This is a genomic window from Mycobacterium ostraviense, from assembly GCF_002705925.1.
Classification (GTDB): domain Bacteria; phylum Actinomycetota; class Actinomycetes; order Mycobacteriales; family Mycobacteriaceae; genus Mycobacterium; species Mycobacterium ostraviense.
The window spans coordinates 5001311-5055885 of record NZ_NKRE01000001.1; the positions used below are offsets into that span (position 1 = coordinate 5001311).

At 64.8% G+C, this 54575-nt stretch carries 46 protein-coding genes, 1 tRNA gene, 6 pseudogenes and 2 other annotated features; of the genes and pseudogenes, 30 read left to right on the forward strand and 23 right to left on the reverse strand.

Translation table 11 applies throughout. The features are described 5' to 3' along the window. Positions 1-249 precede the first annotated feature (249 nt). Together CDN38_RS23235 and CDN38_RS23240 are read left to right on the forward strand one after the other, a co-directional pair. Positions 250-1476, forward strand: coding sequence for a tyrosine-type recombinase/integrase (locus CDN38_RS23235; RefSeq protein ID WP_075509091.1), 1227 nt, complete (start codon positions 250-252; stop codon positions 1474-1476). A gap of 5 nt (positions 1477-1481) precedes the next feature. Then, positions 1482-1555: transfer RNA gene (locus CDN38_RS23240), tRNA-Ile, on the forward strand. A 42-nt stretch (positions 1556-1597) separates the two neighbouring features. Here the strand turns inward: CDN38_RS23240 and CDN38_RS23245 are convergent. The 8 genes and pseudogenes from CDN38_RS23245 to CDN38_RS23275 form a co-directional block, all read right to left on the reverse strand. Further along, positions 1598-2143 (reverse strand): annotated as a pseudogene (locus CDN38_RS23245) (site-specific integrase); the annotation flags it as partial. A 192-nt stretch (positions 2144-2335) separates the two neighbouring features. After that, entirely contained in the window at positions 2336-2866 is a 531-nt protein-coding gene (locus CDN38_RS33165) for a hypothetical protein (protein WP_408633076.1), read from the reverse strand. After that, positions 2799-3701, reverse strand: a complete 903-nt coding sequence (locus CDN38_RS33170) for a type I restriction enzyme subunit R domain-containing protein (RefSeq protein ID WP_438502282.1) — start codon at positions 3699-3701, stop codon at positions 2799-2801. Before CDN38_RS33170 ends, CDN38_RS33165 begins: the two co-directional genes overlap by 68 nt. Positions 3702-3707: 6 nt before the next feature. After that, a pseudogene (locus CDN38_RS23255) lies at positions 3708-4977 on the reverse strand (IS3 family transposase). Beyond that, positions 4577-4706, reverse strand: a sequence feature (AL1L pseudoknot). Its footprint overlaps the pseudogene before it by 130 nt. 51 nt (positions 4978-5028) lie before the next feature. Beyond that, positions 5029-6790: pseudogene (locus CDN38_RS33175) on the reverse strand (type I restriction endonuclease); the annotation flags it as partial. Between the two features lie 104 nt (positions 6791-6894). Next, positions 6895-7290 carry a HepT-like ribonuclease domain-containing protein gene (locus CDN38_RS23265; protein ID WP_075509094.1) on the reverse strand — a complete coding sequence of 132 codons (396 nt, stop codon included), beginning with the start codon at positions 7288-7290 and terminating at the stop codon, positions 6895-6897. Then, complete coding sequence (locus CDN38_RS23270; RefSeq protein ID WP_075509096.1) at positions 7280-7579, reverse strand: nucleotidyltransferase family protein; 300 nt, start codon at positions 7577-7579, stop codon at positions 7280-7282. Before CDN38_RS23270 ends, CDN38_RS23265 begins: the two co-directional genes overlap by 11 nt. Before the next feature lie 84 nt (positions 7580-7663). Continuing rightward, a complete protein-coding gene (locus CDN38_RS23275) occupies positions 7664-8551 on the reverse strand; it encodes a restriction endonuclease subunit S (RefSeq protein ID WP_082276922.1) in 888 nt (295 codons plus the stop codon). Positions 8552-9758: 1207 nt separating this feature from the next. On the opposite strand from CDN38_RS23275, the gene CDN38_RS23280 reads away from it, so the two are divergent. The 3 genes from CDN38_RS23280 (at position 9759) to CDN38_RS23290 (ending at position 11863) form a co-directional block, all read left to right on the forward strand. Then, positions 9759-10271 carry a hypothetical protein gene (locus tag CDN38_RS23280; RefSeq protein WP_233026999.1) on the forward strand — a complete coding sequence of 171 codons (513 nt, stop codon included), beginning with the start codon at positions 9759-9761 and terminating at the stop codon, positions 10269-10271. A 224-nt stretch (positions 10272-10495) separates the two neighbouring features. After that, a complete protein-coding gene (locus CDN38_RS23285; RefSeq protein ID WP_075513628.1) occupies positions 10496-10807 on the forward strand; it encodes a hypothetical protein in 312 nt (103 codons plus the stop codon). Between the two features lie 492 nt (positions 10808-11299). Then, positions 11300-11863, forward strand: coding sequence for an HD domain-containing protein (locus CDN38_RS23290; protein ID WP_075513629.1), 564 nt, complete (start codon positions 11300-11302; stop codon positions 11861-11863). A 5-nt stretch (positions 11864-11868) separates the two neighbouring features. Here the strand turns inward: CDN38_RS23290 and CDN38_RS23295 are convergent, their stop codons facing one another. Next, positions 11869-12339: an NUDIX hydrolase gene (locus CDN38_RS23295; RefSeq protein WP_075513624.1), complete on the reverse strand. Its 471-nt coding sequence runs from the start codon at positions 12337-12339 to the stop codon at positions 11869-11871. Positions 12340-12371: 32 nt separating this feature from the next. Next, on the reverse strand, positions 12372-13139 hold the full coding sequence (locus CDN38_RS23300) for a helix-turn-helix domain-containing protein (protein ID WP_267888325.1): 768 nt from the start codon (positions 13137-13139) through the stop codon (positions 12372-12374). Between the two features lie 179 nt (positions 13140-13318). On the opposite strand from CDN38_RS23300, the gene CDN38_RS23305 reads away from it, so the two are divergent. The 4 genes and pseudogenes from CDN38_RS23305 to CDN38_RS23325 all read left to right on the forward strand — a co-directional run. Next, complete coding sequence (locus tag CDN38_RS23305; RefSeq protein WP_075513626.1) at positions 13319-13711, forward strand: hypothetical protein; 393 nt, start codon at positions 13319-13321, stop codon at positions 13709-13711. Between the two features lie 140 nt (positions 13712-13851). Then, entirely contained in the window at positions 13852-15270 is a 1419-nt protein-coding gene (locus CDN38_RS23310; RefSeq protein ID WP_075513630.1) for a type IV secretory system conjugative DNA transfer family protein, read from the forward strand. A gap of 2 nt (positions 15271-15272) precedes the next feature. Beyond that, positions 15273-16733 carry a replication initiator gene (locus CDN38_RS23315; protein WP_075513627.1) on the forward strand — a complete coding sequence of 487 codons (1461 nt, stop codon included), beginning with the start codon at positions 15273-15275 and terminating at the stop codon, positions 16731-16733. Positions 16734-17097: 364 nt separating this feature from the next. Beyond that, positions 17098-17708, forward strand: a pseudogene (locus tag CDN38_RS23325) (IS3 family transposase); the annotation flags it as partial. Then, positions 17369-17498 (forward strand) — a sequence feature (AL1L pseudoknot). Its footprint overlaps the pseudogene before it by 130 nt. Here the strand turns inward: CDN38_RS23325 and CDN38_RS32495 are convergent. Next, on the reverse strand, positions 17698-17832 hold the full coding sequence (locus CDN38_RS32495; protein WP_099319464.1) for a transposase: 135 nt from the start codon (positions 17830-17832) through the stop codon (positions 17698-17700). The pseudogene CDN38_RS23325 and the gene CDN38_RS32495 overlap by 11 nt on opposite strands. Before the next feature lie 320 nt (positions 17833-18152). Here CDN38_RS32495 and CDN38_RS23335 point away from each other — a divergent pair, with 320 nt between their 5' ends. From CDN38_RS23335 to CDN38_RS31200, 3 genes are read left to right on the forward strand one after another with little or no spacing between them, the layout of a single operon-like run. After that, on the forward strand, positions 18153-18773 hold the full coding sequence (locus CDN38_RS23335) for a MerR family transcriptional regulator (protein ID WP_075512633.1): 621 nt from the start codon (positions 18153-18155) through the stop codon (positions 18771-18773). Next, positions 18770-20596 carry a VIT domain-containing protein gene (locus CDN38_RS31195; protein WP_075512634.1) on the forward strand — a complete coding sequence of 609 codons (1827 nt, stop codon included), beginning with the start codon at positions 18770-18772 and terminating at the stop codon, positions 20594-20596. The genes CDN38_RS23335 and CDN38_RS31195 overlap by 4 nt, the downstream gene beginning before the upstream one ends. Further along, positions 20581-21648 (forward strand): DUF4349 domain-containing protein, encoded by a 1068-nt coding sequence (locus CDN38_RS31200; RefSeq protein ID WP_233027002.1) that lies wholly within the window; start codon positions 20581-20583, stop codon positions 21646-21648. The genes CDN38_RS31195 and CDN38_RS31200 overlap by 16 nt, the downstream gene beginning before the upstream one ends. A 6-nt stretch (positions 21649-21654) precedes the next feature. Here the strand turns inward: CDN38_RS31200 and CDN38_RS23345 are convergent, their stop codons facing one another. Next, on the reverse strand, positions 21655-22359 hold the full coding sequence (locus CDN38_RS23345; protein ID WP_082277332.1) for a DUF4190 domain-containing protein: 705 nt from the start codon (positions 22357-22359) through the stop codon (positions 21655-21657). A gap of 185 nt (positions 22360-22544) precedes the next feature. Between CDN38_RS23345 and CDN38_RS23350 the strand changes: the two are divergent. Both CDN38_RS23350 and CDN38_RS23355 read left to right on the forward strand, forming a co-directional pair. Beyond that, positions 22545-23461 (forward strand): annotated as a pseudogene (locus tag CDN38_RS23350) (SAM-dependent methyltransferase). 4 nt (positions 23462-23465) lie between these two features. After that, positions 23466-24115: pseudogene (locus CDN38_RS23355) on the forward strand (class I SAM-dependent methyltransferase). A 171-nt stretch (positions 24116-24286) separates the two neighbouring features. Here the strand turns inward: CDN38_RS23355 and CDN38_RS23360 are convergent. After that, positions 24287-26677 carry an ATP-binding protein gene (locus CDN38_RS23360; RefSeq protein WP_075512635.1) on the reverse strand — a complete coding sequence of 797 codons (2391 nt, stop codon included), beginning with the start codon at positions 26675-26677 and terminating at the stop codon, positions 24287-24289. A 169-nt stretch (positions 26678-26846) separates the two neighbouring features. On the opposite strand from CDN38_RS23360, the gene CDN38_RS23365 reads away from it, so the two are divergent. The 4 genes from CDN38_RS23365 (at position 26847) to htpG (ending at position 31616) form a co-directional block, all read left to right on the forward strand. Beyond that, positions 26847-27860, forward strand: a complete 1014-nt coding sequence (locus CDN38_RS23365; protein ID WP_075512636.1) for a TIGR03617 family F420-dependent LLM class oxidoreductase — start codon at positions 26847-26849, stop codon at positions 27858-27860. Positions 27861-27911: 51 nt separating this feature from the next. Beyond that, positions 27912-28616, forward strand: a complete 705-nt coding sequence (locus CDN38_RS23370) for a TetR/AcrR family transcriptional regulator (RefSeq protein ID WP_075512637.1) — start codon at positions 27912-27914, stop codon at positions 28614-28616. 67 nt (positions 28617-28683) lie between these two features. Further along, complete coding sequence (locus tag CDN38_RS23375) at positions 28684-29424, forward strand: class I SAM-dependent methyltransferase (protein ID WP_161951680.1); 741 nt, start codon at positions 28684-28686, stop codon at positions 29422-29424. A 248-nt stretch (positions 29425-29672) separates the two neighbouring features. Then, a complete protein-coding gene (gene htpG, locus CDN38_RS23380) occupies positions 29673-31616 on the forward strand; it encodes a molecular chaperone HtpG (RefSeq protein ID WP_075512658.1) in 1944 nt (647 codons plus the stop codon). Here the strand turns inward: htpG and CDN38_RS23385 are convergent, their stop codons facing one another. The 3 genes from CDN38_RS23385 to CDN38_RS23395 all read right to left on the reverse strand — a co-directional run bounded on the left by CDN38_RS23385 (position 31617) and on the right by CDN38_RS23395 (position 34558). Further along, entirely contained in the window at positions 31617-32588 is a 972-nt protein-coding gene (locus tag CDN38_RS23385) for an aldo/keto reductase (protein ID WP_075512638.1), read from the reverse strand. It lies immediately after the preceding gene. A 47-nt stretch (positions 32589-32635) separates the two neighbouring features. Then, the gene (locus CDN38_RS23390; protein ID WP_233027004.1) at positions 32636-33250 is read right to left on the reverse strand and encodes a TetR/AcrR family transcriptional regulator; all 615 of its coding nucleotides are present in this window, start codon (positions 33248-33250) and stop codon (positions 32636-32638) included. 99 nt (positions 33251-33349) lie between these two features. Further along, the gene (locus CDN38_RS23395; RefSeq protein WP_408633022.1) at positions 33350-34558 is read right to left on the reverse strand and encodes an alkane 1-monooxygenase; all 1209 of its coding nucleotides are present in this window, start codon (positions 34556-34558) and stop codon (positions 33350-33352) included. A gap of 308 nt (positions 34559-34866) precedes the next feature. Between CDN38_RS23395 and glgX the strand changes: the two genes are divergently transcribed. Beyond that, positions 34867-37056: a glycogen debranching protein GlgX gene (glgX, locus tag CDN38_RS23400; RefSeq protein ID WP_075512641.1), complete on the forward strand. Its 2190-nt coding sequence runs from the start codon at positions 34867-34869 to the stop codon at positions 37054-37056. A gap of 123 nt (positions 37057-37179) precedes the next feature. After that, complete coding sequence (locus tag CDN38_RS23405; RefSeq protein ID WP_180276440.1) at positions 37180-37941, forward strand: SDR family oxidoreductase; 762 nt, start codon at positions 37180-37182, stop codon at positions 37939-37941. A 96-nt stretch (positions 37942-38037) separates the two neighbouring features. Here the strand turns inward: CDN38_RS23405 and CDN38_RS23410 are convergent, their stop codons facing one another. Genes CDN38_RS23410 through CDN38_RS23420 form a run of 3 tightly spaced genes read right to left on the reverse strand, consistent with a single transcriptional unit; the run spans position 38038 to position 40981 of the window. Beyond that, complete coding sequence (locus CDN38_RS23410) at positions 38038-39069, reverse strand: acyl-CoA dehydrogenase family protein (RefSeq protein ID WP_075512643.1); 1032 nt, start codon at positions 39067-39069, stop codon at positions 38038-38040. Then, on the reverse strand, positions 39066-40205 hold the full coding sequence (locus tag CDN38_RS23415) for an acyl-CoA dehydrogenase family protein (protein WP_075512659.1): 1140 nt from the start codon (positions 40203-40205) through the stop codon (positions 39066-39068). The genes CDN38_RS23410 and CDN38_RS23415 overlap by 4 nt, the downstream gene beginning before the upstream one ends. Continuing rightward, on the reverse strand, positions 40205-40981 hold the full coding sequence (locus CDN38_RS23420) for a crotonase/enoyl-CoA hydratase family protein (protein ID WP_099319210.1): 777 nt from the start codon (positions 40979-40981) through the stop codon (positions 40205-40207). Before CDN38_RS23420 ends, CDN38_RS23415 begins: the two co-directional genes overlap by 1 nt. 112 nt (positions 40982-41093) lie before the next feature. On the opposite strand from CDN38_RS23420, the gene CDN38_RS23425 reads away from it, so the two are divergent. Beyond that, positions 41094-41723: an SDR family NAD(P)-dependent oxidoreductase gene (locus CDN38_RS23425; protein ID WP_075512645.1), complete on the forward strand. Its 630-nt coding sequence runs from the start codon at positions 41094-41096 to the stop codon at positions 41721-41723. Positions 41724-41728: 5 nt separating this feature from the next. On the opposite strand, the gene CDN38_RS23430 is transcribed toward CDN38_RS23425, so the two are convergent. Continuing rightward, on the reverse strand, positions 41729-42238 hold the full coding sequence (locus tag CDN38_RS23430) for a hypothetical protein (protein ID WP_075512646.1): 510 nt from the start codon (positions 42236-42238) through the stop codon (positions 41729-41731). 252 nt (positions 42239-42490) lie between these two features. Between CDN38_RS23430 and CDN38_RS23435 the strand changes: the two genes are divergently transcribed. The 8 genes from CDN38_RS23435 (at position 42491) to CDN38_RS23470 (ending at position 51229) form a co-directional block, all read left to right on the forward strand. After that, complete coding sequence (locus tag CDN38_RS23435) at positions 42491-44872, forward strand: heavy metal translocating P-type ATPase (protein WP_075512647.1); 2382 nt, start codon at positions 42491-42493, stop codon at positions 44870-44872. Positions 44873-45024: 152 nt separating this feature from the next. Next, on the forward strand, positions 45025-46026 hold the full coding sequence (locus CDN38_RS23440; RefSeq protein WP_099319465.1) for an Acg family FMN-binding oxidoreductase: 1002 nt from the start codon (positions 45025-45027) through the stop codon (positions 46024-46026). Between the two features lie 43 nt (positions 46027-46069). After that, entirely contained in the window at positions 46070-46651 is a 582-nt protein-coding gene (locus CDN38_RS23445) for an Rv1733c family protein (protein WP_075512648.1), read from the forward strand. Between the two features lie 73 nt (positions 46652-46724). Continuing rightward, entirely contained in the window at positions 46725-47855 is a 1131-nt protein-coding gene (locus tag CDN38_RS23450) for a 4Fe-4S dicluster domain-containing protein (protein ID WP_075512661.1), read from the forward strand. Then, positions 47839-48702, forward strand: a complete 864-nt coding sequence (locus CDN38_RS23455) for an FAD/NAD(P)-binding protein (protein ID WP_075512649.1) — start codon at positions 47839-47841, stop codon at positions 48700-48702. Before CDN38_RS23450 ends, CDN38_RS23455 begins: the two co-directional genes overlap by 17 nt. Beyond that, positions 48703-49482 carry an NADH-quinone oxidoreductase subunit B family protein gene (locus CDN38_RS23460; protein WP_075512650.1) on the forward strand — a complete coding sequence of 260 codons (780 nt, stop codon included), beginning with the start codon at positions 48703-48705 and terminating at the stop codon, positions 49480-49482. Continuing rightward, positions 49479-50771 (forward strand): Ni/Fe hydrogenase subunit alpha, encoded by a 1293-nt coding sequence (locus CDN38_RS23465; RefSeq protein WP_075512651.1) that lies wholly within the window; start codon positions 49479-49481, stop codon positions 50769-50771. Before CDN38_RS23460 ends, CDN38_RS23465 begins: the two co-directional genes overlap by 4 nt. Further along, complete coding sequence (locus CDN38_RS23470; RefSeq protein WP_075512652.1) at positions 50768-51229, forward strand: hydrogenase maturation protease; 462 nt, start codon at positions 50768-50770, stop codon at positions 51227-51229. The genes CDN38_RS23465 and CDN38_RS23470 overlap by 4 nt, the downstream gene beginning before the upstream one ends. Before the next feature lie 503 nt (positions 51230-51732). On the opposite strand, the gene CDN38_RS23475 is transcribed toward CDN38_RS23470, so the two are convergent. The 3 genes from CDN38_RS23475 to CDN38_RS23485 all read right to left on the reverse strand — a co-directional run bounded on the left by CDN38_RS23475 (position 51733) and on the right by CDN38_RS23485 (position 54190). Beyond that, positions 51733-52785 (reverse strand): hypothetical protein, encoded by a 1053-nt coding sequence (locus tag CDN38_RS23475; RefSeq protein ID WP_142361320.1) that lies wholly within the window; start codon positions 52783-52785, stop codon positions 51733-51735. Positions 52786-52868: 83 nt separating this feature from the next. Further along, entirely contained in the window at positions 52869-53957 is a 1089-nt protein-coding gene (locus CDN38_RS23480) for a glycoside hydrolase family 19 protein (RefSeq protein WP_099319211.1), read from the reverse strand. Next, complete coding sequence (locus tag CDN38_RS23485; RefSeq protein ID WP_153043605.1) at positions 53957-54190, reverse strand: RNA 2'-phosphotransferase; 234 nt, start codon at positions 54188-54190, stop codon at positions 53957-53959. Before CDN38_RS23485 ends, CDN38_RS23480 begins: the two co-directional genes overlap by 1 nt. A gap of 258 nt (positions 54191-54448) precedes the next feature. Here CDN38_RS23485 and CDN38_RS32500 point away from each other — a divergent pair. Beyond that, on the forward strand, positions 54449-54575 hold a 127-nt coding region (locus CDN38_RS32500), incomplete at its 3' end, for a transposase (protein ID WP_142361366.1).

Sequence of the window (54575 nt, forward strand, 5' to 3'; positions counted from 1 at the left end):
TCCTCGGCGCCATCAAGCAAACTACGCTTGACAGCACCTGCGGGCCCGGAGCGCGCGAAAGGCAAAGCGGGAATCGGAGGCCAGGAAAACGGATCAGGGTCCAGGTACTACGCTCACCGTCAGCTCGGACACCCCGGGTCACACAAAACGAGGTGTGCATCAAACCCGGGATGCTCCAGCCAAGACCGAACGCGGGGGACTGGCGTAATAACGGATTCGTACCACGGACATATGCGGTATTGTCGCGTCATGATTACCAGACACCAGCGAGCCGGCATTGACGACCGATGGCACAAGAAGGTCAAGGGCTCGGATGGAAAGGTCCGCAAGGAACATTCCGCCGTCTACGGCAAGGTCACGCGCTGGCGAGTGCGGTGGGTTGATGACAGCGGCAGGGAGCACGCACGAGTCTTCGAGCGCCGTCCGGACGCTCAGGCGTATCTGGACGGCCTGACGGGGGACATTCAACGCGGCGCGTACGTCGACCCTCGGAAGAGCGCTGAGACGTTCGGATCGGTCGCCGAACAGTGGTTCGCTACCAAGGGGCATCGAAAACCTAAGACTGTCGCGGGCTACAGGTCCATCCTGGACACCCTCGCGCTCCCGAAGTGGGGGGAGGTGCCACTGAAACAGATTGACTACCAGGCCTACTCAACGTGGCTAGGCGGATTGGCTGTCGACGGCTCACTGCGCGGCACCGCACTCTCGGCAAGTCGCATCACGCAGGCCCACCAGCTCGTCGGCGCAGTGCTTAAGTACGCCCAACGGACCGGGAAGATTTCTAGAAACGTGGCGGCGGAGATCAAGCGGTCCGAAGATTTACCAGTGCCGGTGGAACGGGAGCGCCGATACTTGAACCACGCCGAGCTGCTCCAGCTGGCGAAGGCGACCGAGCGCTTCGAGACGCTGACCCTGGTTCTCGGCTACTGCGGACTGCGCTTCGGTGAGGCTGCCGCACTGCGGCGTAAGCACGTGGGTGACCGGGAGCTGCTGGTCCGCTCATCGGCGACGTACGTGACCGGCAGAGGCATTGTCGAATCGACAACCAAGACGAACCGTGCACGCCACGTCCCCATCCCAGGGCCGGTATGGGAACGGCTGCAGCCAGAGTTGCCCAGCGATCCAAACGCGCTCGTGTTTCCAAGCCATCGCGGCGGGCACCTGCCCATCGAGGAATACCGCAGAGCGTTCGATAAAGCTTGCAATGCTGTCGGGATCGCTGGCCTTGTACCGCATGGGCTACGGCACACCACGGCGTCGTTGGCGATCAGCGCGGGCGCTAATGTCAAAGTCGTGCAGAGGCTCCTAGGACACGCGACAGCGGCCATGACTCTTGACCGCTACGGGCACTTGCTCAGCGACGACTTGGCTGGTGTAGCCGACGCATTGGGCAAAGCGATCGAGAGAACTGCGGTATCACTGCGGTATTCAGGACGCGAGTACGACGAAGCGGAGACAATATCTGCAGCTAGTTAGATTCAGGGGCGGTAGCTCAGTTGGTTAGAGCCGCGGACTCATAATCCGTTGGTCGCGGGTTCGAGCCCCGCCCGCCCCACGTCAGAGGCTATTTTTGGCTTCGCCGTGGCTGAGTCATCGTTTATTCATCGTTTATGCGGACGGTGCGGTCCAGCAGGTCCGCGACCTGCGTGTGGATCCGTCCGCGGGTCATGTAGCGGTCCTGGGTCATGCTGACGTGGCTGTGCCCGAGATGGTCGGCGCCGATCCGTGCCGACAGCCCTTCGTCGTCGATGAGGGTCGAGACAGTCTTGCGGAAGCTGTGGGTGGTCACTTCGGCGACGCCGAGTTCCTTCCGTGCCGTGCGCCACTCCTTGCCGAAGTTGTTCGGGTCGCGAAGCGTGCCGGCTGTGGACGGGAAGATGACCCCTTGCTCGCCGAGGTAGGGCAGGTGCCGGCGCTTCAGGAGCATGTCGACGGCGAACTTGGGTAGCGGGATGGTTCGCCGCCCGGCGGCCGACTTGATCTCGTCGAGGCGCAGCAGGCCCTCGCCGGGCACGCGGATGACCTTGCCGGTGACGGCGAGCATGCTCGCCTTTTGGTCGAGGTCGACCCAGCGCAGGCCTAGGAGTTCTGAGCGCCGCAAGCCGGTGGCGATGAGCAACGTGATCGGATCGATGAGGTCGTGTTTTTTCAGAAATCGGACGTGTGGAGGTTTGGCGTGCGCCCACGCTGTGGTGAGCCCGTCAATCTGTGATCGAGGGATTGGCGACCTGTGGAACCGCGGGGTATCCAAGTTGAACCGGTTGGGGCCAGGGGCATGTCTTCATGTCGCAGATGGGGAGTTCCTGAGATGATGAGGTCAAACGCACCGCCCGCGTCACCGCTGAGTTCCTTGCAAGCTCTCCTCTGTGACGACCTGATAGAACCATTTGGCGATGTCGGAAATCAGGTGTGACCGGCCTGGTGCGTTGGTAAAGAAGTAGTCGCTCATCTTCTCGTGCGCGCCCTGATTGTCGGCGACAGCGCCGGTAACGGCGTCATCGAAGTCCGGGGACTTCACAAATTGTTTGGCGGAGTTGACCTTCGCCTGCTGCACCAGCGCAGTATCCGCGAGCAGCGTCTGCAGCAGAGCCTGGAGGAACGACACTTTCTGCGACTCGGTGAAGTCCTCGGACCCGAACAAGTCGTTGAGTCGGTCGAGCACCTGCTGGAAGGCAACCATCTTCGGGTCGCGCTTCTCATCGGACCCCGCGGCAGTGATTCCGGACAGTCCGACTCGCACACCCAGGCCGATATCGATCCTGCCCCTGTCGATCTGCTTGACGTGCTTGAGCACTACGTCAGACAGGTCGATCGGAGCGGTGTAGTTGTCTGGCCGGATCACCCGGTCGAGCTCGCGCAGATACACCGTAGTCGATGATCTGCGACATGAAGTCATAGAGACGCACGAACGACCCGACGTCCTTGCGGAACATGTCCAGCTCCGCCAGCGCCGCCTTGTCGCCCTCGCCGCCGTTGTGAATCAGGGCGACTTGGTAGCGCTCGGCGAACCGCTTCTTGCCTGGGTCGACAGCCGCCTTGAGCGCGTTGTGGCCTTTGCCTTTCACGAAAACCTCTGCGCACTGGTCGATCTCGGCTTCGATGTAGATGCCGGCGGTGTCGAGTTTCGCTGCCAGGTCGTGCACCAGGTTCGGGTCGGTCTCGGTTTCCAGGAAAGCGTCGGTGAAGTACGGCTCGAAAGCCTTGCGGATCTCTTCGGGTACGTTGACAAAATCCACAACCTGCGTCATCGACGCGGTCTTCTGAATGCCCGACGGGGTGCGGTAGGTGCGGTTGAGGCGCGAGAGGGTCTGCACCGCGGTGACACCGGACAGGATTCGGTCGACGTACATCGCGCACAGCAGCGGCTGATCGAACCCGGTCTGGAACTTGTTGGCGACGATCATCACCTTGTACTGGTCGCCGCGAAATGACGTACGCAGATCATGCACGCCAGGGTTCATGCTGCCTTCGGTGAAATCCTCCGGCCCGGACTCCGGGTCGTGCACAATGCCCGAAAACGCGACCAGGGTGCCGTATCCGTAGCCCTTCTTGGCGATGAACGAGTCGATCGCGAGCTTGTAGCGCACCGCCGCCTTGCGGGAGTCGGTGACGACCATCGCCTTGGCGTTCCCGTCGAGCAGCCCAGCCACGTTCGCGTGAAAGTGCTCGACGATGATTGAACCATCCCGGGTTTCGTGCACACCTCGTTATGTGTGACCGGTGTGCTGCCCGATCGGTTGTTGAGCGTAGTACTCGGCCTCGACTTCGGCCGGCGGGCGTCGGTCAAGGCGGTGCATCAGCCTGGCCGTGTTGTACCAATGCACCCATGCAGACGTGATGCTCTCGACGTCGGCGACGGTGGTCAGCGGCCCGTTGCGGAACGGGGAGCCCTCGCGTACGCACTCGATCTTGTACAGCCCAATGGTCGTCTCACAGAGCGCGTTGTCGAGGGCATCGCCAACCGTTCCGATCGACGGCACCAGCCCTTCGATCATCAGCGTCTCTCCGAATGTATTGCAGTATATTGACTTCCGGCGTCGCTATGGTGGATTGTGCCGCCCGGCAACGCGTGGCCCTGGCGGCGACGCAGGGCGGCGGCCTGTCGTAGTGCCGATTCGACGAAGCCGGCGTGCTTGGAGTTGGAGCACTCCCAGCCGACGATCACTCCGGCGTAAATGTCGATGACGAACGCGGTGTAGACGAAGCGTCCGCACACCAGCTGGACGTAGGTGAAGTCCGCGACCCACAGCACGTCTGGGCGGACAGCTTTGAAGCGGCGTTTCACCAGGTCCGGAGCCCGTTCGGCAGCGGGGTCGGCGATCGTGGTGCGAACCCTCGTGGCGCGGACGACTCCGCGCCAGTTGTGGTAGCGCATGATCCGTTCTACCGTGCAGCGCGCCACCGGGATCCCCTGTCGCCGCAGGTGTGCCCACATCTTAAGGCTGCCGTACAGCGATTCTGGCGGGCGTTTGCCCTTGGCGTCGGGTTCATAGATACCGGCCAGGATCTCGGTGATCGTGGTGTCCCACAGCGCCCGTTTCGACGGCGCCGCCGACCGGTGTGCCCAGTAGGTGCGCGGGGCGATCTGCACGCCGTGCACGGCCAGTGCCCGGCAGATCGGTACGACCCCGAACTCCTCGCGGCGCTCATCGATAAACGCACAGATCAACGACGTAGCGGGTCGCACTCCCGCGCAAAGAAATGCGTTGCGGCTTTTAGTATTTCGATGGTCTGCTCAAGCTCACGATTCTTCCGCCTGAGTTCGCGGATCTCTCGGGCTTCCTCGCTCGTCACCCCAACAACCTCGCCGGCATCGATCTCGGCCTGACGCACCCACTTGCGCAGCGTCTCTGCAGTCATCCCCAGCCGGGCCGAGATCGCGCGCATCGCCGCCCACTCCGAGTCGTAGTCGTCGGCATGCTCACGGACCAATCGGACCGCCTTGGCCTTGGTGTTCTCGTCGTACTTGCTCGGCATCGTGCCATCCTTCCCAAGAAAGGAAGTGTGCAGGAAACCCGGGACGGTTCAGATCGCGGCCTTCTGCGCGATCGTCTGCGGGTTGAGCTTGACCCAGTGCATGACCTCCTTGGTGGCTTGGGCCTGATCCACCTCGTTCGCGTGGGCGACGTTTTGCCCGACCTGGAATGCCAACTTGAACGAGTGGTACCCGGTCAGCACGTCGAGGATGTAGCTCTCTTCGATGGCCTGCTTCATCGTGTAGACGTGGAACGGTACCGGTTTGTCGTCGGGAGCTGGCCTGCGGCCGAACAGTTCCAGCGTCTTGGCTTTGGGGGTGGCGGTGAACGCGAAGTAGGAGATGTTGCCCGACTCGGCGCGCTCGGGGGCTTCGGCGGCCAGCACTGCCTCGATATCGATCTCACCGCCCTCCTCGATCTCTTTGAGTTCGTCGGCGGTCAACACGGACTTCAACTTGCTCGCGATCTGACCGGACTGCGAAGAGTGCGCTTCGTCAGCTATGACGGCGAACGTCTTGCCCTTGAGCCCCTTGTTCTTTCGAATCTCGTTCATCGCGAACGGGAAAGTCTGAATGGTGACGACGATGATCAGCTTGCCGCCAATCAGCGCAGTGGCGAGCAGACCGGATTTCGACTTCGCCTCACCGTCGGCCTTCGCGGCCTCGTCGCGGTCGATAGCGACGACGATGCCCTGGTCGTTGTCGATCTGCTTGATCGCGTCCTGCAACTGGGCGTCGAGCACGTTGCGGTCGGTCACGACGATGACCGAGTCGAACATCTTCTGGTTGTCAACCTGCAGGCGCGCCATCCGGTGCGCGGTCCAGGCAATCGAGTCGGTCTTGCCCGAGCCCGCCGAATGCTGGATCAGGTAACGCTTTCCAACACCTTCCGCGCTGACCGCGGCGGTGAGTTCGGTGACGGCCTCCCACTGATGAAAGCGCGGGAACCGCAGCGACGACGACTTGGTCATCTTGCCGCTGATCGGCTCGGTGCTCGACTCATGCTTGATGTACATTAGCCGACCCAGGATGTTGAGCCAGGTGTCGCGCTGCAGAACCTGCTCCCACAAGTAGGCGGATTTCGACCCCCTGGGGTTGAGCGGGTTTCCGGCGCCACCGTCTTCGGTACCGCGGTTGAACGGCAAGAAATGCGTTGTGTCGCCAGCGAGTTCGGTGGTCATCCAGACCTCGTCGTCGGACACCGCGAAGTGCACCAGCGCGCGCACCGGAGACAAATAGCGGCTGTAGCACCCCCGTTTTGGGATCCTTCGGTAGTCGGGAAGTTTTGTATTGGGTGATGGCGTCGGCGACGGTCTGGGTGAAGTCGGTCTTCAGCTCAGCCGTGGCAACCGGCAGCCCGTTGACGAAGAACACCAGATCCACCGAGCGCTGATCGGCGGTGGAGAAGTGCACCTGCCACATGACGCGCACCCGCACCGCCGCGTAGTGGGCGTTGCGTTTCTCGTTGAGCGTCGATTCGGGCTTGAAGACGCACATCTGGAACTTCGCCGCCAGGTGCGAGAACCCCTTGCGGAGCAGGTTGAGGGTGCCGCCGCCGTTGTCCAACGGTGTGTCAAGGACTTTCACGACCCGGTCCAGCAGTTGGGCCTGCTGCTTGGTGATGTCGCCGGAGCCGGGCTTGACGATCTTTTCCAGTTGCTCGGGCTGAGTGTCGGTAAGCCAGCCGAAGACGTCGTCGGGGAACAGGGCACGTTCGCGGTCGTAGCCGGTGTCGTTTGGCGAGTAGAGCCAGCCATGGGCGGCCAGGTGCTCGGCGAACTCCTTTTCGAACTCGATCTCGTTGTGCAAAGCCATGTTTCAGGACACTTCCTGCACGTCGATGTTGCGCGTGAAAGCGCGGACGGTCAGGGCCGCGTGGCGGTCCTCAGCGAGTTCGAGAAGGCGCTCAGATGCTCGGATCAACTCCCGGTCTCCTCGCGAGTTGCGTCCACATCGATGGATTCGGGATCGCCTGGCGACTCGGCCAGCAATGTCCGCACCGCAACTTCCAACTGCGGAAGTTTGTCTGTCAGGACCTGCCACACAAGGGCGTCGTCGGCGTTCGCGTACCCGTGAATCAGGATGTTCCGGAAGGCCACGATCCGCGGCAGTTCGGGAACTTGCGCCGCCATGTCGGCGTGACTTTTTGCCAGCTGACTCAACGCCTCTCCGACTATCTCGAATTGCCGTTCGACGGCCGAGCGCAGCAGCACGTCATCCTGGTATTCCGCAAATGTCTTTCCGGCGACAAATTGGTGAAGGAATCCGGCGGCGCGCAGCGCGTCCCACAGGTACTTTCGCGGATCAGGCTGCATAGATCAGTTCTCGCGTCTGCATGACGCGCTCTCTAAAGTACGGGTTGGCCAGGCCGGAAGGTGTCACAACGTCAACCGGTCGACCGACGATTTTTTCAAGCCCTTCTTTGAGCGCGAAGTAGTGGTCGAAGTCTGGCCCGGCCTCAAACTCCACGAGGACGTCGACATCACTTGTGTCGACGTTGAATGAGTCGCTGACAGCCGAACCAAACACGTCCAAGCGGCGCACCGACAGCTCACGGCACAACGCCTGAATCTGGTGCCGTTTCGACTCGACCACCTCATGCACCGCGCTCACCTCCGCGTTTACATTCTGCCTGACCGGCAGCGGGCGTGCTCAAGGTCGTGGCTCAAGTCTGCAGAAGTGCGAGCATTAGGCGGCAGATTCCGACACGTCGATTTGGCCCGTGACAGCGGCAGTGATGAGCGCGGACCGGCGCTCACGGGCGAGTTCGATGAATCGCTCGGTCTCGGCGATCAGGGTGTCAATATTGGCGGTCTGCTCGTCGAGGTAGGCGGCAATGCGCCGTTGCTCGGCCAGCGGTGGGAGTGGGATCGGGGTGCGTGCGAGCGTACCTAGGTTAAGGCGACGGAATGTTGCTCCCATTATCTCGAGGTCCCAAAATTGCGCTGTCTTTCGGGACAGAAGCACCCACACCAGATAGCGCGAACCAACGATGCTGGGTAATGCTGCCACACGCACCGTGTCCTGGGTCAAGTTGGCGCCTGTCAGATCGGCGTCTACTATCGCGATTTTCCCGTACGCCGGACCGATTGAGACCACTATGTCCCCGCCCATGAGGACCGACCGCCGGTACGCGGAAGCGATGTCAGCTGATGTACGCCGTAGCGAACCCAGCGGTGGTGATTGGCCTTCTCCGGGCATGTCGGATGGGCCAATGTAGGGCACACCGTCCTCAATGTGGTCCCCACATTGAAGAATTCCGTAGGTCATCGGACGCTCCGGATCCACCAAGCGCCGAAGGCGGACGGGTTCAGGCCCCTCGATTGCTTCCGCGATTGTGGCTTCTCGTCGTTCATTCAGCAACTCGATGAGACGCTGCTGCTCGTCGATAAGCGTATCGATCCGTGCCGTCTCGCGGTCGAGATAGTCGGCGATAGCCTCCTGCACGTCCGTTGCCCAGGTCGGAATTCGAAGCGCTTTTAGCTTCTCCGCAGTCAGGTGACGGGATCGTCGACTTGTTGCAAACGATGTCGATAGCACCTGCGTCTCGATACGCTCGTAGAACGTATGCGACATCGGCCCCTACCAGTGGTGCCCGGGGGATGACCTGGGGGGCTATGGCGGTGGTTTCAATACGCCGGCGGACGGACGCCCGAATTGGGATTGGAATGTTTGCCACGCCTACCACTACGTTAATTACGGGCAGGGCAATGTGTCTCCCACTGTCTGGGAAGGAAATGTGGGGTTCCCCCAAAATAGTGGACACGGTTAACTTGCTTCCGTGGTGACAGTCAGTGTGCGCTCGTAGTCGATAGGTGAGCGCATCCCGATCGCTGAATCCCCCACCCTCCAGTGGTGCCCCACCGCCTCGCCAGACCCCACCGTCCGGCGACACCCCGGCGGCGCAACAATCCCCGCCAGCACAGCCGTCAACCCCCACACCCGCACCCGTCACCCTCGCCACCACCGGTGTCACCGCACCCCCTGAGCCAGCACCCACACCCAGCACTGGTGGCGGCGGCGTGCAGATGCTGGGCTTCGGACCGCCCGGACTCGGACCGGCACCGCAGGCACCATCGTTGCCGCTACCGCGCGACCCGGCGCCACCGGTGCCACCGCCGGTGCCGCCGATCGAAGAAATGACCAAAGAGCAGGCACTTCAAGCGTGGGACCAACTGAACAACGACAAAGCAGACTACGCAGCCCGATGCGATCCACGGATCGTCGGTCCGCTACCGCCTGGACCCTACAGCGCCTGCATGAAGGAGTTTGGTGAGCTAAACACGCGAGAGGCCGCCCTTCGAGCACGGCTAGCACAATTGGGCATACCCATAACAGATCAACCCGCCCCACCCCCCACCCAGCCGGGTACGCCCGGTGCCCAACCACAGCCAGGTGCGTCTACAAGCCCGAGTATTGTCGATCAGGCCACGCAAATTGGCAGAGAAGCTTCGGTTCTCGCCCCCGGCACGAGGTCAGATGCAATCGCGGACAAGGTGTCCGGCTTACACCTTGATCAGGAACAGGCTGCGGAGGCAGCCGATATCGCAGCGAAAACTGCGTTCGGTGAAACTGCGGGAATTGCCAACCTGCCCAATGGAGCAAAGGTGGTGCTCCCGGTAAGGGTAGATCAAGGAATAGCACTGATGGTCCACCCGGACGGATCGGTTACAGTATTTAGGGGCGACCTTCATCAATTCTTGCCCTACCTTGGTGGATGAATGGATACACAATGAATAGAGCTTCGGTTACCGCCATAGTCGATTTTGAGGTGTACTTGCTGATGACGATGAAGCTGAGAATCAGGATGTCACACCAAGAAGCTCAACTAAAAGCTAAGCTAGCTGAACAGGGGTTTTCCGTCGACGACGGAGAACGGATACACGAGCGGGTGGCCGAAGCCCTTGGCGACGAAGCCTCCTATTTCGGAAATATGCGGAAGCTGCTGGGTATTGCGGATCAGAACGCCACATCACTGCAGCACAGCAGCGTATTGTGGCCGGGATTTGACTTCAATGCGATCGGTAGTGAAGACGGACTGCTTGAGTCGGCGCGGTATTGGCACACGGGGCGCGATTCGATTACCGCCGATTCCCCAATCGGGCTGCCTATCTGGAGCATGGACGTCACCGAATTCACGGAGCAGTTTGGCCCTATGAGAGGCGGCCGCCAGTGGTCCCCGTTCGACAAACTTCTTCCCGCATACGAGGAGTACGAATTCCCTTGGCGCGGAGAGAGTTACGGTGCGGGATTCAGTTGGGGACTGTTCATGTTTGCGGCGAAGTCGTGGGACTGAGCTTGCCAAGGTGCGAAATATCCGCGCGTCAAGCAAGAGTTCGCAGTCCTTGATGTCCCTTCTCCTGAAGCGTTGCGGGCCGTCGCCGTCCAGGTGGGCCGGCAGGATCGGAGGCCGCCGGAAGCCCTGCGATGCGGGGGATTGGTTATGATGCAAAGCCCCCCGCAGAGGTCATGGTCCGGCGGTGGTATCCGCGTGGGACTGAGATTCAGGGAGGGGCGCGCATTACGTACGCAGCCAGGGACGAAATGACGCTCCCCGAACTGCCTGCCCAGATGCGGTGGGTGGTGCTGGTGGACAAGCGCCAGCTGGCGGTGCTGCTGTTGGAGAATGAGGTACCGGTCGCTTCTGCGGGGGCGACGTTGGAGGCGCGCGGTGATGTCGACTATGAGAACCAGCCGGTCGATGCGGTGCAGCGGTTATGTCGGCGTTTGGCTGATCAGGCGTTGCATCAGTGGGGTTTCATGCATGGTCTCAAGCAGAAACTCGGGCCAGGTGTTGATGTGCGGATGAAGCTGGTGGATTGGAACCAGTGAACTATCTGGGGGGGCCTCGGACCCCCGCCCCCGTCGAGGTGGTTGGTCGGGTTGGTCGGTTCTCCCGCAGTCATGACTGCGGCTAATGGCACTCCGGTACCTCCGCGCGATGTGTCGCCAGCCGCTACGGACCCGCTTTCAAGGCTCTTGATACCAGTAAGGAAACTTCTCACGTGCTTGAGTCGGAGGCCTGGCCTTCGGCGAAGTTTCCAGGAGGCCACACCGATGACACGATCGACCGCGCTGTCCGACAGCAGTGTGATCGCGGTACGCGGGGCGTTGCTTCATCATCTCCCGGCGGCGAAGGTTCTCAACACGCTCGCCGCTGTATGACGGTTCCGGCTGGCTCCAGGTGCGGTGGGCTATTGGGTCCGTGGCGGCGGACGGGAGCGTCAAGCGGACGGGTGCCGCCACGGCGGCTGTGTTGGCCTGCTCGGGATGAGCTGGCTGATGCTGAATAGACGTTCGGCGAGTGCTGGGTAGGCTGGCTTGGTGGCTGGTGTTCTGGCGGAGCGTGCTCGCGCGGTCGCAGAAGCGCGGCTGGAGCCGTTGGCTACGCGGTTGGCCCACGTGCGTGGCGTGGCGGCTGCCGCGGATCGTTTGGTGTCGCGCATCGACCCGCTGGAGGCGGACGCGCTGATTGCCGCGGCGTGGCTGCACGATGTCGGATACGCGCCGTCGCTGCGTGCGACGGGTTTCCACCCGGTGGATGGAGCCGCCTTCGTCCGGGCGGAGCATTTCCCGCCGGTGGTGGTGTCGCTGGTGGCGTATCACACGGGCGCGGTGTTCGAAGCGCGGGAACGTGGGTTGTCGGACGTGTTGGCGGAGTTCCCGCAGCCGCCGGATTTCTTGCTGGACTTATTGACCTGTGCAGACATGACGACCGGCCCGGACGGTTCGCTGATGCGCCCCGAGGATCGGATCAGCGAGATCCTGTCGCGTTATCCCGCTGAGGATCCGGTGCACCGTGCGATCGAGCGCTCGGCGCCTACCTTGCTTGCTGCGGCTGCTCGCGTGGAGGTCCTCGCGCAACAGGCAACTTCCGGGGCGGAATGATTTCGCTAACCCAGGTATGGGGTTGGCCGCTGTTCGAGGTAGTGCTGGATGCGTAGCCGCATCGACGGGTGCATGCTCAGCGACTCAATATCTTGTGCGCGTGCCCAGGCGATGTCGGTGCTCTCGGAATCGATGTGTAGCTCGCCACCGATGAGTCGTGTCGTGAAGCATAGCGAAAATTGTTGGCGGACTTCGCCATCGGTGTAGGCCATGACGTGGTGGGGGTTGGTGTAGACGCCGATGAGGCCGGTGACTTCGACATCAAGGCCGGTTTCTTCCTTGACTTCGCGCACCGCGGTTTCCACGATCGATTCGCCTAAGTCCATTCCGCCCCCGGGCAGTGCCCATAGGTCGTTATCGCGGCGCTTGATGAGCAGGATGCGAGCTTGCTCGTCGGTTACGACGGCTGTGGTGGAGGGCACCACACTGTTGGCGGGAGGCGCATCGGGATCGTTGTAGTAGTCGATTCGGGTCATCTCGTTCCCCTCGTGTCGGCGGGTCCGGGTGGTTATGGGTGAGTTTGGATAGGACGCGCGGTGTTCCAGACCCGTTCGAAGGCGAGTCGATGGTCGTTCCATAGGTCCGGTGCGTCGTCGCGCTTGATCACGATGGCGGGATTGTCGCTGGCCGGGGCACCGTAAAGGTGCGGGTTGGCGATAAGCGTGTCATCGGCGCGGAACATCGATGTGTACAGCGGTGTGGTGTGGGTGCGGATCTCCAGTCCCGAAGTGCCCGAAAGTCGTTGCAGGCGTGTCAATGTCATACGGCAACGTGCAGCGAGGGCGGCTCCGATGCCTTCTTCCGCGCCACGCTGCATTACTGTGGCGCACTCAGGGTCACCGATGATGAAGCGGACCGCCACGCCGCGTTCGGTCGCGGCGGCGAGCATCTTGGTGAAGCGGGGAAGGCCGTCAAACAGGAATGTGCCACCGTAGACAAGGATGTCAAGATGTTCGGCGGCGTCTTCAAATAACTGCTTCCACACGGTGATCGGGACGTCGGCTCGGCTGCTGTACACGCTGACGGCGACGGTGCCGGCGCTCGGCGGGGTCATGATCGGGAATAGATCGGGCCACAGGTCGGCCGGGTCGCAATCGAGCACCTCGGCGGCGCGGCGAGCATTCTGAGGGTAGGGCGCGGTTTCGCCCGACAGCCACCGCTCGACAGTCTTGGCGTCGACGGCGATTAGATCCGCCAGTTCTTGCACCCCTAGCCCTTTGCGCGCCATCTGATCACGCAGTCGGCGATTCGGCTTTGGTGCGTCCTCGTTACCCACCGGGTTGGCTCCCTACCTGTGATGACATCGGTGTCCCGCAAGATGTCGCGCGCTGTCCGAAGTCTGCCATGCAGATGTCCACAGATGCCGCCAAGATGCGGTTTCGATGTCTCAGATGCCCGGCTGAAGTGGAGTGACTGCCGACGAGCGGCCGTACCGTTCAGAAAGGGATCCGACACATGCGTCTTCGAATCGACACGACTGCAGCGCAGTTCTTCTGCACGCGCGCAGCTGAGCAGCGGACCGTTCACGAAACCGGTGCACCGCGGATCGACAAAGAAACAGGTCTGGTGCTCTGGCAAGTCCAGCTCATGGCCCTCGACCAGGACGGCGGGGAAATACTCGCCGTCACGGTGGCCGGCGAACCCAAGGTCAAAGTGGGGGAGCCCGTCGCGGTCGATGGTTTGATGGCGATCCCGTGGTCACAGGGTGATCGCTCGGGAGTCGCGTTCCGGGCAACCTCAATCCGACCAGCCGATGCTCAGTCAGGCGTACTAGGGCAACGTCCCACCGCCGTCGGCGGTAGCTCGCAATCCGCCCCCGGAGCCAAGCAGACCGGCAACAACGCGTAGCGGAGCGGGCGCCAGGCCATAAGCCTCACCAGGCCTGGCGCCTGCTTCACAAAAGCTCTGTATGCAAACAAGATTCGGTGTTTACGGGCATGCCGGTGACGAGCGTGCTCGGGCGCCCGCAGCGAAGGGAACAAGGCATTATGCCTCCAAAGAGCAAGGGCAGTGATTCATCCGATGACGATTGGGTCGGCCAGCTGCTGGTCGGTGTAGTCAAGGCCACCAGCATCGGCGTGCTCCGGTTTGCGCTGCGCTGGCCCGACGTCGCGACCGTGTTGACCGTCCTTGCGGTCACCGGCGTCTTGGGCGGCTTGCGTTGGGCCTGCGTGCTGACCACGGTATGGGCGGTAGGCGTGTGGGGGTGGCGGTTGGGCGAGCCGGTCTCTTATGAGCGGTTGATCGGCAAGCCGGTCGCCGATTATCGGCGCACGTATCTGGTGTACCGGCGGCGCTGGCGCACCATCTGCGAACACCACGGCCTGACCATCTCCCCGCGCGGCAAACCCGACGCCGACCCGCTGGTGCCCGACTTGTCCTCGGTGCGCATCGGCGCGGCGGTCGACACCCTGGTAGTGCGGCTACTGGTCGGCCAATCCGTCAAAACCTGGCAGACGCAAGTGGATGGCCTAGCCGCAGCGTTCGGCGCGCACCATGTGACGATCCAACTCGGGCCGGTGGCAATGGGCCGGGGTCGCGACATCGTGCTCCGCGTCCGCCACCACGACGCCCTGGCCATTCCGATCCCGGTAGTGCGCCCCTGCCCGCAGAGTCCGGTGGTGCGGCTGGCCAACGTGCCAGTGGGGATTACCGAGCAGGGCAGCCCGTGGTCGCTGCCGGTGGCCGGCCGCCACATCCTGGTCGGTGGGGCCACCGGCGCCGGCAAAGGCTCAGTGCTGTGGTCCCTGGTTGCCGGGCTAGCACCGGGCATCAAATCCGGCCTGATCGCCGTGCGCTGTCTGGACCCCAAGGGCGGCATGGAATTCGCTGCCGGGCAAGCCTTGTTCGACCGCTTCGCCTATGACAGCGACTCGATTCTGGCGGTGTTGCGCGATACGACGGCCATCATGCTGGCCCGAGCCCAACGGTTGCGCGGAACCACCCGCTGTCATCGGCCCACCCGCGCCGAACCCCATATCGTTTTGCTGGTCGATGAGTTGGCCACCCTGACCGCGTACGCTGATCGCAAACAACGCGCCGAAGTCGACCAACTTCTCGGATTGTGGTTGGCACAAGGCCGGGCGGTCGGGGTCAGTGTCATCGCCGCAGTGCAAGACCCCTCGAAAGACGTGGTGGCTCTGCGGCAGTTGTTTCCGGTCCGGGTGGGGCTGCGCATGACCGAGGCCACCCAAACCGCGATGATCCTCTCCACGTCGGCACATCAACAGGGCGCACGCTGTGAAGAAATTCCCGACACCACGCCGGGCGTCGGTTATGTGTTCACCGAAGGCAACACCGCCATAGCGCGCGTGCGGGCGTTTCATGTCACTGACAGCGATATCGCTTGGCTGGCTGCCAATTTCGACCCAACGGCCCGTCGCGGCAACAACCAGGGGCACCGGTGAGCATGCTCGCAGCGACCTCGCTGACCGACTGGCTGGCACCGGGTTCCCCGGCTATAGATCAGGCGATCCGTCGCGCCTCCTCACCCGGCCACGAGTCATGGTGGCAGCGCTGCGCGGCGGTTGGGTTTTGCGCCAACCCCGTTCAGGCCAGCGCTTGTGATCCCGACCTCGGTCGGCGGGTGGCGGTGATGATCCGCTGCGGCAACCGCCGGGCGGCGATCTGCCCGTCGTGTTCGGACTTGTATGCCGCCGACACCTGGCAGCTGGTCCACGCTGGCACCCACGGCGGCCACCACGGTATGCCCGAAACCACCGCCAACCGGCCGCAAGTCTTCGCCACCCTAACCGCCCCTAGTTTCGGCGCGGTGCACACCAGCAACAGCCGACCAGGACTGGCTGATCCGGTGTGCCACTCGGCTAGCAGCGGCAAGAGGCGCTGCCCGCATGGGAACGCCTTATGGTGCAACGCGATCCACGCTAACGACGACTCCGAGGTCGGACAGCCGCTGTGCCTGGACTGCTATGACTACACCGGGCATGTGTTGTTCAACTGGCACGCGCCGGAACTGTGGCGGCGCTTCACTATCGCACTGCGCCGGGCCGTGGAGGCCCACCTGCGCCGTATCGGAATCGACCCCAACGCTGTGCGAGTGTCGTTCGTCAAAGTCGCCGAATACCAACGTCGCGCTGTCGTGCACTACCACACCATTATCCGGCTCGACCCACCCAACAATGACGACAGCAGCACCGGCGCATCCGACGCCAAAGTGTCAGCAATTGAACTGGCCACGCTGGTGCGCCAAGCCGCCAACCAGGTACGGCTCCCCGTGACAGTGGATGCAGCGGCCGGCACCACCGCAACAGCATCGGAGTTCGAGGCGCGCATGCTGCGGTTCGGTACCCAAATCGACACCCAGCCCCTCAACGACGCCGACGACACCGGCAAGCCGGGATTGGCCCGGCGGGTGGCGGCGTATTTGGCTAAGTACACCACCAAGTCGGTCGCCGAATTCGGCATCGCCGCCCGCCGTATCAGCCCTGCCGCCATCGCCGAGCTGGACATCCCGGCCCATACCCGCCGTATCCTGTCCGCCCTGGTCAACCTGGCGACACTACCCGCAAACACCGCAATGGCCGGCTGGCTGCATACGCTGGGCTATCGCGGGCACATCACCAGCAAATCGCGGCGCTACTCGACTACCATGACCGCGCTCCGTGCCGCCCGTCGTCACTGGCGGATCAACCGCGCTAATCAACCGAAACACGTTGATGTCCAAAATAATTCCCTTGACCAGCAAGACTGTTCAAACAGCGTGTGCGAACTGAGTGACTGGCGCATTGACAGTGTCGGGCACCGCAACGACGGTGAACGGCTGTTAGTCCATACCGCGGCATTGCGTGCCCGCGAGTACCGATACTTGGCACGTTTGGATGCCAGCCAGAACAGCGGAGGAAGTCCATGAAGCGGACTCGTGTTGGAAGGTGCTTATTGATTCGGAATCGATCCATTTACAAGGGAATCGGGGTGGGTGCGTCTCTGCCAAAGCGTGATTGGACCGTACGCACTTTCAGCGAGAACAGGAAGTAGACGGATGACGGCAACATCAGTGGTTCGACTGGGCACCAGGGCGGCAGCCGAATACTTGGGAGGATTACCTGAGTCGACGCTCAGGTATTGGCGTTACATGGGCACTGGCCCGCGCAGCTATCGCCTTGGCCGACATACGTTTTACGACATCGCCGACCTGAACGCGTGGGTGGAGGCAGAAGCTGCCATGAACCGTCCCGGGTTTTATGCGCACCTTCCTTTGAGGGAAGGATGGCGCGATGGCGATCAGGTACGACGAGAACACCAAGGCCAGGGCGGTGCGGCTGGTCCGCGAGCACCGCGATGACTACGACAGCGAGTGGGCGGCGATGCGCGCGATCTCGGGCCGGCTGGGGATGAGCCCGGAGACGCTGCGCAAGTGGGTGCGCCAGGCCGAGATCGACGCCGGTGAGGCAGCTGGGGTCTCAAGCGAGGAGAAGCGCGAGCTGCGCGAGCTGCGCCGCAAGAACCGCGAGCTTGAGCAAACGGTCGAAATACTCAAAGCCGCAACGCATTTCTTCGCGCGGGAGTGCGACCCGCGACACCGCTGATTTGCGAGTTCATCGACGAACACCGCGAGGACTTCGGGGTCGTACCGATCTGCCGGGCGCTGGCCATACACGGCGTACAGATCGCCCCGCGCACCTTTTGGGCACACCGCGCAGCTGCGCCGTCGAAACGGGCCCTGTGGGACACCACCATCACCGAAATCCTGGCCGGCTACTTCGAACCCGACGCCGAGGGCAAACGCCCGCCAGAATCGCTGTATGGCAGTTTGAAGATGTGGGCGCATCTGCAACGCCACAACATTCCGGCGGCCCGCTGCACGGTGGAACGAATCATGCGCCATGCAGCAGGTTCTCGTGCAAATCCAGTTCACGGGCAACTTCAGCAACGCGCCGATTGCCATCGATCACCAGATGTGCGGCCTCGACCCTGTACTCAGGGGTATACGAACGCCGAGGTCGTGACATAAGAACATCCTTCCAGGGGACCAGCGTCCCGCTATCTCAGATGTCCACCGTTTCTGGGGAACCTCACCCGTGGCAGCCGCCCAATGTGTGCTGGTCCCTGTTCATTCCGCACCCGTGTTGATGTGTGCCCAGGGAGAGCATCTTTGCGAGGCATCCGTCCCGCTGCGCATCACACATCAATTACTTGATCAATCATTGTTGGAAGACAACGGAATTAGCCGCAGACAGGTCTCTAGCCCAATCATTTGGCGCGGTGCGAGCGGAAGGCCGCCACGATCCAAACATTGACAGTGTAATAGTAACAGTGTCAGTATCGACGCATGGCCGAGCGGGCGTTGTGGACGCTGGACGAGCTGGTGCGACGGGTCGCCGTCAGCCTGGCCGATCCCGCGTACCCGGGAGCGCCCAACGGGCGGGTCCGGGAGCTGCCCGATCGGCGGGCGGTGCGGTGGTACACGACGGCCGGACTCGTCGATCCGCCGGCCAAGCAGGGACGCACCGCGGTCTACAGCCCACGGCACCTGCTGCAGATAGTCGCCGTCAAACGCCTTCAGGCGCGGGGCCTTTCGCTCGCCGAGATCCAAGCCGAACTGGCCGGAGCGACCGACGCAACACTGCGCAAGGTCGCCGCCGTCCCCGACGTAGTCATTGCGCAGTCGGGGCCGACGTCACAGGAGACACCGGTACCCGGCCGTCGAAACCGCTTCTGGGCCGCCCCGCCCGCGGCCGAACCAGCGGCCGAACCAGCGGCTAAGGGCGCTGACCCGGTCACCACGTTGGCCGCCGTCCACCTGCCCGGCGGGGCACTGCTGGTGCTGCCGGCCGCACCCGACGAAGACGACATCGACGCGATCCATACCGCCGCTCGGCCACTGCTCGAACTACTGGCCGACCGTGGCTTGCTGTCAGGCCCGCCCCTCGATGAACGGAGCCCATCATGACCGTCCGCATCATGTCGATGACCGACGCGGAGCACCACGCCGGGCTGGGAACCCTGCATGCCGAGCGGGGCAACCTGCCGCTGGACCGCGTCGACGTTCGGGTGGATATCACCGGGCTCACCAGCCAGGTCGAGCTGACCCAGGACTTCGTCAACGTCTTCGACGTACCGCTGGAAGCCACCTACGTGTTCCCACTGCCGGATCGAGCGGCGGTCACCCGGATGCGGATGAGCGTCGACGGGCGGGTGGTCGAGGCGAAGCTGCTGGAGCGGGAAGCTGCCCGCCGGGACTACGACGACACCATCGCGTCGGATCGTCGTGCGGCCATCGTCGAGGAGGAGCGGCCCGACGTCTTCACCATGCGGGTGGGCAACATCTTGCCGGCCGAACGGGTCAGCGTGGCGCTCACGCTGGTCAACCCGTTGGCTTACGCGGACGGCGAGGCCACGTTTCGGTTCCCGCTGCTGGTCGCGCCGCGCTACATTCCCGGCGCCGCGATGGCGGATGGCCCGGTCGGCGACGGCTACGCCGACGACGCCGACGTCGTCCCCGACGCCTCGCGCATCACCCCGCCGGTGCTGCTGCCCGGTTTCCCGTACCCCGTTCTCCCGGCCATCAACGTCGGTATTGACCCCGCCGGCTTCACGCTGTCGGAGGTGCGATCGAGCCTGCCGGCGGTATCGACCGACGACGGCCGGATAAAGGTGCAGCCCGGCGAGCGGGCCAACAAGGATTTCGTGCTACGGCTGCGCTACGGTGCCGAAGACCTCACCGATTCGCTCGTGCTGGTACCCGATGCCGACGGTGACGAGGGCACCTATCAACTCACCGTGCTGCCGCCGGCATCAGTGGCGCCCCCGCGTCCGCGGGACGTGGTGCTGCTGCTGGACCGCTCCCGCAGCATGGCCGGATGGAAAATCGTTGGCGCGCGCCGGGTTTCAGCGCGCATCGTCGACACGCTCAGCACAGGTGACCGGTTCGCGGTACTGACCTTTGGCGACCGCATCGAGTGCCCTGCAGGTCTACCCGACGGGCTGGTCGAGGCCAGCGATCGGCACCGGTACCGGGCCATCGAGCACCTCGCCCGGGTCGACGCGTGCGGCGACACCGAGCTGCTCGCGCCCCTGCGGCAGGCTCTTGCCTTGTTGCGTGGCCCGCAGGGACGTGACGCCGTGCTCGTCCTGGTCACCGACGGGCAGGTCGGCAACGAGGACCAGCTGCTTCGCGAGCTGTCGGACGAGCTGCAGCACGTGCGGGTGTACACGGTCGGCTTGGACCAGGCCGTCAACGCCGGTTTCCTGGACCGCCTGGCCAAGGTCGGCGGCGGACATTGCGAGCTGGTGGAAAGCGAAGACCGCCTCGACGAGGCAATGCACGCCATGCGGCGGCGCATCGGCGCGCCGCTCGCGCACTCGCTGGCACTGCACGCCGACGGGCTGAACACCATCGCGGCCACCACGAGCCCGGTTCGGCTACCCGATCTGCTTCCGGGAGTACCGCTGGTGGTGACTGGGCGGTATCGGGGAAGCGCGAGCGGCACACTCACCCTGCGCGGCACCACCGTAGAAGGTGGGGACTGGTCGGCGATGGTCACCGGACAGCGCCGCGAAGCCCCGGCCGTCACCGCTGAGTGGGCGCGGGCCCAGCTGCGCGACCTAGAGGACCGCTACGTCGCCGCTGCCGGCGGTCTCCGAGAGGACTTGGAACAGCAAATCGTCGACACCTCGTTGCGGTTCAACGTGCTGTGCAGGTTCACCGGATACGTCGCCCATGACAGCCAGGTCACCCGGGTGGTCGCGGAGGGGAAGTGCAACACCGCGTAATCCAACCCGTCGAGGCGCCGGCCGGATGGGACCGATGGCCAGACCGGGGCAATGCCGGCACCCGCGCGGCAGAGCCGGCGGCGAAGGCGCCGTCGGCCACCCCGTCGGCCCCGGCCGCGCGAACGATCAAGCTACGCAACGCAATCGCGTTGGCCATCGTCAGTATCGTGCTGGTCGGTCTCGGCTGGGCGTGGTCGCTCAACCGCGACGGCTTGCCCGTCGTCGCCCGCGACTCCGGAGTGGCCGGCAAGCCCTCCGAAACAGCCGACGCCACCCTTCCCGAGACCAAGGGCGGCATCACCGAGAACACCGTGGCAGCCCCACAGGCGCCAGCACCGCCGCCGGACGGCACCTTCAAGCGCGACATCGTCACCACCGGTTCGCTACAGATTGTGGTCGCGGAGCCCACTCAGCTGGCCGACCGCCTCGTCTCCGCGGTCACCGACGCCGGCGGGCGGGTGGACTCGCGCTCGGAGCGGTCCGGCAGCTCTTCGCGGTCCGGGTCGCCGGTGGTCAATCTGGTGGTCCGCATTCCGGCGGACAAGCTCGACGGGGTGCTGGCCGACGTCAAGAAACTCGGGGCCGTCACGTCGATGTCGATCAACCACGCCGACGTCACGTCGCAGCGCGTCGACCTCGATGCCCGCATCGAGGCGTTACAGACCTCGGTCAATCGGCTGCTGGAGCTGATGCGCCGCGCGGACAACACCGCTGACCTGCTGGCCGCGGAGTCGTCGCTGACCCAACGACAGGCCGAGCTGGACTCGCTGCGGGCCCAGCGCGCCACACTTGGCGACCAGATTTCCTACGCGACGATCAACGTCAACATCTCCGCCGAACCGACCGTGACCCGGGTTGGCTTCCTTGGTGCACTCGAACGCGGCTGGCACTCGGTGCTCTCGGCTGCCTACGGCATCATGCTGACGGCCGGGTTCCTGCTGCCGTGGTTGCCGGTGCTGGCCATTCTGGTGTTGGCGATCGTCTTGGTGCTGCGCCGCTGGTCATCCCCGCGAGCATCCACTGCGGCCAGCGGCCCGACAACCAGCTCGTGACCACCCTCAGCCCTTGATCGACCCGGTACGTCTCACCTTGGTGGTGGCGATGCAGACCACGTCACGGTCACCCTGGCTCCAGGTCGCCTGGGTGGGATACAGCACATAGCTCTCGAAGTCCTCGCTGTCTGCGGCGTTGGGCGCATAAGCGGCGAACGCCGACAAGCACCTCTCCCGATAGTCGCTCTCCAGGCTGGACTGACCCGGGAAACTACTTGCAGCCACCCGCAATTGCGCATACACCTCGCCCTCATGTGGTTTGGCGCACGACACCTTCGGGAGCGTGGCGACCCGCGCATTGTCACCCGGGATCGACTCGATGCAATCGCCGACGGCGAGGCTGGTTGCGCGCACCGAACCGTCGTTGGTTACGACCGCAGCGATGATCACCACCCCGATGAGCAACGTCCACAGCGCGGACAGCACCAGACCGGCGATTGCCATGCCGCGCCCGCCCTGACCGCGAGTCTTGATCTGTTTGAGCGCGATGATGCCGAAGATGACACTCAGCAGGACACCGCCGAGGACCCCGAAGATCAGCGAAGCGATCGCAAAGCCATTGGTGCCCCGCGGCGTCGGAGGCGGCGCATAGGGCTGGCCGTACTGACCGGGCTGCTGCGGGTAGCCGCCGTAGTAGCCGGGTTGTTGCGGGTAGGGGCCCGGCCCCGGTGGCTGGCCAGGTGGCGGATATGGCGGCGGCTGAAAGGTCATGAGGGCAACCGTAATACCAGCTGCGCCACCATAGGGCGGCGTCGACAATATCGGCACCCTTGGGCAGCCGATCGGGTTTCGCCGCTATCGCCAGGCGCGTCGCCGCCCGCCGCGCGTCGGGGGTGCGACCGCGCTTCGTTAAACTATCTAAGTATCCGCTGGTCCGAGAATGAGAGAGCAGGCATATGCCACGCACAGACAACGACACCTGGGACTTGGCAACCAGTGTGGGGGCGACGGCCACGATGGTGGCGGCGGCCCGGGCGATTGCCACCAAGGCCCCGCACCCCTTGATCGAGGACCGGTTTGCCGAACCGCTGGTCCGTGCCGTCGGCGTGGACTTCTTCACTCGGTGGGCCACCGGCGACTTGGTCGCTGCCGACGTCGACGACGACGACTCCGCTTGGAAGCTCGAGCACATGCCCGATGCGATGGCCTCACGGACTCGCTTCTTCGACTCGTTCTTCCACGACGCGACGCAGGCCGGGATTCGTCAGGCCGTGACGTGGCGTCGGGTCTGGACGCGCGCGCCTACCGGTTGGCATGGCCGGCCGATATGACGGTGTTCGAGATCGACCAGCCGCAGGTGATCGGGTTCAAGACCGCCACCCTGGCCGGGCTGGGAGCCGCCCCGACCGCGGATTTGCGCACGGTTGCCGTCGATCTGCGCCACGATTGGCCGAAAGCCTTGCTGCACACGGGTTTTGACAGAAGCCGGCCGACCGCGTGGATCGCCGAGGGGCTCTTTGGTTACCTGCCGCCGGCTGCTCAGGATCGCTTGCTGGACAACATCACTGCGCTCAGCGCCGACGGCAGCCGGCTGGGCTGCGAGGCGGTCCCGGACATGTGGCAGCTGGACGTCGACAAAGCCCGGGAGATGATGCGCCGGGCCACCGCTAAGTGGCGGGAACACGGTTTCGACCTCGAGTTCGCCGGTCTGGGCTACGAGGGCGAGCGCAACGACGTCGGCGGCTATCTGGAATGCCTGGGGTGGCGCTCCGCCGGTACCCGGATGAGCCAGCTGTTGGCCGACAACGGTCTTGCGGCGATCCCCCAAACCAACGACTCGGTGTCGATGGCCGACACCATCTCTCCTTACTGAGCGCATGACGCAACCGCGTCGTCGCGGGCTCAACGGCGTCGTCACCCGGGTGTGGAGCCTGCTGGCCCCGGCCTACGACCTGCCGGTCTTGCAGCAGTGGGTGTACCGTCCGCCGCACGACGAGGTGATTGCCCAACTGCGCGCCCACGGATCGTGCAAGATCGCTGACATCGCCTGCGGCACTGGCATTCTCAGCGACCGCATGCAGCGCGAATTGGATCCCGACGAGATCTACGGCGTCGACATGTCCGATGGCATGCTCAATCAGGCTCGCGCCAGGTCCAACCGAGTGCACTGGTTACGCGGCCCCGCCGAGCAACTGCCCTTCGACGATGGCGCACTCGACGCCGTCGTGACGGCCTCGGCGTTTCACTTCTTCGATCAGCCGGCGGCGTTGCGGGAATTCCATCGGGTGCTGGCGCCCGGCGGGCTGGTGGCCGTTGCGGCCCTGAGCGCACGCCAACCGCTGCTGCAGGCGCCCTCGGCCGGCAGGTGGAAGCCGCAGCACAATGCCTCGCCGGCCGAAATGCGGGACTGTTCGAAGGCGCCGGGTTCATCGTGAGCGATCAGCACCGGGTCCGGCGACCGATCTGGACGAAGATCGTGTCAGACCTGATCACCGTCGGCACCAAGAGCCCAACGCCGACCACATAAGAACGCCCTACGGTCGGTGCCCGAAAACCCCGAAGAGGTTGTCACGCACGCGCTACCTCCGCGCGCATTTTCTCGGCGAACAAGCCGACTGCCCGTAACGGCCGCAGACCAAGATAGCGGCGCGGACTGCGTGCATGCTCCAGTGGCTGCCGCAGTCGCAGCCGGCGCCGGTCAGTCGTCCGCTGGCCGGGTGGCAGCCATGGGCACCGTCCAGGTCCACGCCGTCTCGCCGGTGTCCGGCGTGGTCATGTCCAGTCGTGCACCGCGCGCGGCAAGCTGCTGGGGGAGTAGGGCCGTCGGGTCGGTGGCCGCCGTGGGACTTGGGACTGTTCTGGATTTTTCGATCACGGTGACCACCAGGTCGGTCTCATAGGTGGCCTGCAAGATGATCTCGTCGGCGATTGCATGCCGCAGAATCGCCGTGACCAGCTGCTGCACCGCGTCGTAGAGCGCGCTCGTGATGGCTTTGTCGATGGTGTCCAGCGGGCCGGTGAAGAGAACCTGAAATCTGGCGTCCAGAGCTTCGGCCACGTCGCCGAGCAGATCCGACATTCGCAGCCGAAAGTTGGTCTCGTCGCCGGATGGTATGTCGAGCTGGTTGATGGTGTTGCGGACGTCGTCGATGACCGCGTCGAGTTCGCTGACCGACTCGCCGATGCGTTCGGCGACGGCCGGCACTCGGGCCAGCGGCAAGACTGCGCTGAGTTGCAGGCTGATGAGGAACAACCGCTGAGTCACCGAGCGATGCAGTTCCAGCGCGATGCGTTCGCGCTCGGCCGCCACTCGTAAGGTCCGTGCGTGCGCTTCGGCGAGTCGCAGATTCACCAGGTTGTCGACCCGCGCTCGCAGCTCGTCCAGCTGGAATGGCTTGGACAGGTAGTCGTTCGCCCCGGCTTGTAGCAATGCCAGCCTGGATTGGTCGTCGGCGCGGGCGGTGAGGATCAGCACCGGTGTGTTGGCCAACGCCGGGTCGGCGCGAACCTGATGCAGCAGTTCGTCGCCGCTGAGCTGCGGCATCATGATGTCGCACACGATCAGGTCCGGACGGTACGTGCGCGCCAGCTCCAGTCCGGACCGCCCGTCGAACGCCGCCTTGACCCGGTAGTGCGGCAAAAGTGCTTGGCACACAAAGGCATTGAGGTCGACGTTGTCTTCGATGACCACGATCACAGGTTTGGAGTCGGCGATGTCCGGTTCACGCTGGGCTGACGTTGTCGAGATCGCGGTGATTTCGGCGATTGCACCGGCGGCATCCCGGCTGGAGCGCTCGGCTCCGCGGGGACTGGCCGGCTGCACCGGCAGGCCCGCGGGCGCGCGCCGCGGAAGGTCGACGATTACCAGCGCTCCACCTTCGCGGGCGTCGCTGATGGTGACACTGCCCCGGTGCAATCCCACCAGGTCGCGGACAATGCTCAGTCCTAACCCGGTGCCACCGACCGCCCGCGTGGGACCGCCCTCCACCTGGTGGAACCTGTCGAAGACCGCCGCCCGCTGCCCGAGTGGTATTCCCGGGCCGCTGTCGGCGACCTCGATGATGACTCGATGGTCGGGATCCGTCGAGACCGAACAACGCACGGTGCCACTCGGTTGGGTGAATTTAAAAGCATTGGACAACAAGTTCACCAGTATCTGGTGCAAGTGCTCGGGGTCGATTTCCGCCGTAACGGGCTGGTCCGCATCGACGCTGAATTCGATGTCGCGGTCCACCGCAAGCGATTCGAACAGTGAGGCACCCAGGCGCAGATGCTCGGCGACGTCCACGTGCGCGTAATTGGGTTGGACGGCACCGGCTTCCAACCGAGCGGCGTCCAGCAGGTTGTTGACGTGCCGTTGCAGCAACCGGGCATTGCGGACGATCAGCTCGAGATCGGCACGTGACGGCTCCTGTGGTTCGGTCGATTCCAGCAGCTTGCGGGCGGGCTCCAGGATCAGCATCAGCGGAGTGCGCAGTTCGTGGCTGACGTTGGCGAAGAATTGGCTTTTCAGGTCGTCGAGTTCCTTGGCCCGCGCGTAGAGATCGGCCAGTTCGGCGTTGGCCTCCTTGAGCTTTCGGCTTGTCTCGGCCACCTCGTAGGCGCGGGCGAAGACCTCCTGCTCCATCTGTTGGGTGGTGGCTCGCAGCGCGGCCGTCTCCTCCTGTTGCGCCGCGTCGGATGCTTGCAGGCGGACGAACTCGGTGACGTCCTCCACGCGATGAATGACGTAGCGCAACGCGCCGCCCGAGTCCAGCACCGGTGAGTTGGTGGGGCTCCAGAAGCGTTCCTCGAAGTCCCCGTCTGGGCGCCGAATGTCGTAACGCTGCACCGGCATCGCGTCGGGAACGCGATCACGCACCACCCGATCCAGCGACACCCGCAGGTTGCGGACTCCTTCGGCGTTGGGGTCGCCGGGGTTGTCCGGAAAGGTCTCGAAGATGACCTGCCCCAGAATCCGCGTTCGTTCGGTCATCGTCGCCTGCAGGTAAGCGTCGGTGACGGCAACGATCTTCAAGTCGGGATCCAGCACCAAAAAAAGGCCCGGAGCCGACTCGAACAACAGCCGGAAGTCGACAGCCTCAGTCAACCGCGCACCTACGTTCTTGCATCGCGTTAACGCTACTATCGCCACCCCTGACTACAAATGCCGCCAATCGGCCAAACCGAAACGTCGATCCAACCCCGGCCGGTCGATCGGCAGCGGCTGACGATCCGTCTGCAGCCGTGCCGCAGACCATGCACGTAGGCTCCCCGCCATGCATATCGACGCGATGACGTTTCCCGAGCCGTTGTGCAAGGTCGGTGACGCGGCCCGGCTAGCCCAGGCGGCCGGATTCTCCGGTCTGGTGTTCACCGAGGCGGGCCGCACCGCCTATCTCAGTGCTGCCGTGGCCTCGCAGGCGGCTCCCGGCCTCGAGTTGTCCACCGGCGTCGCGGTCGCCTTTCCGCGAAGCCCCTTCGTCACGGCGGCCACCGCGTGGGAGCTTCAGGATGCAACCGGCGGCAAGTTCCGGCTGGGCCTGGGAACTCAGGTGCGCCGTCACATCGTGCATCGCTACGGGATGGCCTTCGACCGGCCCGGACCGCGGCTGCGCGACTACGTGCTGGCCGTCAAGGCGTGCTTCTCCGCTTTCCGCACCGGGACGCTCGAACACCACGGCGAGTTCTATGACCTCGACTTCATCACGCCGCAGTGGAGCCCGGGCCCCATCGACGCCCCCGATCCCCAAGTCGATATCTCGGCGGTAAATCCGTGGATGCTGCGGATGGCGGGCGAAGTGGCCGACGGCGTACACGTCCATCCGATTGGCGAGCCTGGCTACATCGCCCGCCACGTTGTGCCCAACCTTGCCCACGGCGCGGCAAGAGCGGGGCGCGCACCGTCGGACATCGCGGTGATCGTGCCCGTGCTGACGATTGTCGGCGACAGCGACGAAGAGCGTGACAAGGAGCGAGAAGCTGTGCGAGCCAGCATCGCCTTCTACGCCAGCACACCCAACTATGCGTTCATCTTGGACGAGGCCGGATTCGAGGGCACGACCGCCCGGATCCGGGAAAGACAGAAGGCCGGTGACTTCGCCGGCATGGCCGGCCAGATCACCGACGAGCACATTGCCGTCTTCGCCACGGAGTCGAGTTGGGACGGGTTGGGGGACGCGCTGGTCGACAAGTACGCCGCGATCACCGACCGCCTCGTCTTCTACAACGCCCGAGGCGATCGGGAGCGCTTCGAGCGGTACGGCGAGGTAGCCCGCCGCCTGCAGGGATGATGGACGTTGAGCGATCTTGACTGACTGAGTCAGTCAAGTTACGCTCGGACCATGGTGCGCGCCCGGCCGGCCGACCGGTTCTCACGGCTGATCTCAGCGGCGGCTGACACATTCGTCGCCAATGGCTACCGGAGCACCCAGATGCAAGACGTAGCCGATGTTGTGGGAGTGGCGAAAGGGACGGTATACGGCTATGTGGAAGGAAAAGCCGCGCTGCTTGGCGCGGTGCTGCGCTATGCCGATGGCATCGAGCCGGCGCCCAGCGAAGACGACTTTCCGATCCACACACCGAGTGATGGCGCGCTGGCGGGGCTGGTAGCAAAACGACTAGGCCGGGAAGTCGCCGAACTGCGGCTGGTGCAGGCGCTGTCTAGCGAGCAGCCGGCCTGCCCCGTCGAGCAAGAAGTTGCCGAGATAATCGGCGACCTCTACCGGCGCCTTGCTCGCCACCGGATCAGCGTCAAGGTCGTGGATCGATGTGCCCCAGAACTGCCGGAACTCGCCGCGGTCTGGTTTGGCCAGGGCCGCAAAGGACAGGTCGCCGCGCTGACCGAACTTCTCCGGCGTCGTGCGCTGCACCTGCCCGGGCCGGTGGACGTTGTCGCTCGCACCATCGTGGAGACCTGCGTGCTGTGGGCGGTACACATGCCGTGGGACCCGGCGCCGGCGGATGTGCACTGGCCCGACGACGACATCATTGCGGGCACGTTGGCTGGGCTTTTGACTCGAGGCTTGCTGGGGTGTCCCGATGCGTAGCGTCCCATTGCTCGCTCCGTTGGCCGCTCATTTGGTACCGACCGCTGTCATCGGATACGGGTTCGTGTTGCCCGCCGCGGGCATCGCAGCGTTTGGTGCTGTCGGCGTCGGGTTCGGCATGTCCCTGGTTGGTACTGTTCTCGCCTATTTCGCGGGAGTGCGCATGGCTCTCAACACCACTCACTCCGCCGGGTGGATCGCTGGTGTGTTGTCGCGGCAAGCCGCCGCACCCCATGGCGTGCTTGGGCGTCTACTAGGCCGCATCTGGGTCAGTGAGACCAAAGCGGTCAACGCCGCCGCCATCGACCTGCTCGCGCCGCAAGTTCACGAGCACGTCCTAGAGATTGGGTTCGGACCAGGGCGCACTGTTCAATTGCTTTCGCCATGGGCCGCCAAGGTCACCGGTATCGAAATCTCGGGGACCATGCTCACCGCCGCTCGTCGCCGCAACGCCCAGGCGATCCAGGAAGGCCGCGTCGAGCTGGTGCGGGGAAACGGGATCACGCTACCGCTACCGACCAGCTGCGTTGACGCCGTTGTTGCTGTACACACGGTGTACTTCTGGTCCCAGCCGGACACGACGCTCGCCGAGATCGCTCGAGTTCTGCGCCCCGGCGGCCGCGTGGTGCTCGCCTTCCGCGACGGCGACTCGGCCGCGCCCCGTCGGTTCGACTTGGGCGTCTATCGCCTGTACCGAGCGAACGACCTTGCCCGGATGCTGAGACAGGTCGGCTTTACTGACATCGAAACCCGGCAGCTCACAGGCGAATCCGGCCATGTCAGCTGCGTGATGGCGAGGTCATACTGATCGGCCGGCCGCCCTAATCAGCGACATGACAAGGTTCAGGCGGCCTGTGATCAGCCAGGTTTCTCACCGAATCGCGATGGCCATCGACAACGCCGGTAGTAAACCGGGTGTGTGCGACTGCGCTGGAACTCGGCGCGAACAACGGCATCGCCACCGGCTTCGAGGGGGTGGTGTTGGTGCACACCCCTAGCCGACTGCCGATTTGCCGCTCGATAAATTCGAGACGTGATCTCGTCGGAAGGAATGTCATGAACGCGCATGTCGAGCAGCTGGAGTTTCAGGCGGAAGCCCGGCAACTGCTGGATCTGATGGTCCATTCGGTGTACTCCAACAAGGATTCGTTCCTGCGGGAGTTGATCTCGAATGCTTCCGATGCCCTGGACAAAATGCGGATCGAAGCCCTGCGCAACAAGGACCTGGAGGTTGACACCTCCGATCTGCACATCCAGATCGAGGCGGACAAAGGCGCCAGGACTCTGACCGTTCGCGACAACGGCATCGGAATGACGCGCGCCGAGGTGGTGGACCTGATCGGCACGCTGGCCAAGTCGGGCACCGCCGAACTGCGTGCACAGTTGCGCGAGGCCAAGGACGCGCTCGCCTCCGAGGAGCTGATCGGTCAGTTCGGCATCGGCTTCTACTCGTCCTTCATGGTGGCCGACAAAGTCGAATTGCTCACCCGCAAGGCCGGCGAGAGCGAGGCCACCCGGTGGGAGTCCAGCGGCGACGGCACCTACACCATCGAATCCGTCGACGCATCAACCGCCGGGGTTCCGCAGGGAACGTCGGTCACGCTGCACCTCAAGCCCGAAGACGCCGAGAACGACCTGTTCGACTACACCTCGGAGTGGAAGATCAGGAGCCTGGTCAAGAAGTACTCCGACTTCATCGCCTGGCCCATCCGGATGGAGGTAGAGAAGCGCACCCCACCCGCCGCCGACGAAGAAGGTGGTGAAGAGACCGTCACCGTCGAAACCGAGACCCTCAACTCCATGAAGGCCCTATGGGCCAGGCCCAAAGAAGAGGTCTCCGCCGAGGAGTACCAGGAGTTCTACAAACACATCGCACACGCCTGGGACGACCCGCTGGAAGTCATCGCGATGAAGGCCGAGGGCACCTTCGAGTATCAAGCCCTGCTGTTCATCCCCAAGCACGCCCCGTTCGACCTGTTCAACCGGGACGCCAGCTTCGGCATCCAGCTCTACGTCAAGCGGGTGTTCATCATGGGCGACTGCGACCAGCTCATGCCCGAATACCTGCGCTTCGTCAAGGGTGTGGTCGACGCGCAGGACATGTCGCTCAACGTGTCCAGGGAAATCCTGCAGCAGGATCGCCAGATCAAGGCCATCCGTCGCCGCCTGACCAGGAAGGTCCTGGCCACCATCAAGGACCTGCAGACCGAGCGGCCAGAGGACTATCGCACCTTCTGGACCCAGTTCGGCAAGGTCGTCAAGGAGGGCCTGCTGTCGGACTTCGACAACCGGGAAACCCTGCTGCAGATTTCGTCCTTCGCCTCGACCCACAGCGAGGAGGAAGCCACCACGCTGGCCGAGTACGTGTCGCGCATGAAGGAGGGCCAGGAGCAGATCTTCTATGCGACCGGGGAGTCGCGTCAGCAGATCCTCAAGTCCCCGCATCTCGAGGCGTTCAAAGCCAAGGGCTACGAGGTGCTGCTGCTCACCGACCCGGTCGACGAAGTGTGGGTCGGGGTGGTCAGCGAGTTCGACGGCAAGCCACTGCAGTCGGTTGCCAAGGGTGAGGTGGACCTGGACTCCGCCGAGGACCAGAGCGAGGCCGAGCGCGAGGAGCAGCAGAAGGAGTTCGCCGACCTGCTCACCTGGCTGAAGGAGACCTTGAGCGAGCACGTCAAGGAAGTGCGGTTGTCGACGCGGCTGACCGAGTCGCCGGCCTGCTTGATCACCGACGCCTTTGGGATCACCCCGGCGCTGGCCCGTATCTATCGGGCTTCGGGGCAGGAAGTTCCGGTCGGCAAGCGGATCTTGGAGCTCAACCCCAACCACCCGCTGGTGACCGGCCTGCGTCAAGCACACCAAGACCGCAGTGACGATCCCTCCTTACCAGAGACCGCGGAATTACTTTACGGCACAGCACTTTTGGCCGAAGGCGGGACACCAGAGGATCCGGCGCGGTTCGCGGAGCTGCTGGCCAATCGGCTCACGCGCACGATATAGCTAGCGACGGCTCAGCTTTTCGCGGACCGTGTCGGTGAGGAACTGCCTCATCGACGTTGGACGAAATGCCCTGGCCGCCTTGGTGAGTGCTTCACGGGACGCCGCGGGGAGCTCGATATCGGCTGCGGCAACATTGAACTCGAGCTGTTCGACGCTGGATGCCCCAGGGATCGCGACCACACCCGGCAAGCTGATCAACCAGGCCAGCGCCACCTGGGCCGGCTTGGCGTAGACCTCCGCGGCAACCGCGCGAAGCGTCTGCAGCAGCGGCTCGATCCGGCGCAGATTCTCCGTGCTGAACAGCGGGTTGACGGCACGAATGCCGCCCGGCCGGTTGTCCACACCGTATTTGCCGCCCAGCAGCCCCTGCGCCAGGGGGCTGTAGGCGATGACGACGCGGTTCTCCCGCTCGGCGAACGGAACTAGGTCGTCGAGCGCAGCCGGGTGGGCGAGGGAGAAATGCACCTGGTTGCTGACGACCGGGCGGCCGAGCGCGGCGTCGGCCTTGCGCCATCGGGCCAGCGAGTAGTTGGACACGCCGGCCGCGCCGATCTTGCCGCCGTCGAGCAGCTCGCGCATTCCCGGCATGATCACCGAATCGGGGACCACCGGATTGGGCTGGTGAACCTGGTAGAGCGGGATGCGGTCGAGCTGCAGCCGCCGGGCGCTGGCCTGCGCGCGCTGCTTGACCACGGCGGGAAACGGCACGACCGGGAGAATCTTGCTGGCCACAACGACCTTGTCGCGCCGGTCGCCGAGTGCCTCGCCGAGGATCCGTTCGCTTTTGCCGAAGCCGTAGACCTCGGCGGTGTCGAACAGCGTGACCCCCAGGCCGAGGGCGCGCTGCACGATGTCGCGGGCCGCGCCGGAGGCGTAACGGTCCCCGTATCCCCATTCACGCGAACCGAACTGCCAGGTGCCCAGCCCGATGCGGCTGACCTTTCCGATTCCTTCGACGTCGAGATATTTCATGTTTCACACCGTACTGAGCGCATCTCGACGCGGACACCCCGCGGCTGCTACGTACCAATCGATTCGACGAACGGCGTGAGCAGGCGCGCCATGCCCCTCGCGGCCTCGTCCGCGTCGGCCGGGGGCAGCGCGAGAAAGCTCAGTGCGGCCCGGACCACGGCCTGACCCATCACTGCCGCGTCGTATTCGTCGGCGTTGACCCAGCTGTCCTGGAAGGTCTGCGACAGCTGGCTCGAGGCATGGTTGACCAGGAACTGGCTCTCGACCGTGATCAACCGGAGAATGTCGTTGGGCGCGTCCTCGGTTCGCAACACCTGGACAAGGGGATCGTGGTCGACGCGGTCGAAGAAGTCGCGAAAGACCGTCCGCATGGCACCGTAGCCGTCGCCGTGGTGCTCGTCGATGGCCGTTCGCATTCCGGTGACGATGGTGTCTGTCAGCCGCAGGGCATAGCTACGCGCCAGGCCGCGTCGTGACTGGAACTCGTTGTAGATGGTGCCCCTGCTGACGCCGGCCGCCGATGCCACGTCGGCCATCGTGATCGACGACCACTTCCGTTGCAGCAGCAAGCCGTGCAGCGCGTCGAGCACCCCGTTGTGCATCAGGCTCAACGCGGTGCTCTGATACGGGTTGCGGTGTCGCGACGGCTCGGTCTCGACCATGGGGCTGAGATTAGTGTGCATGGACCGTGCTTGCGGCGTCGTGGCCGCAACGGCGGGTTCGGTACCCGCAGGCGGACCCCGGACATGGACCGGCGGCCATCACCGGGCTCCGTAGCGGGCAAGGACTTTGTCGCGCTTGCGCGGATCGATGTTCACCTTGGTGATATCGCCGCCGTAGTGCTCGATTACGCGGTGGTCCATCACCTTTCGCCACAGCGGGGGAAGATAGGTCAAGGTGATCAGGGTGGCATACCCGCTGGGCAGGTTGGGGGCGCCGGACATGCTGCGCAGCGTCTGATAGCGACGCAGGGGGTTGGCGTGATGATCGCTGTGCCGCTGCAGGTGGTAGAGGAAGATGTTGGTGACGATGTGGTCGGAGTTCCAGCTGTGCACCGGCGCGCATCGCTCGTACCGTCCGGAAGCGGTTCGTTGCCGCAGCAGACCGTAATGTTCGAGGTAGTTGACCGATTCCAGCAGCGACGCGCCGTAGAACGCCTGGATGATCAGGAACGGCAGCACCTGCCACCCGAAGACGGCGGGCAGCCCGCCGAACAGGACGATCGACATGACCCAGGCATTGAGCACGTCGTTGCGCGGGCTCCAGGTGGGCTTGTTGATCCGCTGCATGCGGGTCTTTTCCAGTTCCCAGGCCGACTTGAGTGAGCCGAACATGCTGCGCGGCAAGAACATCCAGAAGCTTTCCGCGAAGCGCGCGCTGGCCGGGTCCTCCGGGGTGGCCACCCGCACGTGGTGGCCGCGGTTGTGCTCGATGTAGAAATGTCCGTACAGCGTCTGGGCGAGGGTGATCTTGGACAACCATCGCTCGAGGTTCTCGCGCTTGTGGCCCAACTCGTGGGCGGTATTGATGCCCACCCCGCCCACCACGCCGATGGTCAGCGTCACGCCGATCTTGGAGATCAGGCCCAGGCCGCCGTTGATGCCGAGCCAGCTCAGGTTATCGGCCGTCCACAGGTAGCAGGCCAGCATCAGGCTGACCATCTGGAACGGAATGAACGCGTAGGTGCAGTAGCGGTAGTACTTGTCGTTTTCGAGTCGCTCCATCACCTCGTCGGGCGGGTTTTGGCCGTCGGGGCCGAAGAACAGATCCAGGACGGGCAACAGCACGTAGAGCAGCAGTGGCCCGATCCACCACAACACCGGCGTGGCGGCGTTCCAGCCGAGTTTGCCGAACACCCAGGCAAGCGCCACGCTCACCGGCAACGCCGTGGGCAGGACGAGTCCCACCAGCCACAGGTGTCGCTTACGGTCTCGCCATCGTTCGACCGGCGACTCTATTGCTGCTCCCATTGCGGTAGTCCCCATGGTGTTTCCCTTCTGGACGAGGTCACCGCCGGGGCGGCGGGCCGACCGTGATGAACATATCAGACTATTTGTTTAATTTGTAGATAAATCGTCAAATTTGTTCAAGCGCTCTGGCTGGCGGCTATGGGCGCCGCAGTGACGCGCACACTGGCACTCCAATCGCGGCGCCGGTCCTGACTTCACGAAATCGATTACCCTGCACGATGTTTCGTATGTGACTGGCATCGACCGAAGCCGACGGGGTTAACCCCGGGCGGGTTTGACCGCGGCACCGACGGGGTACCAACTGGGCCATGACCAGCGCTCCCGCCGTTGCCCCTACGCGCACTCTCGAGGTTTGGCCCGGCCGGGCCTACCCGCTGGGCGCGACATACGACGGGGCGGGCACCAATTTCGCGCTGTTCAGCGAGGTCGCCGAGCGGGTCGAGCTGTGCCTGTTCGACACCGACGGCACCGAGACCCGGATCACCCTGCCGGAGGTCGACGCCTTCGTCTGGCACGCTTACCTGCCGACCATCGAACCCGGCCAGCGTTACGGGTATCGGGTCCACGGTCCCTACGACCCCCGCGCCGGCCACCGGTGCAACCCGAACAAGTTGCTGCTGGACCCGTATTCGAAGGCCATCGACGGCATTTTCGACTGGAACCAGTCGCTGTTCGGCTACAACTTCGGTGATCCGGAGAGCCGCAACGAGGACGACTCGGCGGCCAGTATGCCCAAGGCCGTGGTGATCAATCCCTACTTCGACTGGGGCACCGACCGCCCGCCGAATCACCACTATGCCGACACGGTCATCTACGAGGCTCACGTCAAAGGCCTGACGAAAACTCACCCGGACATCCCGGAACACCTACGCGGCACCTACGCCGCGGTGGCCCACCCGGCGATCGTCGAGCACCTCACCAGCATCGGCGTCACCGCGATCGAGCTGATGCCGGTGCACCACTTCGCCAACGACTCCACCTTGGTCGACAAGGGCCTCTCGAATTACTGGGGCTACAACACCATCTCGTTCTTTGCGCCCGACCCGAAGTACTCCAGCGCCACCTCGGCAGGCGGGCAGGTGCAGGAGTTCAAGGCGATGGTGCGCACCCTGCACGAGGCGGGCATCGAGGTCATCCTCGATGTGGTCTACAACCACACCGCCGAGGGCAACCACCTGGGCCCGACACTGTCGATGCGCGGCATCGACAACGCTGCCTACTACCGGCTGGTCGACGACGACAGGCGCTACTACCTGGACCACACCGGCACGGGCAACAGCCTCAACGTCGGTCATCCGCACTCGCTGCAGCTGATCATGGATTCGTTGCGCTACTGGGTGACCGAGATGCACGTCGACGGCTTCCGCTTCGACCTGGCCGCGACGCTGGCCCGGGAGTTCTACGAAGTCGACCGACTGGCAACGTTTTTCGAACTCGTGCAACAGGATCCGACGGTCAGCCAGGTCAAACTCATCGCCGAGCCCTGGGATGTCGGGCCAGGCGGCTACCAGGTGGGCAATTTCCCGCCGCAGTGGACGGAGTGGAACGGAAAGTACCGCGACACGGTCCGCGACTTCTGGCGCGGTGAGCCCGCCACCCTCGACGAGTTCGCCTACCGACTGTCCGGATCGGCCGATCTCTACGAACACACCGCGCGCCGGCCGGTCGCCTCGATCAACTTCGTCACCGCCCACGACGGGTTCACGCTGCGCGACCTGGTGTCCTACAACGACAAGCACAACGAGGCCAACGGCGAGGACAACAACGACGGCGAGAGCTACAACCGGTCGTGGAACTGCGGCGCTGAAGGACCGACCGACGACCCCGGCATCAACGAGCTGCGAGCCCGCCAGCAGCGTAACTTCCTCACTACCTTGTTGCTGTCCCAGGGCGTGCCGATGATCTGCCACGGTGACGAACTCGGACGCACCCAGAACGGAAACAACAACGGCTACTGCCAAGACAACGAAATCACCTGGGTCAATTGGGCCGAGGCCGACACCGGCCTGCTGGATTTCACGCGCGCGGTGTCGGCACTGCGCGCCAACCACCCGGTGTTTCGCCGGCGCCGGTTTTTCAGCGGCAAGCCGGTGGGCCGTCGCGGCCAGGACGGTCTGCCCGACATCGCCTGGTTTGCCGCCGACGGGTCGGAGATGACCGAGGAGGACTGGGGCGCCAGCTTCGCGAAATCTATCGCGGTGTTCCTCAACGGCCACGGCATCCCCGACCGCGACCTACGGGGTCAGCGGGTGCTCGACGACTCGTTCGTCCTGTGCTTCAACGCCCACTACGAGCCGATTGAATTCACCTTGCCGCCGGCCAAATTCGGCGAGAGGTGGCGCACGGTGATCTATACCGGTGCCCGGCAGCTGGCGCCGTGCGACGAATTGCCCGCCGCGGCAAGGCTCACCGTCGACGCGCGCAGCGCGGTGGTGCTGCAGGCCGCTGTCGCCAGCATTGCCGGGCAGTTGCGGCCGGCCGTCTCGCCGAGACTGTAATTTTGCAGGCCCGCACTCGTACTTTGTCTGCAATAACACAGTTTCGGCGACCCGATACGCTGTGGCTTTGGCGGGTCTCGTCGCACCTGGCGCTTGGGGTAGGAGGCGGGTATGTCGAAAACGGTGGTCATCGGCGCCTCGAGCGGGTTGGGGCGCTGCATCGGTATCGGGCTTGCGCAGCGCGGCGATGACGTCGCGCTGCTCGCTCGGCGGCTCGAGCGAACCCAGGCCGCGGCCACCGAAGCCGGTCCTGGTGCCATCGCCTTGGAATGCGACGTCACCGACGAGGCGTCGTGTCGATCGGCCATCGCCGAAGCCGCCGCGGCGCTCGGCGGAATCGACAACCTCGTCTACGCCCCGGGCATCAGCCCACTGGTCCGCTTGGTCGATACCGATGCCGACACCTGGCGGCGAGTCTTCGACACCAACGTCATCGGCGCGGCGGTGGCGACCGCGGCAGCGGTGCCACACTTGGCCGTCGCCTCGGGCAAGGCGGTCTACCTGTCATCCGACACGGGTGGTTACACACCGCCGTGGCCCGGTCTCGGCGCGTACGGGGTCAGCAAGGCGGCCCTGGAGAGATTGGTCGAGGCGTGGCGAGCCGAGCACCCCGATATCGGGTTTACCTGCCTCATCGTGGGCGAGTGCGCGGGCGGCGAGGGCGATGCGCGGACCGGAATGAACATCGGCTGGGACAGCGATCTCGCCCGGAAGGCGTATCCGCTGTGGCTGTCCGCAGGCGCCATGCCCGGCAAGTTGATGCCGGTCGAGGACTTGGTCAATGTGGTGCACACCATCCTGCGCACCGACGCGGCGACGTCGATGCCGATCGTGGTCGCCAGGGGGGCATCGGCTGCCGGCGGCCCGGTTCTCGACGGCGGTTAGGGGAGCCGGCCTGATGCGCAGCGCGAGCGTAACGCCAGGGCGATATCCGGCGCGATTTTTCGCCGTGGCGTTACGCCCGGCGAAACACGCCTGGCCTCACCCGGTTATCAGGCTCCACAGCCCCCCTGACGCCGCTTCCAGTGCCCCGCGGGTGACCTGCTCGTCCCAGTAGTGGACCGAACCGAACTCCGAGCGCCACGCCAGTGCCGCGCGGGTGTACTCGTGCAGGCGGTGTTCGCGGGTGGTACCCATCGCGCCATGGACCTGGTGAGCATTGCGCACCACGACCGAACAGGCCTGACCAGCACACGAACGCGCAACGGCGACAAGGAAATCGAGGTTCGGCGCGGACCAGTCGCTGCGAACCGCCGCGGTGAGCGCGGCCTCCGTCGCGGCCCGGGCGAGGGCGGCCTCGGCGGCGATGTCGGCGACCAGGTGCTGGATCGCCTGGAATTTCGACAGCGGCCGGCCGAACTGGACCCGTGATGTCGCATGCTCGACGGACAGCTGCACAATCCGGTCCAGCGCCGCACATACCTGGATCGACCGCACCAGCGCGGACCTACGCGCCAGCGTCGCCACCACCGGCGCGGCGACCGGAACCCCGCGCAGCACAGCGGGATCCGCCGATACCGAGTCGCGCGGTTCACCGATCAGGTTGGTCCCAGCGGTGATAACGAGCGATTCTGCCGCCACCTCGGCCAGCTGGTAGTCGGAGCCGGTTCGCCAGACCACCACGATCCGGTCGGCACCGCTCGCCCAGGGCACGTCGTCGGCCACACCCCGGTCGTCGAGCAGACACACCGTCCGCACGGCGCTGTCGGCGGGCATCTGGTTGGCCTGCAACAGCCAGCACGCCAACAAATCGTGTTCGGCCAACGGAATTCGCACCGCATAACGAACCGCCGCAGCAAGCAGCTCGGCTGCTTCGTACCAGCCGGCTCCGCTGCCGCCGGACTCTTCGGGCCCGGTGAGTCGCACCAGGCCGAGATCATCGAGGCGTCTCCACAGTGCCGCGTCACCCACCACGCCCCCAGGATGAATGTCGCGGTAGTGGGCGAAGACGGCATCCATCATCTCGACCAGATCGGGGTCGACGGCGCCGGTTGGGTCGACGGTGCCAGTCATCGCAGCCCCAGCCCCCGCGCGATGAGCCCCCGCAACACCTCGTTGGTTCCGCCCCGCAGCGTGAAGCCCGGACGCTGGTCGATCGCCCGCGACACCAGCTCGGCGTGGTGCGAATCGCCACCGGCGTGCCGGTCGGCGAAGTCGGCGATGTCGCCTTCGGCGGTGGTGCCGAGCACCTTGACCACCGCCGCGGAGATGTCGGCCCGATCATGGCGCTGCAGCGCCCCGGCCACCGCGGCCGACATCTGATGCAGCCCGGCAATCCGCGCCACCAGCCGCCCCAGCTCGGCATCGTGGGAAAGTCGTTGCAGGGCCATGTTTTCGGTGGCCGACGCCAGCAGCACGAACGTCGACAGGAAGCGTTCGGGCCCGTTGCGCTCGAAACTCAGCTCGGACGTCACCTGTTGCCAACCATTGCCGATTTCGCCGAACACCATGTCGTCGGGCACGAACACCCGGTCGAGGATCACCTCGTTGAAGTGGTGGTCGCCGTTCATCGAGATGACCGGCCGGACTTCGACGCCGGCCGCGCGCAGGTCGACGATGAACTGACTGAGCCCCGCATGCCGGTCACCGGAGTCCACCGGTGCGGTGCGGGCGAGCACGATGAACGCGTGCGCGCGGTGGGCGCCCGACGTCCAGACCTTGGTGCCCGACAGCGACCAGCCGCCGTCGACACGGTCGGCCCAGGTGCGCACACTGGCCAGATCGGAGCCGGAGTCGGGTTCGCTCATGCCGATCCCGAAGAAGCACTCGCCACGCACAATCCGGGGCAGGAAATGGGATTTCTGCGATTCCGTACCGTATTTGAGCAGCGACGGCACGATCTGGCGGTCCGCTACCCAGTGCGCGGCGACGGGAGCACCGGCTGCCAGCAGTTCTTCGGTGACGACGAACCGCTCCACGAACGAGCGTCCGTGCCCGCCGTATTCGACGGGCACGGTCATGCCCAGCCAGCCGCGTGCTGCCAGCGCGGCGGTGAACTCCTCGTCCCATTGCGTCAGCCAGGCATCGACGGACGGGGTGAACGCTCCGGCGTCCAGTTGCTCGGCGAGAAACGCGCGAACCTCGGTGCGCAACGCGTCGGTGACCGATGGATCGACGACCGCGGGCGGCACCAACCTAGTCGGTGCCATCAACGCGTCTTCCACTTGGCGATGCGGTGCTGGTGCTCGGGATCGCGATGGGCCAGCGGTTGCATGGCCGCGGCCAGCCCCAGCGTCGACTCCAGCGAACCGCCCCGCGACTCCTGCAGCAGACGCTTGGCCATCCGCAATGCGTGGGCGGGATTCTTGCTGATGCGTTCGGCCAGCGCCTGAGCTTCGGTCAGCAGTTCGTCGTGCGGCACCACCCGGCTCACCATGCCCCACTGCAGGGCGGTCGCGGCGTCCACTCGGTCGCCGGTGAACGTCATCTCCGCGGCGCGTTCGTAGCCGACGATCCGCTGCAGAAACCAGGTGCCGCCGTCGCCGGGGATCAGCCCGAGCTGGACGAAGCTTTCGGCGAACCAGGCGCGCTCCGACGCGACCCGGACGTCGCACATCATCGCCAGGTCGCAGCCGGCGCCGATGGCCGGCCCGTTGATCGCCCCGATCAACGGAACCTCGAGCCGGGTCAAGGCCCGCGGGATCCGCTGGATGCCGTCGATATAGGCGTGCCGCTGGTCGAGTGCGTCCAGCCCGAACATCCCGTCGCGGTTGGCCATCTCCTTGACGTTGCCACCCGCGGAGAAGATCTTGCCCGCCCCGGTGAGGATGATCGCGCGGCTACCGGTGTCGGCGTTGGCTTGGTCGACGGCTGCCTCGAATGCGGTGATGAAATCCTTGCCGGTGATCGCGTTCCCGACATTGGGCAGATTGATCGTCCAGATCCGGATCGGTCCGTTGTTGGCAATGTCCAAGACGGTGCTCATGACCGAAACTGTAAGGACTCGGTCTTGCACTAACCCGCTCGCGGTGTCCGAATGGAACTGGTGGCTTTCGCCGATGCCACGTGGTGCTGGCCCGCAGCGCGGAGGAGGAACCATGCCCGACGTCGCGAAGTATGGCCCGTGGGCGGTGATCGCCGGTGGTTCGGAGGGCGTAGGAGCGGAGTTCGCCAAGCAGTTGGCCGGTGGCGGGTTCAACCTGGTGCTGATCGCGCGCAAGCCGGGGCCGTTGGCCGACACCGCGGACAGGTGGGTGACCCGGATGCTCGAACTGGTACACCACTTCGGGCGGCTGATGCGGGCTCGGCGACGCGGCGGCATCCCGCTGGTCGGTTCGACCGCGGCCATGTACGGTTCGATGCGGCAGTCGGTGTACACCGGCGTCAAGTCGTTCAGTCGGCTGTTCGCCGAGAGCCTGTGGCTGGAACTGCGCGACCACGGGGTTGACGTTCTCGAGCTGGTGCTGGGGGTGACCCGCACGCCGGCCATGCAGCGAGCCGGACTGAACTTCGACGTGCCGGGGATTTCGGTCGCCGAACCCGCCGACGCGGCGCGCGAGGGGTTGGCGAACCTGGCAAGCGGCCCGGTATTCATCGCCGGAGACAACGCCGCGGCGGTGCACCGCGGCAGTGGACCCGATCGTGCCGCGATAGTCCTCGGCGGGCACCGGCTGATGCAGAAACTCATCGGTGCCGCGCGCCGCGATGCGTCAGGAGACCGACGCTGAGATCGTCAGCTGCCCGGCCCGATGACGAAACAGCGGCCGGTGCTGCTGTCCAGAAACACTTCTGCCACAGCGGATTGGTTGATGGTCGCAAACTCGAAGCGGTGTACTTGTTGTCCCGCTTGGATATCGGCTTCCAGGGATTCGGTGGTGCCGTCCTTCTTGCGCACCACCGCGGTGACCTTGTCGGGTGTCGACATGTTTTGCGGCTCATGGAAATACCACACCTCGATGCCGGCCCCTGACGACGTTGCCTGCCAGCCATCGGAATAGAAACACGCGGGATTGCCCTCGGCGTCCGGCGGCGGCGGTGGACAGATCGACAACCCCACACACGGTGCGGTGGTGGCAGGCGACGTGGTGGTACCGGGTTGGGTGGTGCTCGCAGTGGTCGTGCTGACGGTCGTCGAGGTGGAACTCGAAGCCGATGCGTGTGGCGGCGCCTGCTGCTGCGACGCGCATGCCACGATCCACGGCCAACTCAGCGCGAGGACGACCAGCAACCTGATTATCGGCATCGGATTCCTTCGGTGCTCGTCCCGGGCCGGGTATGCGGCTCGACCTGTCGGCGCGTGATTGTACGCACCGCCGGGCTTGAGATCACGGATGCGTCGACGTCGGCCCGGCCAGGCCCGGAGTCCAAGGACCCGAAGGAGCCGGGCATTACTGCCCTAGCAGGGCCAACGTCGAGCTGGTGAACTTCGGTCAGCATGTGTCGGGCTCTGCTGCGGTGAACGTCGAAAGTATCGTTAAACGATAGGATTTTCGAGGTGGTTGGCGATACGGCAGCTGCGGGCGGCCGGTGGCTATCGAAAGTTCGCCGACTGATCGAACCGGCCCTGGTGGTGTCGACCGTCGGTCTGTTGGCCGCCGGTGGGATCGCCTGGTTGCTCGGTGAACGCGGCGTGGCCGACGGCTGCTGGATCGCGGGTACGGTGCTGGCCGTCGTGCCGGCTTCCGTCTGGGTAATGGCCGCGTTGCGCCGGGGCCGGATCGGCGTCGACGTCATCGCGGTGTTGTCACTGATCGGCACCCTGCTGGTGGGCGAATACCTGGCCGGCGCATTGATCGCGGTGATGCTGGCAAGTGGTCGTGCTCTCGATGCGGCCGCCGAACGCCGCGCATCGCGCGACCTGCGGTCGCTGCTCGAGCGGGCGCCGCGGTTTGCGCGGCGACGTGCCGGCACGCAGGTGAGCCTTGTTCCGTTGGCGGAGGTGGTCGTCGACGACATTGTCATCGTCGGCCCGGGCGAGGTGGTCCCCGTGGACGGGCGCATCATCGACGTGGTGGCCGTCCTGGACGAGTCCGCGCTGACCGGCGAGCCGTTGCAGGTGGAACGTGCGGTCGGCGAACCGGTCCGCAGCGGTGTGGTCAACGCCGGCAGCGCTTTTGAGCTGCGCGCCACCGCAACCGCCGACCAGAGCACCTATGCCGGCATTGTCCGAATGGCGCAGCAGGCGGGCGCGGAGACGGCGCCCATCGTGCGGTTGGCCGACCGCTACGCGGCATGGTTCCTGCCGCTATCGCTGCTGCTGGCGGCGGCGGCCTGGCTGGCGAGCGGCTCGGCCGTCCGCGCCGTGGCGGTCCTGGTGGTGGCAACCCCATGTCCGCTGCTGCTGGCCGCGCCGGTGGCGATCGTCTCCGGCCTGTCCCGGGCCTCCCGGGCCGGAGTAGTGATCCGCAGCGGAGTCGCGTTGGAAAACCTGGGGCACGCAACGACTTTGGTGATGGACAAGACCGGCACGCTGACCATGGGACGTCCTGCGGTGGTCGACGTGGTGGCCGCCCCCGGCCGGGACTCCACCGAGACGCTGCGGCTGGCTGCCTCGGTGGACCAGCTTTCCCCGCACGTCCTGGCCGAGGCCATCGTCACCGAAGCGCTCAGCCGTGGTCTGCGGTTGTCGCTTCCCGCCGATGTCGTCGAAGAGCCGGGCCGCGGTGTCAGCGCCAGCATCGACGGGCATCGCGTCACGGTCGGCAAGTCGGCCGCCGACACCCTGACCGGCGCCTGGGTGCGAGCCGCGGTCAACCGGGCCCGGTTGGACAGCGCGGCGATCGCCTGGGTCTGCGTCGACGGTGACCTGGCCGGGGCGGTGTTGCTGCGCGACCCGTTGCGCCGGCAGGCGCCGCGCACCGTGCGCCGATTGCGCGAGGCCGGGCTGACCCGGCTGATCCTGCTCACCGGCGACCGGGCCGAACCGACGCGGGAGGTCGCCACGATTCTGGGCCTGGACGAGGTCTACGCCGACCAGAGCCCGGCCGACAAGTTCGCCGCGGTGCGCGCCGAATCCGAACGGGCGGTGACGGTGATGGTCGGTGACGGCGTCAACGACGCCCCCGCGCTGGCGGCGGCCACGGTCGGGGTGGCGATGGGCGCCCGGGGAGCCACCGCGTCTTCGGAGGCCGCCGACATCGTCTTGACCACCGATCGGCTCGACCGGCTCGCCGATGCGATGGACATCGCGCGCTGGTCCCGGCGCATCGCGGTGCAGAGCGCGGTCGTCGGCATGGGCCTGTCGCTGCTGGCCATGGCGATCGCGGCGCTGGGCTGGCTGCCGCCCGCGGCCGGTGCATTGTTGCAGGAAGGTATCGATATCGCGGTGATCGGCAACGCGCTGCGGGCGTTGCGCGGTAACCCGGACACCGAGTTGCGCTTGGCCGCGGGTACCGAGCAGCTGCTGCATCGCTTCGCTGACGAACACGACCAGCTACGGGACACCATCGGGCTGTTGCGCACCGCCGCCAACCGGGTGGCTGCCGGACCCGATGCCGCGGCGCTGGCGTCGTTGACCGCGGCGCATACCTTGCTGACTGAGCGGATCCTGCCGCACGAACAGGCGGAGGAGGCTCAGCTTTACCCGGCGCTGGCGCGCCCGCTGGGCAGCGGTGAAGCCACCGCCACCATGAGCCGCACCCATGCCGAAATCCAGCGGCTTTCCGATCGGATCGCGACCCACCTGGCGTTGGCGCAGTCGGCCGGGGCAATCCAGCACGACCAAGTCGATGACCTGCTGGCCTGCCTGTACGGCCTGTATGCGCTGTTGCGGCTGCACTTCGTGCAGGAAGAGGAAAGCTACTTTACCCTCGCCGAGGACGACGCCGCGGCCGGCCCGCCACCGCGGCCAGCGGGCGCGCGAGCACGCAAATCCTGAATCGCGGTTCGCCGGCCTGGCGTCGAGAGGACGTTCGCCGATTCGGCAATGGCACAAAGTCCTTCGCTGCAAGGACGCCGTGCCCTCGTCCGGCCGATGTGATTGCGCGATCGTTGGTAGGACGACTCCGCCGACCGAAAGGAGTAATGTCCATGATTGCGCATTTCCCGGATGCCGGCACCGTCCGCACGGTCTTGAGGCTGGCTTCTCGGGCGCCGTCTGTGCACAACACGCAGCCGTGGCGGTGGCGGGTCGGGGAGGCGTCCCTGCATCTCTACGCCGACGCCAGCCTGCAGTTGCCCACCACCGACCCGGAAGGGCGGGACCTGATCCTGAGTTGCGGTGCGGCACTCAACCACTGCGTCATCGCCCTGGCCGCGACGGGTTGGCAAGCCAAAGTGGGTAGGCTGCCCAATCCGGCGGACCCGAGTCATCTCGCCTCGATCGAAGTGTCTCGTCAGAACGCCGATCAGCTCGATATCACGCTGGCCGCGGCGATACCGCGGCGGCGAACCGATCGGCGGCACTACAGTTTCTGGCCGGTGCCGATCAGCGACATTGCATTGATGGCTGCGCGGGCGGCCCGCAGTGGGGTAACGCTACACCAGGTCGATGCCATGGACAAGCTGAATGCCGTTGTGGCGAAATCGGTTTGGGACCACGCATCCGATGCCGACTATCTCGCCGAGCTCACCGCGTGGAGCGGCCGGCACGCCTCGGCGGTCGGCGTTCCCGCCCGCAATACGCCTATACCCGACCCCACGGCGCCGATACCCAGCCGGCGTTTCGCCGGCCCGGCGCTGGCCATGCCGCCGGATGTCTCACCCGCCGACGACAATGCGGTGATGCTGGCCCTGGGAACGCGCACCGACGACCGGCTGGCTCAGCTACGCGCCGGTGAGGCAACCAGCGTCGTGCTGCTAACCGCGACGGCGATGGGACTGGCCAGTTGCCCCGTCACCGAACCGCTGGAAATCGCCGAAACACGTGCGGCGGTTCGTGCCGATGTCTTCGGGGATAGCCAGTATCCGCAAATGCTGCTGCGGGTGGGCTGGGCGCCCATCAATGCCGATCCGTTGCCGGCGACGCCGCGACGTGACCTCTCGGAGACCGTCGAGTGGATTGCCGACGGCGAGAAATCTGTCAACGGATAGGCGTCCGATAGCCAAGGCCCGCCAGAAGTTTCAGGAAGTTGCGATGGAGACGTTCACGATAGACCCGCGCTGTTGGCGGCTCGCCCGCTTGGTCGGCCGCAATCCGCTGCTTCGGCGCACCGACCGTCTCGAAGCTCTGCTGCTGCTGGTCGCGCTGATCGCGTCGCTTTTTCTGATACCTGCCGCCGCTGTCGTGGGAGCCGAGGTCTTCGACGCCCGGGATCGCCAGTACGCCGCGCAGGCACAGGCACGGCACCCGGTCACGGCCACGGTCACCGGTGCCACCCATAACCCGAACTCCGACGGGATTGTCGTGCACGTGCAGTGGCCTGCGGCGGCCGGCGAGCGCACCGGCTCGTTCCGGCACAGTGCCTCGCTCAATGTGGGGCAGCGCGTCGAAATCTGGGTGGACCGGGACGGCAATCTTGCCAGGCCACCGACACCGAGGTGGCATGCGGGTGTGGACGCGGTCGTCACCTCGGTGCTAATCGTGCTGACATGCGGTGTCGCGATAGCGTCACTGGTCGCCTTGGTCCGCTCCCGGCTCGACCGGGCGCGCGATGCCGCGTGGGAGCGTGACATCAGGTGCCTGCAGGACGACGGTGGCCGGACGAATCGGTATTGAACACATGCGCCGGGACAAGATTCAGATGCCGCAGCCTTCGCCAGTGCTCGTGAAATAGGCTGATGACGTGTCGATGACCAGACATGGGGAAGACTCCGACGCAGCATTGCTGGACACCGTCGGGTTGCGCCGCCTAGTCGAGGTACTGATCCAGCGGGGCTATCGCGTCATTGGTCCGGCGTTGCGCGACAACGCGATTGTGCTCGCCGAACTTGACTCGGCCGACGATCTTCCTCGCGGCTGGGGCGTCGACGTGGCGCCGGGGCACTATCGGGTGCGCCGGCGCGACGACGACGCGGTGTTCGGGCATTCGGCCGGCCCGCAGTCGTGGAAACAGTTCCTGCACCCGCCTCGGCAGCGGTTGTGGGCCGGCACCCGCGACGGCTTCGGCGCCACCGAATCCGAGGATGTTCCGCGGTATGCGTTCCTCGGGGTGCGCGGCTGCGATCTGGCCGCGATCGCGACGCTCGACCGGGTGCTGGGTAGCGCGGCATATCCCGACAGCACCTTCGTCGGCCGCCGGCGGCAGGCGTTCGTGGTCGCGGTGAATTGCACCGAACCGGGCGGGCTGTGTTTCTGCGCCTCGATGGGCACCGGACCGGCGGTCGGCCCCGGTTACGACCTGGCGTTGACCGAGCGCGTCGGCGCCGACGGGGTGACCTACCTGGTGGACGTTGGCAGCCAAGACGGCGCCGACGTGCTCGTGGAGTTACCGCATCGGCCGGCTGGCGGCGACGAAATCGATTGTGCGCGCACCGATGTCGAGGCCGCATCGCATCGGATGGGACGCCAGATGCCGGACACGGATCTGCGTGAGCTACTTGTCCGGTCACGCGAGTCGCCGCAGTGGGAAGAGGTGGCCAGTCGCTGTCTGACCTGTGGCAACTGCACGATGGTGTGCCCGACCTGCTACTGCACCAGCACCGAAGACGTCACCGACCTGACCGGTGAGCACGCTGAACGCTGGCAGCACTGGGCGTCCTGCTACGAATTCGACTTCACCTATGTCCACGGCGGCGGCAGTGTGCGCCGGTCCGGCGCGTCGCGTTACCGGCACTGGCTCACCCACAAACTGGGTACCTGGCATGACCAGTTCGACATGTCGGGCTGCGTCGGCTGCGGGCGATGCATTGCCTGGTGTCCCACCGGCATCGACATCACCGAGGAAATGAACAAGATGGCCCGCGATGACGGACCGGGCTGACCGGGTGACCAGCGCCGCGCCGCCGTCTGCGATGGCGCCGGTACCGTATCGGGTGCGCAGCCGGGTGGTGGAAAGCCCGGATGCGGCGACGTTGTGTCTGGAGCCGCTCGACGCGGTACTTCCCGCGCCGCAGCCCGGTGAATTCATGATGCTCTACGCATTCGGCGTCGGCGAAGCGGCGATATCCATCAGCGGCGATCCCACCGTCACCGACGGCTCGATTACCCACACCATTCGCGCGGTCGGGGCGGTCAGCCGCGCTCTGCACGACGCCCAGCCGGGCACCCTGGTCGGTGTGCGCGGGCCGTTCGGCACCACCTGGGGGCTCGACGAGGCGGCCGGACGGGATTTGGTGATGGTGGCCGGCGGTGTGGGACTGTGCCCGCTGCGTCCGGCAATCCTTGGCGCGTTGGCTGATCGGTCGCGCTACGGCCGGTTGATGCTCATCGTGGGTGCCCGCTCCAAGGCCGACTTCGTGTTCGCCGCACAACTGCAGGAGTGGGCGCAAGACTCTCGGGTCGAACTACATCTGACCGTCGACGTTCCGGTCCGGGGCTGGCACGGCGAAGTCGGGCTGGTGACCGAGCCGATCCGGCGGTTGACGTTGACGCCCGACCGCACCACCGCGTTCCTGTGCGGGCCCGAGCCCATGCTCCGGTTCGGGGCAGCCGCGCTGCTCGCCAAAGGCATGGCGGCCCAAGACATTCGGGTATCACTGGAGCGGAACATGCAGTGCGGTGTCGGCTGGTGCGGCCACTGCCAGCTGGGCCCATTGCTGGTGTGCCGGGACGGGCCGGTCGTCGGTTACGACGTCGCCGGCCCGCTACTACGGGTCAAGGAGCTGTAGATGAGTCCTAGTCTGGCGGTGTGGAAATTCGCCTCGTGTGACGGTTGCCAGCTGACCTTGCTCGACTGCGAGGACGAGCTGCTCACCCTTGCCGACCAGGTCCAGATCGCCACGTTCGCCGAGGCCTCCAGCGCGATGGTCGGCGGGCCGTACGACATATCACTGGTCGAGGGCTCCGTCACCACCCGCCACGACGAGCAGCGCATCCGGGAGATCCGGGATCAGTCAAAGATTTTGGTCACCATCGGCGCGTGCGCGACCGCCGGCGGGGTGCAGGCGCTGCGCAACTTCGCCGACGTCGGCGAGTTCACCTCGCTGGTCTACGCGAACCCGGAATACATTGACACCCTGGCGACTTCGACACCGGCGGCCGCACACGTCAAGGTCGACTACCAGCTGCACGGCTGCCCGATCGACCGCGGACAACTCCTGGACACCCTCGCCGCGCTGCTGGTCGGGCGCAAACCGCGGCTGCCGGCCAAGACGGTGTGCACCGAATGCAAACTGCGCGGCACGACGTGTGTCGTTGTCGCCGAAGGCATTCCGTGCCTGGGGCCGGTCACCCATGCCGGCTGCGGCGCCTTGTGTCCCAGCCATCATCGTGGCTGCTACGGCTGTTTCGGGCCGTCAGCGGCACCGCAAACCGCCACGCTTATCCCGCTGCTGCGTCGCGACGGGATGTCCGACGGGGAGGTCGACCGGGTGTTCTCGACGTTCAACGTCACCGCGTTCGCCGCTGAACGAGCCGCTGAACGAGCTGATGTGCGGAGCGACCGATGACCCCGCGAAACCGGACGCTGAGCGTCGGCACCCTGACCCGCGTCGAAGGGGAAGGGGCGCTGCACGTCACGCTGAAGGACGGCACCCTGGACAGCGTGCAGCTCAACATCTACGAGCCGCCGAGGTTTTTCGAAGCATTCCTGCGGGGGCGGTGCTACACCGAGCCGCCGGACCTGACCGCGCGGATCTGCGGCATCTGCCCGGTCGCCTACCAGGTCAGCGCCTGCAACGCGATCGAACAGGCCTGCGGCGTCGAGGTGGATCCCGAGCTCGTCGCGCTGCGCCGGCTGCTGTACTGCGGCGAATGGATCCACAGCCACGTCCTGCATGTCTACCTGCTGCACGCGCCGGACTTCCTCGGCTGTCCGGACGTGATCGCGCTAGCCCGCGACCAGCGTGCGGCGGTCGAGCGCGGGTTGCGGCTGAAGAAGGCGGGCAACAAGCTGATGGAATTCATCGGCGGGCGTTCGATACACCCGATCAACGTGCGCCTGGGCGGGTTCTACTCGGTGCCCAGCCGTTCTCAGTTCGCGCCGCTGGCCGAGCAGTTGCGCCGGGCGCTCGACGACGCGCTGGCGACGGTGGAGTGGGTGTCCGGGTTCGACTTTCCCGACCTGGAGCTCGACCACGAGATGCTGGCGTTGAGCCAGCCGGGCCGATATGCGATCGAGAACGGCGCCATCGCCCGCAGCGCCGGCCCGTCGTTCCCGGTGGCCGAATTCAGTGGGCACGTGCACGAGTCGCAGGTGGCGCATTCGACGGCGCTGCATGCCACCCTTGACGGGGGCCGCTACCTGACCGGGCCGATGGCGCGGTATTGCCTCAATTCGTCGGCGCTGTCGCCGATCGCCGCCGAGGCCGCCGCAGCCGCAGGGCTGTCCGGTGAATGCCGAAATCCGTTCCGCAGTATCGTGGTTCGTGCTGTCGAGGTGGTCTACGCGATCGAGGAGGCGTTGCGCATCATCGACGGATACCAGCGGCCGTCGCGACCGTTCGTGGAGGTCCCGGCCCGTCCGGGCGTCGGTCACGGCGTCAGTGAGGCGCCCCGCGGCCTGCTGTACCACCGATACGAAATCGACGACGACGGGCTGATTTCCGCGGCGACGATCATCCCGCCCACCTCGCAGAACCAGGCGGCCATCGAGGACGACCTGGCTCGTGTGGTTTCGGCGAACCTCGCCCTCGACGACGCCGAGTTGACCACCCTATGCGAACGGGTGATCCGCAACTACGATCCGTGCATCTCCTGCTCAGCGCATTTCTTGACGCTGACGGTGCAGCGCGGATGACCGCGGGCTCGGTCGTCGTCGTCGGGCTGGGCAATCGCTACCGCCGCGACGACGGCGTGGGGGTTGCCGCCGCCGCCGCGCTCGACGAACTGGGGTTGCCCGATGTTGTTGTGGTGAGCGACATTGTGGAGCCGATGAGCCTGCTGGAGGCGTGGTCGGGTGCTGGGCTGGCCATCGTGATCGATGCCGCCGTCGCGGTGCCGGCCATGCCGGGCCGGGTAACCCGTTGCGCGCTCAGCGATCTGGTTACCGCAACGGCCGGGGTGAGTTCACATCGCGTCGACGTCGCAGCGGCATACGCACTTGGGCAGGCTCTTGACCGGGTGCCCGACACGCTGGAGGTGATTTCCGTGGACGTGGCCGATACCGACCACGGCGTGGGCTTGACACCGCAGGTGGAAGCGGCCATACCGACGGTGGTCGGCATGGTAGTCGATGAAATCGATCGGGCGTGCTGAGCCGTTATGCGGCTAACGTTTGCTGTTAAGAAGGAAATACGCGCACTGACCAAGGCGGTGGCCATATTGGGGCCAGGATGGTGCTGATTAGTCATCGCGCTCAGCGGAGTCCTGGGCCCGGTAATCACATCTTTCACATTGGTCTCTGGCCGACCCGCTGCACAATTTGCCCGCCTTTCAGCGACAAACAAAGGAGGGCAACAGAATTGTCGCTGAAAGGCGGACACAGTGAACACCCCAAACCCGTGGAGACTGGTGTGGCTGATGGGAAAGTCGCAGTTGCGTCCAACAACTCGGGCCACTGGATCAGCGCCGTCTAGCAGCACCCGTCGCCCCAGAAAGCGGCGATTTCTATAGAAAAAGTCGCCGGGCTGGGGCAAACTCCAACCGAACCAACGAAGGCGAGCTGTAGCAGATGCCGGGCGAATTTCCGGTGACACTCCATAACGATGGAACCGTGGCCGGGCTTTGGTTGTTGAAAGTCGGAGTTCCGCTCCCACGGGTTAGACATGAGGAGGCTGAGCGTCGATGTGTGCGATGTCACTAACCTGAGCGCGAACCGTGGTCCGCTTTCCGTTGATCTCGATGACGAGTGTTCCAGATGCTTGGGGCTGCGCGGATTGTTCAGGGATAATGATTGCGCGCTCGTGTGGCGCCAGGTCGAGGATTTCCAGTGCCCGATCCGGGCTCGGCTGAACCAGGCGGTCTCCGGCTAATTGCCAGACGGTCTGCGGAACGGTGGTGCTCATATCGGAGCAGTTCCAACTGGAATAGCTCAGCGTGGCGGGCCCGCCTGCCGGCCACCACATCTTGGAGATTCGAGATCCGACTGCCTCGCTTGGTGGCTGGTTGAGTTCTATGGTCTGTTGCGACCGATCAGCCAGCTTGATCAGCGTGACCGCTCCCTGGCCGCACGCGTTGCTCGATCTTCGGTAGAGGCCGAAGGCGTAGTCGTCGCCGTCCGGGCTGACGGCGCCGATTGAAACCGGAGTGTTGGTATCAGCTTTACCTAATGGGACAGTCGAACCCGACCGGATTGCGTAAAGGGTATCGGGGCCGCCGAAGGGCGAGGGGTCTGATTCCACTCGCGTGAGAATCACTGTGCCGTTGCGCGCCGCGACCAGCATGGGGTCGCGCGGGATCAACGAGTTCGCTAATGGAGGTAGGTCGACAACTTGACGCACGATAGCGCCGTCGGACGGTTTGGTGAGATCTAGCTGCATGACTTGTTGATGTCCATCCAGCCACACAATCGTGCTGCCGCCGCCGGTGCCAAGTCGTTGGGTAACCGGTATTGGCACTGTGTTGACTCGGTGATTCTGAACGTCAATGGTGGTTAGCGCGGTGGGTGATGAGCGAGCGAATATGAAGTGTCCATCGTCGGTGATCAGTGGCGTGCCAGAAGGTTCAGTATACGTCCCGCTGGCCTTGGCGATAACGGTGGTTCCTTGGATTAGGCCCAGCTCATCGGCGGAGCGGTAGGCTACCAGGCTCTCCTTCGTCGTACCGGAATCATTGGCTGGAGTATTCGTTTGTCCCTCGCAGCCGACAAGCACTGCCGCACAAACTTGAACGGTTGTGGCTATTCGAAATGATGCCCGGAGGATGCGATGACTTACTGTGCTGTGTGGATTCAATTCTAGTGCGCTCCAAGAACTCTCAATGCGGTAGCGTAATACTGGTCTCGGTCGGCTTTGTTGGTTAGTCCGCCGTTAATTGCGCGAGTGATGTCATCAAAGTTGGCGGGGCCGCCATCGGCGAGGATATTGAGGTTGTGGGTGGTCCAATACCACTGCGCAATACGAAAGCCGATGTCGGGGCGTGCAGCTAGGTCTGGGTTATTGGCTAAATCAACGCCAAGCGCCTGCCCTGCTCGGGTGTAATTCGAGCGACCAGTGATCTGAATTGGGCCTCTTCCTTTGAAACGAGGTCCGTCACCAGGCTGAATATTACCGAGGTCAGTTCGGCCTTCGTAGGCCGAGCCGTCTGCGAACTCTTCGAACCACTTTAGCTCGCCACTCTCATGCGCAAGTTGAGCAAGGAATGCTGCACGGCGCTGTGGCTTATTGATTTGCGCTTCCGCCATTGCTTTGTCCAACATGGGCAGATATTGTGCGGCTTTTTCCGGCGATAGCGTTGGCATTATCTGGCGCAACTGTTCGGCTGTGATGCCGTCGGGCGGACTGTCAACCGCAGGAGCAGGTGTCGGCTGCCGAGTTTGGTCGAGCGGGGCCTCGCCAACTGCCGCTCGCAGGGCGGTGGCCAGTTCGTGGTCGGCTGCGTGGGCGCGCAGTCTGACTTCGTCGAGGTCTGCCTGGAGGAGCTGTAAGGTAGTGATGAATTGCAGGTCGTGTCCGCGCCCGACGCCGGTGTTGCCGATGTCGATTTGCCAGCCAGGGGTGACGGTCCAGTGGTTCGCCCGGGCAAGCTCGTCAACCTTATTGAGCATGGATTTGCATTGTCGGATGTCTTCCTCGGCACGCTGCACCACGGCACCCACCCGTGCAGATTCTTGCCCATCAGCTTCAATGTCAGTGCGATTCTTGCCTAGGCTGGAATGAAAAGCCTCCCTGCCTTCGCCGTGCCACTGCGAAAGTATGTCCTTAACTTCTTGGAGGTTGTCTCCCAGGCGCTGCAACGTTGTGGCCCGGTCGGTGGCGACCTTGAATACCTGCTGGATAGTCGACAAATCCCAACGCCTGACGTCGTCAGGGGTCAGCGGCTCCATCAAGCACCCGGTGCTCTCACAACCGACGTCATTGCCTGAACCGATGCGTCCTCGTTGTCGAGGTAGTCGGCCAATGCTGCTCCCATGCCCATGCCGAGCTCCGTCCCTGACCACAGGTGATCGCGGTGTCGGATCCACCAACGGGTCGAAACCTCGTTCAGCGCTCGTTGTGAGGCGCCTATCCAGCCCAGTGTCGCTTCGGCCAAGTTATTGTCATGGTCGAGAAATTCCACAGCGGCCTCCTCGAAGGCGCTGAGCACCTGCTTGGACCCATGGTGAAGCGTGACCGGATCAACCCTAATCTCCTGCGGCGCCATGGCGATTCTCTCTCTGTGTCTGACGTGCGCGGCACAGCATAACTTGCCCGTGCTGGTGGGTGTAGCAAGTGGCACTTCACGAGAAGTGCCCGCGAAACACTCTCTGTGTGAGGTTCCCCAGAAACGGTGGACATCTGAGATAGCGGGACGCTGGTCCCCTGGAAGGATGTTCTTATGTCACGACCTCGGCGTTCGTATACCCCTGAGTACAGGGTCGAGGCCGCACATCTGGTGATCGATGGCAATCGGCGCGTTGCTGAAGTTGCCCGTGAACTGGATTTGCACGAGAACCTGCTGCATG

Bases quoted from the DNA above. Each gene is read 5' to 3' on its own strand.
- CDN38_RS23280 (WP_233026999.1), top strand. From the start codon at position 9,759: ATGACGATGAAGCTGAGAATCAGGATGTCACACCAAGAAGCTCAACTA.
- CDN38_RS23470 (WP_075512652.1), top strand. From the start codon at position 50,768: ATGACCGCGGGCTCGGTCGTCGTCGTCGGGCTGGGCAATCGCTACCGC.
- CDN38_RS23410 (WP_075512643.1), bottom strand. From the start codon at position 39,069: ATGACTGGCACCGTCGACCCAACCGGCGCCGTCGACCCCGATCTGGTC.
- CDN38_RS23450 (WP_075512661.1), top strand. From the start codon at position 46,725: ATGACCAGACATGGGGAAGACTCCGACGCAGCATTGCTGGACACCGTC.
- CDN38_RS23305 (WP_075513626.1), top strand. From the start codon at position 13,319: ATGCGTCTTCGAATCGACACGACTGCAGCGCAGTTCTTCTGCACGCGC.
- CDN38_RS23275 (WP_082276922.1), bottom strand. From the start codon at position 8,551: ATGTCGCATACGTTCTACGAGCGTATCGAGACGCAGGTGCTATCGACA.
- CDN38_RS23440 (WP_099319465.1), top strand. From the start codon at position 45,025: ATGATTGCGCATTTCCCGGATGCCGGCACCGTCCGCACGGTCTTGAGG.
- CDN38_RS23370 (WP_075512637.1), top strand. From the start codon at position 27,912: ATGGTGCGCGCCCGGCCGGCCGACCGGTTCTCACGGCTGATCTCAGCG.
- CDN38_RS23345 (WP_082277332.1), bottom strand. From the start codon at position 22,359: ATGACCTTTCAGCCGCCGCCATATCCGCCACCTGGCCAGCCACCGGGG.
- CDN38_RS23315 (WP_075513627.1), top strand. From the start codon at position 15,273: ATGCTCGCAGCGACCTCGCTGACCGACTGGCTGGCACCGGGTTCCCCG.
- CDN38_RS23460 (WP_075512650.1), top strand. From the start codon at position 48,703: ATGAGTCCTAGTCTGGCGGTGTGGAAATTCGCCTCGTGTGACGGTTGC.
- CDN38_RS32495 (WP_099319464.1), bottom strand. From the start codon at position 17,832: ATGTCACGACCTCGGCGTTCGTATACCCCTGAGTACAGGGTCGAGGCC.
- glgX (WP_075512641.1), top strand. From the start codon at position 34,867: ATGACCAGCGCTCCCGCCGTTGCCCCTACGCGCACTCTCGAGGTTTGG.
- CDN38_RS23335 (WP_075512633.1), top strand. From the start codon at position 18,153: ATGGCCGAGCGGGCGTTGTGGACGCTGGACGAGCTGGTGCGACGGGTC.
- CDN38_RS23385 (WP_075512638.1), bottom strand. From the start codon at position 32,588: ATGAAATATCTCGACGTCGAAGGAATCGGAAAGGTCAGCCGCATCGGG.
- CDN38_RS23310 (WP_075513630.1), top strand. From the start codon at position 13,852: ATGCCTCCAAAGAGCAAGGGCAGTGATTCATCCGATGACGATTGGGTC.
- CDN38_RS23265 (WP_075509094.1), bottom strand. From the start codon at position 7,290: ATGCAGCCTGATCCGCGAAAGTACCTGTGGGACGCGCTGCGCGCCGCC.
- CDN38_RS23430 (WP_075512646.1), bottom strand. From the start codon at position 42,238: ATGCCGATAATCAGGTTGCTGGTCGTCCTCGCGCTGAGTTGGCCGTGG.
- CDN38_RS23395 (WP_408633022.1), bottom strand. From the start codon at position 34,558: ATGGGAGCAGCAATAGAGTCGCCGGTCGAACGATGGCGAGACCGTAAG.
- CDN38_RS23295 (WP_075513624.1), bottom strand. From the start codon at position 12,339: ATGACCCGAATCGACTACTACAACGATCCCGATGCGCCTCCCGCCAAC.
- CDN38_RS23415 (WP_075512659.1), bottom strand. From the start codon at position 40,205: ATGGCACCGACTAGGTTGGTGCCGCCCGCGGTCGTCGATCCATCGGTC.
- CDN38_RS23365 (WP_075512636.1), top strand. From the start codon at position 26,847: ATGCATATCGACGCGATGACGTTTCCCGAGCCGTTGTGCAAGGTCGGT.
- CDN38_RS23465 (WP_075512651.1), top strand. From the start codon at position 49,479: ATGACCCCGCGAAACCGGACGCTGAGCGTCGGCACCCTGACCCGCGTC.
- CDN38_RS23420 (WP_099319210.1), bottom strand. From the start codon at position 40,981: ATGAGCACCGTCTTGGACATTGCCAACAACGGACCGATCCGGATCTGG.
- htpG (WP_075512658.1), top strand. From the start codon at position 29,673: ATGAACGCGCATGTCGAGCAGCTGGAGTTTCAGGCGGAAGCCCGGCAA.
- CDN38_RS23445 (WP_075512648.1), top strand. From the start codon at position 46,070: ATGGAGACGTTCACGATAGACCCGCGCTGTTGGCGGCTCGCCCGCTTG.
- CDN38_RS23390 (WP_233027004.1), bottom strand. From the start codon at position 33,250: ATGGTCGAGACCGAGCCGTCGCGACACCGCAACCCGTATCAGAGCACC.
- CDN38_RS23425 (WP_075512645.1), top strand. From the start codon at position 41,094: ATGCCCGACGTCGCGAAGTATGGCCCGTGGGCGGTGATCGCCGGTGGT.
- CDN38_RS23455 (WP_075512649.1), top strand. From the start codon at position 47,839: ATGACGGACCGGGCTGACCGGGTGACCAGCGCCGCGCCGCCGTCTGCG.
- CDN38_RS31195 (WP_075512634.1), top strand. From the start codon at position 18,770: ATGACCGTCCGCATCATGTCGATGACCGACGCGGAGCACCACGCCGGG.
- CDN38_RS23235 (WP_075509091.1), top strand. From the start codon at position 250: ATGATTACCAGACACCAGCGAGCCGGCATTGACGACCGATGGCACAAG.
- CDN38_RS23480 (WP_099319211.1), bottom strand. From the start codon at position 53,957: ATGGAGCCGCTGACCCCTGACGACGTCAGGCGTTGGGATTTGTCGACT.